General features: G+C 65.5%; 48 protein-coding genes. 29 read left to right on the top strand and 19 right to left on the bottom strand.

What is annotated here, in order from left to right; all coding sequences use genetic code 11:
* Window positions 1–78 precede the first annotated feature (78 nt).
* Both AC27VE_RS23685 and AC27VE_RS23690 read right to left on the bottom strand, forming a co-directional pair.
* Entirely contained in the window at window positions 79–1,845 is a 1,767-nt protein-coding gene (locus tag AC27VE_RS23685) for a GMC family oxidoreductase (RefSeq protein WP_088587390.1), read from the bottom strand.
* The gene (locus tag AC27VE_RS23690; RefSeq protein ID WP_052017786.1) at window positions 1,838–2,647 is read right to left on the bottom strand and encodes a gluconate 2-dehydrogenase subunit 3 family protein; all 810 of its coding nucleotides are present in this window, start codon (window positions 2,645–2,647) and stop codon (window positions 1,838–1,840) included. The genes AC27VE_RS23685 and AC27VE_RS23690 overlap by 8 nt, the downstream gene beginning before the upstream one ends.
* Window positions 2,648–2,763: 116 nt before the next feature.
* Between AC27VE_RS23690 and AC27VE_RS23695 the strand changes: the two genes are divergently transcribed.
* From AC27VE_RS23695 to AC27VE_RS23765, 15 genes are all read left to right on the top strand, one after another.
* Window positions 2,764–3,150: a hypothetical protein gene (locus AC27VE_RS23695; RefSeq protein ID WP_488705146.1), complete on the top strand. Its 387-nt coding sequence runs from the start codon at window positions 2,764–2,766 to the stop codon at window positions 3,148–3,150.
* 362 nt (window positions 3,151–3,512) lie between these two features.
* Window positions 3,513–5,090: a TerC family protein gene (locus tag AC27VE_RS23700; RefSeq protein WP_488705147.1), complete on the top strand. Its 1,578-nt coding sequence runs from the start codon at window positions 3,513–3,515 to the stop codon at window positions 5,088–5,090.
* 421 nt (window positions 5,091–5,511) lie between these two features.
* Entirely contained in the window at window positions 5,512–6,177 is a 666-nt protein-coding gene (locus AC27VE_RS23705; protein WP_427956187.1) for a hypothetical protein, read from the top strand.
* A gap of 37 nt (window positions 6,178–6,214) precedes the next feature.
* A complete protein-coding gene (locus tag AC27VE_RS23710) occupies window positions 6,215–7,609 on the top strand; it encodes a DUF1254 domain-containing protein (RefSeq protein ID WP_488705148.1) in 1,395 nt (464 codons plus the stop codon).
* Between the two features lie 25 nt (window positions 7,610–7,634).
* Complete coding sequence (locus AC27VE_RS23715) at window positions 7,635–8,615, top strand: SphA family protein (protein ID WP_488705177.1); 981 nt, start codon at window positions 7,635–7,637, stop codon at window positions 8,613–8,615.
* A 75-nt stretch (window positions 8,616–8,690) separates the two neighbouring features.
* The gene (locus AC27VE_RS23720) at window positions 8,691–9,854 is read left to right on the top strand and encodes a formylglycine-generating enzyme family protein (RefSeq protein ID WP_488705149.1); all 1,164 of its coding nucleotides are present in this window, start codon (window positions 8,691–8,693) and stop codon (window positions 9,852–9,854) included.
* 32 nt (window positions 9,855–9,886) lie between these two features.
* On the top strand, window positions 9,887–10,864 hold the full coding sequence (locus tag AC27VE_RS23725; protein ID WP_488705150.1) for an AAA family ATPase: 978 nt from the start codon (window positions 9,887–9,889) through the stop codon (window positions 10,862–10,864).
* Window positions 10,865–10,872: 8 nt separating this feature from the next.
* Window positions 10,873–11,829: a DUF58 domain-containing protein gene (locus AC27VE_RS23730; RefSeq protein WP_088587397.1), complete on the top strand. Its 957-nt coding sequence runs from the start codon at window positions 10,873–10,875 to the stop codon at window positions 11,827–11,829.
* The gene (locus tag AC27VE_RS23735) at window positions 11,826–12,326 is read left to right on the top strand and encodes a DUF4381 domain-containing protein (RefSeq protein WP_488705151.1); all 501 of its coding nucleotides are present in this window, start codon (window positions 11,826–11,828) and stop codon (window positions 12,324–12,326) included. The genes AC27VE_RS23730 and AC27VE_RS23735 overlap by 4 nt, the downstream gene beginning before the upstream one ends.
* Window positions 12,313–13,347, top strand: coding sequence for a vWA domain-containing protein (locus tag AC27VE_RS23740; RefSeq protein ID WP_488705152.1), 1,035 nt, complete (start codon window positions 12,313–12,315; stop codon window positions 13,345–13,347). The genes AC27VE_RS23735 and AC27VE_RS23740 overlap by 14 nt, the downstream gene beginning before the upstream one ends.
* Entirely contained in the window at window positions 13,332–14,948 is a 1,617-nt protein-coding gene (locus AC27VE_RS23745; protein WP_488705153.1) for a vWA domain-containing protein, read from the top strand. Before AC27VE_RS23740 ends, AC27VE_RS23745 begins: the two co-directional genes overlap by 16 nt.
* Complete coding sequence (locus AC27VE_RS23750) at window positions 14,945–16,330, top strand: BatD family protein (protein ID WP_488705154.1); 1,386 nt, start codon at window positions 14,945–14,947, stop codon at window positions 16,328–16,330. The genes AC27VE_RS23745 and AC27VE_RS23750 overlap by 4 nt, the downstream gene beginning before the upstream one ends.
* Window positions 16,327–17,331: an HAD family hydrolase gene (locus AC27VE_RS23755; protein ID WP_488705155.1), complete on the top strand. Its 1,005-nt coding sequence runs from the start codon at window positions 16,327–16,329 to the stop codon at window positions 17,329–17,331. Before AC27VE_RS23750 ends, AC27VE_RS23755 begins: the two co-directional genes overlap by 4 nt.
* A 70-nt stretch (window positions 17,332–17,401) precedes the next feature.
* Entirely contained in the window at window positions 17,402–19,048 is a 1,647-nt protein-coding gene (locus tag AC27VE_RS23760) for an arylsulfatase (RefSeq protein ID WP_088587403.1), read from the top strand.
* 83 nt (window positions 19,049–19,131) lie between these two features.
* Window positions 19,132–21,672 carry a spermidine synthase gene (locus AC27VE_RS23765; protein ID WP_488705156.1) on the top strand — a complete coding sequence of 847 codons (2,541 nt, stop codon included), beginning with the start codon at window positions 19,132–19,134 and terminating at the stop codon, window positions 21,670–21,672.
* Window positions 21,673–21,675: 3 nt separating this feature from the next.
* Here the strand turns inward: AC27VE_RS23765 and AC27VE_RS23770 are convergent, their stop codons facing one another.
* The 3 genes from AC27VE_RS23770 to AC27VE_RS23780 form a co-directional block, all read right to left on the bottom strand.
* Window positions 21,676–22,089 (bottom strand): hypothetical protein, encoded by a 414-nt coding sequence (locus AC27VE_RS23770; protein WP_488705157.1) that lies wholly within the window; start codon window positions 22,087–22,089, stop codon window positions 21,676–21,678.
* A 214-nt stretch (window positions 22,090–22,303) separates the two neighbouring features.
* Window positions 22,304–22,924: an FMN-dependent NADH-azoreductase gene (locus AC27VE_RS23775; RefSeq protein ID WP_488705158.1), complete on the bottom strand. Its 621-nt coding sequence runs from the start codon at window positions 22,922–22,924 to the stop codon at window positions 22,304–22,306.
* Entirely contained in the window at window positions 22,921–23,367 is a 447-nt protein-coding gene (locus AC27VE_RS23780) for a GNAT family N-acetyltransferase (RefSeq protein WP_427938470.1), read from the bottom strand. Before AC27VE_RS23780 ends, AC27VE_RS23775 begins: the two co-directional genes overlap by 4 nt.
* Before the next feature lie 95 nt (window positions 23,368–23,462).
* Here AC27VE_RS23780 and pdxR point away from each other — a divergent pair, with 95 nt between their 5' ends.
* Window positions 23,463–24,890 (top strand): MocR-like pyridoxine biosynthesis transcription factor PdxR, encoded by a 1,428-nt coding sequence (pdxR, locus tag AC27VE_RS23785; RefSeq protein WP_488705159.1) that lies wholly within the window; start codon window positions 23,463–23,465, stop codon window positions 24,888–24,890.
* Between the two features lie 3 nt (window positions 24,891–24,893).
* On the opposite strand, the gene AC27VE_RS23790 is transcribed toward pdxR, so the two are convergent.
* Window positions 24,894–25,373 (bottom strand): carboxymuconolactone decarboxylase family protein, encoded by a 480-nt coding sequence (locus AC27VE_RS23790; protein ID WP_006222089.1) that lies wholly within the window; start codon window positions 25,371–25,373, stop codon window positions 24,894–24,896.
* A 99-nt stretch (window positions 25,374–25,472) separates the two neighbouring features.
* On the bottom strand, window positions 25,473–26,795 hold the full coding sequence (locus AC27VE_RS23795) for an ATP-binding protein (RefSeq protein ID WP_488705160.1): 1,323 nt from the start codon (window positions 26,793–26,795) through the stop codon (window positions 25,473–25,475).
* 301 nt (window positions 26,796–27,096) lie between these two features.
* On the opposite strand from AC27VE_RS23795, the gene chrA reads away from it, so the two are divergent.
* Window positions 27,097–28,353, top strand: a complete 1,257-nt coding sequence (gene chrA / locus AC27VE_RS23800; protein WP_488705161.1) for a chromate efflux transporter — start codon at window positions 27,097–27,099, stop codon at window positions 28,351–28,353.
* Here chrA and AC27VE_RS23805 read toward each other — a convergent pair.
* Window positions 28,350–29,144 carry an enoyl-CoA hydratase gene (locus tag AC27VE_RS23805; RefSeq protein WP_488705162.1) on the bottom strand — a complete coding sequence of 265 codons (795 nt, stop codon included), beginning with the start codon at window positions 29,142–29,144 and terminating at the stop codon, window positions 28,350–28,352. The genes chrA and AC27VE_RS23805 overlap by 4 nt on opposite strands.
* A 66-nt stretch (window positions 29,145–29,210) precedes the next feature.
* A complete protein-coding gene (locus tag AC27VE_RS23810) occupies window positions 29,211–30,407 on the bottom strand; it encodes a multidrug effflux MFS transporter (protein ID WP_488705163.1) in 1,197 nt (398 codons plus the stop codon).
* A 108-nt stretch (window positions 30,408–30,515) separates the two neighbouring features.
* Between AC27VE_RS23810 and AC27VE_RS23815 the strand changes: the two genes are divergently transcribed.
* Window positions 30,516–30,839: an Rdx family protein gene (locus AC27VE_RS23815; protein WP_006222084.1), complete on the top strand. Its 324-nt coding sequence runs from the start codon at window positions 30,516–30,518 to the stop codon at window positions 30,837–30,839.
* Window positions 30,840–30,842: 3 nt separating this feature from the next.
* Here the strand turns inward: AC27VE_RS23815 and AC27VE_RS23820 are convergent, their stop codons facing one another.
* The 3 genes from AC27VE_RS23820 to AC27VE_RS23830 all read right to left on the bottom strand — a co-directional run bounded on the left by AC27VE_RS23820 (window position 30,843) and on the right by AC27VE_RS23830 (window position 34,181).
* Window positions 30,843–32,372 (bottom strand): tripartite tricarboxylate transporter permease, encoded by a 1,530-nt coding sequence (locus AC27VE_RS23820; RefSeq protein WP_006222083.1) that lies wholly within the window; start codon window positions 32,370–32,372, stop codon window positions 30,843–30,845.
* Window positions 32,373–32,375: 3 nt separating this feature from the next.
* Window positions 32,376–32,846, bottom strand: coding sequence for a tripartite tricarboxylate transporter TctB family protein (locus AC27VE_RS23825; RefSeq protein WP_006222082.1), 471 nt, complete (start codon window positions 32,844–32,846; stop codon window positions 32,376–32,378).
* A 165-nt stretch (window positions 32,847–33,011) separates the two neighbouring features.
* Window positions 33,012–34,181: an MFS transporter gene (locus AC27VE_RS23830; RefSeq protein WP_488705164.1), complete on the bottom strand. Its 1,170-nt coding sequence runs from the start codon at window positions 34,179–34,181 to the stop codon at window positions 33,012–33,014.
* A gap of 112 nt (window positions 34,182–34,293) precedes the next feature.
* Between AC27VE_RS23830 and AC27VE_RS23835 the strand changes: the two genes are divergently transcribed.
* Entirely contained in the window at window positions 34,294–34,779 is a 486-nt protein-coding gene (locus AC27VE_RS23835; RefSeq protein ID WP_488705165.1) for a MarR family winged helix-turn-helix transcriptional regulator, read from the top strand.
* A 30-nt stretch (window positions 34,780–34,809) separates the two neighbouring features.
* On the opposite strand, the gene AC27VE_RS23840 is transcribed toward AC27VE_RS23835, so the two are convergent.
* Both AC27VE_RS23840 and AC27VE_RS23845 read right to left on the bottom strand, forming a co-directional pair.
* Window positions 34,810–35,289: a nuclear transport factor 2 family protein gene (locus tag AC27VE_RS23840; RefSeq protein ID WP_427959886.1), complete on the bottom strand. Its 480-nt coding sequence runs from the start codon at window positions 35,287–35,289 to the stop codon at window positions 34,810–34,812.
* A gap of 31 nt (window positions 35,290–35,320) precedes the next feature.
* A complete protein-coding gene (locus AC27VE_RS23845) occupies window positions 35,321–35,911 on the bottom strand; it encodes a TetR/AcrR family transcriptional regulator (RefSeq protein WP_280026209.1) in 591 nt (196 codons plus the stop codon).
* Between the two features lie 378 nt (window positions 35,912–36,289).
* Here AC27VE_RS23845 and AC27VE_RS23850 point away from each other — a divergent pair, with 378 nt between their 5' ends.
* Window positions 36,290–36,442, top strand: a complete 153-nt coding sequence (locus AC27VE_RS23850) for a hypothetical protein (RefSeq protein ID WP_006222077.1) — start codon at window positions 36,290–36,292, stop codon at window positions 36,440–36,442.
* A gap of 283 nt (window positions 36,443–36,725) precedes the next feature.
* Window positions 36,726–37,460 (top strand): spermine/spermidine synthase domain-containing protein, encoded by a 735-nt coding sequence (locus tag AC27VE_RS23855; protein ID WP_488705166.1) that lies wholly within the window; start codon window positions 36,726–36,728, stop codon window positions 37,458–37,460.
* Window positions 37,461–37,466: 6 nt separating this feature from the next.
* On the opposite strand, the gene AC27VE_RS23860 is transcribed toward AC27VE_RS23855, so the two are convergent.
* The 4 genes from AC27VE_RS23860 to AC27VE_RS23875 form a co-directional block, all read right to left on the bottom strand.
* Entirely contained in the window at window positions 37,467–39,251 is a 1,785-nt protein-coding gene (locus AC27VE_RS23860; RefSeq protein ID WP_488705167.1) for a GGDEF domain-containing protein, read from the bottom strand.
* Window positions 39,252–39,408: 157 nt separating this feature from the next.
* Window positions 39,409–40,959: a sensor domain-containing diguanylate cyclase gene (locus AC27VE_RS23865; protein WP_488705168.1), complete on the bottom strand. Its 1,551-nt coding sequence runs from the start codon at window positions 40,957–40,959 to the stop codon at window positions 39,409–39,411.
* Window positions 40,960–41,127: 168 nt separating this feature from the next.
* Entirely contained in the window at window positions 41,128–42,207 is a 1,080-nt protein-coding gene (locus AC27VE_RS23870) for a site-specific integrase (protein ID WP_006222073.1), read from the bottom strand.
* A gap of 39 nt (window positions 42,208–42,246) precedes the next feature.
* Window positions 42,247–42,678 (bottom strand): MerR family transcriptional regulator, encoded by a 432-nt coding sequence (locus tag AC27VE_RS23875; RefSeq protein ID WP_488705169.1) that lies wholly within the window; start codon window positions 42,676–42,678, stop codon window positions 42,247–42,249.
* Between the two features lie 198 nt (window positions 42,679–42,876).
* On the opposite strand from AC27VE_RS23875, the gene AC27VE_RS23880 reads away from it, so the two are divergent.
* The 6 genes from AC27VE_RS23880 (at window position 42,877) to AC27VE_RS23905 (ending at window position 50,211) form a co-directional block, all read left to right on the top strand.
* Window positions 42,877–43,374: an RNA polymerase sigma factor gene (locus AC27VE_RS23880; RefSeq protein ID WP_488705170.1), complete on the top strand. Its 498-nt coding sequence runs from the start codon at window positions 42,877–42,879 to the stop codon at window positions 43,372–43,374.
* A 20-nt stretch (window positions 43,375–43,394) separates the two neighbouring features.
* Window positions 43,395–44,558: a FecR family protein gene (locus AC27VE_RS23885; protein WP_488705171.1), complete on the top strand. Its 1,164-nt coding sequence runs from the start codon at window positions 43,395–43,397 to the stop codon at window positions 44,556–44,558.
* A gap of 123 nt (window positions 44,559–44,681) precedes the next feature.
* Window positions 44,682–47,072 (top strand): TonB-dependent siderophore receptor, encoded by a 2,391-nt coding sequence (locus AC27VE_RS23890; protein ID WP_488705172.1) that lies wholly within the window; start codon window positions 44,682–44,684, stop codon window positions 47,070–47,072.
* 65 nt (window positions 47,073–47,137) lie between these two features.
* Complete coding sequence (locus AC27VE_RS23895) at window positions 47,138–47,398, top strand: hypothetical protein (protein ID WP_488705173.1); 261 nt, start codon at window positions 47,138–47,140, stop codon at window positions 47,396–47,398.
* Entirely contained in the window at window positions 47,395–48,945 is a 1,551-nt protein-coding gene (locus AC27VE_RS23900; RefSeq protein ID WP_488705174.1) for a PepSY-associated TM helix domain-containing protein, read from the top strand. Before AC27VE_RS23895 ends, AC27VE_RS23900 begins: the two co-directional genes overlap by 4 nt.
* 204 nt (window positions 48,946–49,149) lie before the next feature.
* Window positions 49,150–50,211, top strand: a complete 1,062-nt coding sequence (locus tag AC27VE_RS23905; protein ID WP_488705175.1) for a DNA-binding protein — start codon at window positions 49,150–49,152, stop codon at window positions 50,209–50,211.
* A 58-nt stretch (window positions 50,212–50,269) separates the two neighbouring features.
* Here AC27VE_RS23905 and AC27VE_RS23910 read toward each other — a convergent pair whose 3' ends face one another.
* Window positions 50,270–50,455, bottom strand: a complete 186-nt coding sequence (locus tag AC27VE_RS23910) for a hypothetical protein (protein WP_006222070.1) — start codon at window positions 50,453–50,455, stop codon at window positions 50,270–50,272.
* A gap of 250 nt (window positions 50,456–50,705) precedes the next feature.
* Between AC27VE_RS23910 and ydiK the strand changes: the two genes are divergently transcribed.
* Window positions 50,706–51,830 (top strand): AI-2E family transporter YdiK, encoded by a 1,125-nt coding sequence (ydiK, locus tag AC27VE_RS23915; RefSeq protein WP_488705176.1) that lies wholly within the window; start codon window positions 50,706–50,708, stop codon window positions 51,828–51,830.
* Window positions 51,831–51,976: 146 nt separating this feature from the next.
* Entirely contained in the window at window positions 51,977–52,702 is a 726-nt protein-coding gene (locus tag AC27VE_RS23920) for an RNA pseudouridine synthase (protein WP_427957718.1), read from the top strand.
* The last annotated feature ends 129 nt before the right edge of the window (window positions 52,703–52,831 follow it).

The raw sequence follows: 52,831 nt of genomic DNA on the forward strand, positions 1-52,831 counted from the left end.
TGGCGATCAGCGTGACGAGCGGCGGCGCCATGATCAGCAGGACCGCGATGGTGATGCCTTTGCGATGTTCGATCATGATCACACCAGCCGCCCTGGCGAACGCAGATAGTCCGCCTTGATTTTCTCGACGATCCAATAGGCGGTGGCGCCTACGGTGCCTGTCGGGTTGTAGCCCGAGTTCTGCGGAAACAGCGATGCGCCCGTCACGAACACATTGGGCACGTCCCAGCTTTGCCCATAGCGGTTGACGACACTGGTTTCCGGGTTGTCGCCCATGGCCGCGCCGCCCGTCAAATGGGTGGACTGGTAGGCGGTGGACGAAAACGGCCGCTTGCGGGGCCCGGGTTCGGTACGCGCAATGCCTTTCATCGCGCGTGCGATCTCGTCGCCTTTGTCGGTCAGGAAGGCCGACATGCGGATGTCGTTGTCAGGAAAATCGTAGGTCACGCGCAGCAGCGGGAGGCCCCAGGCGTCCTTGTAGGTGGGGTCCAGGCTCAGATATCCGCCGCGCCATGGCTGGGCGGACCCCGTGATGGTGATGGACGCGGAATGGTTGTAGTAGCGCTTGACCGCCTTTTTCCATTCGGCGCCCCAGGTCGGCGTGCCCTTGGGCGTGGGGTGGTACCCGATCGGCGCGCCGCTGACGACCTGGATCTGCAGGTAGCCGCCGCCCACGAACCCGAGCGGCCCGTGGTCGAAGTTGTCGGCGCTGAAATCGTCCATCGTCACCGCGACGGCGCCCGCGCCCATGAAGGGGTTGATGTTGACGGATTCGTCGAAGAACAGGTTCACGCCCGACGTCGTCTGGTGCGTGTAGTTGCGCCCCACGACGCCGGTGTCGGTGACCGGGTCGTAGGGCTTGCCGATGCCCGAGAGCAGCAGCAGCCGCACGTTGTTGATGCTGAAGGCGCACAGCACCACGATCTCGGCGGGCTGGAAGACCTCTTCGCCGGCGGCGTCCACGTAGGTCACGCCGCGTGCCCGCTTTTTGTCAGGCGTCAGCTCCACGCGCAGCACGTGGGCGCCGGTGCGGATCTCGAAGTTCTCCATCTTCATCGCCACCGGCAGGATACAGACCTGCGGCGAGGCCTTGGCGAAGTGCTCGCAGCCGAAGTTGGAACAGAATCCGCAGTACACGCACGCGCTCATGTGCAGGCCTTCGGAATTCACGTAGGGCCGCGTACAGAGCGCCGACGGCTGCACATAGGGGTGGTAGCCCAGCTTCTTGGCGGCCTCGCCGAACAAGGCCGGCGCATAGGGCACCTTCATGGGCGGATTCGGATACGGCCGCGACCGCCAGGGTTCGAACGGGTTGCCGCCTTCCTGCTTTTGCCCCTTGATGTTGCCCGCTTGCCCGGACGCACCGATCAGGTAGTCGTAGCGGTCGAAGTAAGGCTCGAGTTCGTCGTACGTCAGGGGCCAGTCCTGACAGGTCAACTCCTTGTCAAAGATGCCCGCGCCGTAGCGTTCGGTGTAGTGGCTGCGGATGCGGAAATCCGTGGGGTCGAAGCGGTAGTACGCGCCCGACCAGTGGTTGCCCGCGCCGCCCAGATGCGTGCCGGGATAAGCGAATTGCCAGCGGCGCATGGGCAGCGCCTTCTGGTCGGTGTTGTTGCGAAACGTGTAGGTTTCGGTCGCGGCGTCCTGGTGCAGTTCGTGCCGGCGGGTGTATTTCAATTCGTCGTGGACGTTCGGCCCTTGGAAGTCGGGAGAGGGCCAGCGCGCCTGGCCCCGTTCCAGCACCACCACGCGCTGCTTGGCGGCCGCCAGTTCCTTGCCGATGATGGACCCGGTCCACCCGCCGCCGATGATCGCCACGTCTACTGCGGGTAAGGTCTTAGCCATGCTTGTCTCCCGGTTTCATCGCATGTCCCGTGGCGTTGGCGATGGATACCGGCTTGCCGGCCCAGATGACGCCGTGCCGTTCGATATCGTTGGAGAACGACGCGAACGCGCCCGGGAACCCCACCAGCTTCCAGCCCACCATGTCGGCGTTGCCGCCGTACAGCGGATCGGAGAAGAAGCCTTCGATGGTCGCGTCCAGCAGGGTCTGGAAGAACACGTCGGATGGCAAGGGCGAAAAATCCGGTTTGCCGGCCTGCAAGTCATGAAGCCAGGCGTCCTGCCTGGCTTCGTCCAATTCGGCGAACGGTTTGCCGTCCTGCTTGCGGGTTGCGGCATCCAGCGCAGCCAGGCCGCGCCGGATCATCTCGGCAGGCGTGAATGACAGCTGGTAGCCCTGTTCGGGCGTGCCTTTTTCGAACGGGCCTTGGCGGTAGAACTGGCTGCCCGCGCCCCAAGCGCCGGCCAATTGGCCATCCAGGAAGCGCGTGACGCCCGCTTCCTTGGCGCCGGGCCCAAGGTCGTCGGCCGGAATCAGGCGCGCGGCGATGGCGTCCATCGCTGCCGCTTCCTGCGCATTGAAAAAGGTAAGGGTGCGATTGGGGGATGGGGCGGGAGCGTGGGGCGTCTGCCCTGGGGCCGCGGCGGGCGCAGCGTCGGCGGGCGCGCTGCGGGCGGTTACCGCCCAGGCGGCGCCGGGGACCCCGACCGCCAGCGCCTTGAGCAATCCGCGCCGTCCGGGGGCAGGCGGATCGTCCGGGCGTGGAAGACCAGGGGAAAGATTGTCCGAGGGTTGATCGTCCATGCATCACTCCAGCTTCGGGGGCAGGCACGCTACTTGCCCCTGGGTGAAAGAGATCCCGCACCAGCTCGTTATCTGTCGGCGCCTAGTTTGTCACTGTTTTCCATTTGGAGACAACCATGAAAAGCCACAAACTGCTACTGCTGTCCGCCCTGGCATTGCTTCCCTGGCACGCCGCCGGGGCGCAATCCGTCCACACTACGCTGGTCGCCCAGGCCGCGGCGCCCCAGCAGCCCATGCCGACCGCCGACGAGAAGACGGCGCCCGCGAACGCCATCGGCAAGCCCGTCCCCGGCGCCCGCACCACCGATGAGAAGAAAATGCCATCGACTGAAGAAACGGACTCCCGCTCGAAGGCGGGCTCCACGCCGCGCCAGAAGGATCCCGGGGCGGATACCCGCAACGGGCAAGGCACGCCTGGCGGCAAGACGGGCGCGCCCGACAATGCCGGCATGCCGGGCTCGGGTGCGTCCTCCGGTTCCGGCGGTGGCGCGGATCCCCGGTAGCGGCAGGGCGCCGCCGGACTCGCATCCTGACAGGATTCAGGTAATATTCAGGTTCCTGTAAGAACGAGAGCACGGCGGTTTTCACGCGCTATCACTGCCTCAGGCAGTGCGCGAATGCCGCCAACTATGACCGAAGACCCCCCTCCTAGCAGGGCGCTGCGGCGCCCGACATCCCATCCTGCTTGTCCCTCGGCCTCCGGCATGCCCGGCTGCGTCGATCTGGTCCGCGCCATGGCCGCGACGCCTCGATTGGGCGGCCGCGCGCCGCCGGCGTCTGGCCCCATCCCCACGCTTGATCACGCTTTTCCTTTTCAGCAAGGCGACGCCTTCGCGCGCGCTCGCCCGTTTTCCGTGGACCAACGATGATTTTCGACTGGATGAACGACCCCACCGCCTGGCTGGGCCTGGCGACGCTGGTCATTCTTGAAATTGTGCTGGGCATCGACAACCTGGTGTTCATTGCCATTCTTGCCGACAAGCTGCCGCCCGAGCAGCGCAACCGCGCACGCCTGATCGGCCTGACGCTGGCGCTGGTGATGCGCCTGGGCCTGTTGGCGAGCATCGCGTGGGTCGTCACCTTGACGGCGCCGCTGTTCACCGTCTGGGGCGCCGAGATATCCGGCCGCGACCTGATCCTGATCCTGGGCGGCTTGTTCCTGCTGTTCAAGGGCACGATGGAGCTGCATGAGCGCGTGGAAGGCAGCGCGTCGCATGACGCCGGGCAGAAGCCGCAACACGCCGTGTTCTGGCAGGTGATCCTGCAGATCGTGGTGCTGGACGCCGTGTTTTCACTGGACTCCGTGATTACCGCGGTGGGCATGGTGCAGGACCTGAGCATCATGATGATCGCCGTGGTTCTGGCGATGGCCGTCATGATGCTGGCCAGCCGCCCGCTGATGGCATTCGTCGGCCGTCACCCCACGGTGGTGATCCTGTGCCTGGGCTTGCTGCTGATGATCGGCTTCAGCCTGGTGGCCGAAGGCCTGGGCTTCCATGTGCCCAAGGGCTACCTGTACGCCGCCATCGGTTTCTCGATCCTGATCGAGTTGTGCAACCAGTTGGCGCGCCGCAACCGCGCCCGCGGCACCCACGCGCTGGGACGCCGCCAACGCACGGCCCAGGCGGTCTTGCGGCTGCTGCGCGCGGGCCGTGCCGGCCAACCCGGCCATCAGGCCGACGAGGTCGTGGCGCTGGTGGACAGCGCAGGCGACGAACCTGCCTTCGCGCCGGAAGAAAGCTCGATGATCGAGCGCGTGTTGTCAGTGGGCGCGCACGACGTGCGTTCCATCATGGTGCCGCGCGGCGACATGACGTGGCTGGATGTGTCTGACACGCCCGACGTCGTCGTCCGCAAATTCGCGAGTGGCCACTCGCGCCTGCCGCTGTGCGCGGGCGAGGCCTCCAACGTGCTGGGCGTATTGCACTTCAAGGACGTGCTGCCGCTGCTGCAGAATCCAGGTGCGATCGACCTGGTGGAACTGGCGCGCGAGCCGCGCTACGTCATGGAAACGACCCCGGTGTTGAAGGTGCTGGAGGAACTGCGCGCCTCGCGCGACCACATGCTGATCGTGGTGGACGAGCACGGCGTCTGCGAAGGGCTGGTGACGCCGATGGACGTGCTGACGGCCGTGGCCGGCGAATTGCCCGAGCACAGCGACGACCAGCCTGAAGCCTTGCAGTTGTCCGATGGCACGTGGTTGCTGGAAGGGCGCCTGTCCGTGGGCGAGGCGGCTCGCCTGTTGAACGCGCCGGCGCTTGCCGACGAATACCCCGACGCGACGCTGGCGGGGTGCCTCTTGCGGGCGGTCGGCCGGATTCCGGACGCCGGGGATACCATCCAGCTGCATGACTGGGGCTTCGAGGTGACGCGTCGCGACGGCTTGCGGGTGGATCAGGTGCACGCACGGCCTTCCACGTTTGAGGACACCGCGGCTAACTGAAAAACCAGCGACGCGTAAATGGCAGCGGATACTCCAACGAGGAGTATCCGCTGTTTTTTTGCAACAGGCGACGCAACGTGAACCGTTCATCCATAGGGGAATGCGCGGGATTATCCCGCCTTGACGGCCGCTTGGGAAAAGCAAGACTCTGTGAGAATATTGCAGCAGATTTCACCCTTCTTATTATCTCCATTAACAAATAAGAGAAGGTGCTCGGTACGACGGTGTGTCTTTGCATTTTGTTGTTCTTAGTGGAGCGCGAAGCATGGGCAGTGCGAGGTCTACGGCACGAGGCAAGGTAAGCAGGGAAATCGCAGCAAGATTGCTGATCAGCGCGCCGCTGGGTTTTTGCGCCGGCGCTTATGCGCAATCCGCCGACGACGCGAATAAAAGCAATAATCCATTGAACCTCGCGGCGTCCTTGAATTTTCAGAATTACTACACGCCAAAATTATTCGGCACCAACGCGCACACGAATGATTTTCTGGTTCGACCGACGATCCCCATCGCACCGGGCGACTGGGTGGGCGTGCCGCAGATACTTCGTTTCACCGCGCCCATCAGTACCCGGCCGCAAGCCGACGGCAGCTACAAGACGGGGTTGGGCGACGTCAATGTGTTCGACATTTTCCTGTTGAGCCAAGGCGAACTTGACGTCGGCATCGGGCCGATGCTGACCATGCCTACCGCGACCAGTACCGAAACGGGCGCCGGCAAATGGTCCGGCGGCCTGGCCGGTACGGTCGTCAGCAGCAGCAAGGAAGGCCTGATGGGCGCGCTGGTCGAATGGCAGCATTCGTTCGCCGGGCAGAACCGCCGCGACACCGTGCATTCGGCCACGTTCCAACCGTTCCTGATCCGCAATTTGCCGCAAGGCTGGTATGTGCGGTCGACGGCGACTTGGACGTTCGACTTGCAGAAGAACAACTACTACATCCCCGTCGGACTGGGCGCCGGCAAGGCCTGGCGCATGGGCAAGAACATCGTGAACGTTTTCGCCGAACCGCAATGGACGGTGGCGCACAAGGGCGAAGGCCTGCCCCAGTTCACCGTATTCGCCGGGGTGAACATTACGTTCGGGCATTGATCGCGGCACGGGTTTCTTTGAAGTCCAGGAGCACGGAATGCAAAAGGTAAGGGCCTTTATTCGTAGCGCGCTGGCGATCGCCGGCCTGGCGGCCTTGGCGGGGTGCGCCACTCAGCGCGCGCCCATCCAGGACGAGTCGCTGCGCAGCACGGCCAAAGAGGCGTACCTGTACGCCTACCCGATGCTCTACAACTACAAGACGATGTACGGGCAGGCGATCCACCCCGGCGGTAAAGAGTACGTGGGCGGCTTCGGCAAGTTCCGCCACTACTCGCAACCGTACACGCCGGAAAACCGTGAAATCGTCACGCCGAACAACGACACCCCGTACTCGTGGGCCTGGCTGGACCTGCGCACGGAACCGTGGGTGCTGAGCCTGCCCGCCACCCCGAAAGATCGCTACAACGTCTTCCAGATGGTGGACCTGTACACGTACAACTTCGCTTACGCGGGCGTACGCGCCACCGGTTTTGGCGCGGGCAACTACCTGATCGCCGGGCCGCGCTGGGACGGGGGCAAGCCCAAGGGCATCACCAAGGTGATGCAGTCCGAGACGGACTTCATCGGCATCCTGGGCCGCACCAGCTTGAACGGCCCGTCCGATGTGAAGAATGTGCAGGCTTTGCAGGCCAGGTACCGATTGCGTCCGCTGAGCGAATTCCTGCGGCATCCGCCACCCGCCGCCGCCCCTGCTGACGTGGACTGGCTGCCCTGGGACGAGCAGCGCGCCACTTCGGTGGACTTCATCGCCTATCTGAACCAGCTGCTGGCGTTCACGCAACCGCAGCCGGCTGCCGAGCAGGACATGATGCGGCGTTTCGCGCTGATCGGCATCGGGCCGGGCAAGCCCTTCGATGCCGCCAAGCTGGATCCGACGACGCGCACCGCGATCGAGCAGGGCGTGGCTGACGGCAAGGCGGCGCTGCTGCAAGCCGAGAAGCAGACGCGCTCGTCCATCGGTTTGTTCGGTTCGCGGGCGGCGCTGGGCAACGACTATACGAAGCGGGCCGTGGCCGCCGCCATGGGCATCTACGGCAATTCGTCCGAAGAGGCCGTGTATCTGGGATACGAGGAAGACTCGCAAGGGCAGCCGATGGAGGGAAGCAAATCCTATGTGATCCGGTTTGAGCCGGGGCAGTTGCCGCCTGTCGCGTTTTTCTGGTCCATGACCATGTACGACCTGCCGGGCCGTCATCTGGTCGACAACCCGATCAAGCGCTACGCGATCGGCGACCGCACCCGTGGACTCAAGCGCGGCCAGGACGGTTCGCTGACGCTATACGTGCAGCATGCCAGCCCGGGCAAGGACAAGGAATCGAATTGGCTGCCGGCCCCGGAAGGGCGGTTCAACATCGTGGCGCGGTTCTATGGCCCGAAACCCGCCATTCTGGACGGTACGTGGAAGCTGCCCAAGGCCGAGCTGGCGCCTTGAGGCTTAAGGGGAAGGGGAAGCAATGATGTCGAAATGCCCGCGCCGGACTGCCTGGCGCAATGCAATCACGCCATGGATCACGTTGGCCGCGCTGGCCGCGCCGGCGGTTTCCATGGCAACCGAAGGCGCTTTGGGGCGTCAAGTCACGGGCACCAACGTGCAGCCGAATGCGGGCATCGTTTCGCCCGAACCCATCTGGGCTGTGAATTTCGCGCAGATCTATCTGGACGGCAAGATCGGCGGAAGCCGTGAAGTGCCGGTAGGGGGGCGTACCTCGCTGGGGCTGGACGGCAAGGTGGCGTTCACGCTGGCCACCGTCCTGAAAACCTGGGACACGGGGCCCGGGCGCTGGAACTTTGCGTCGAGTTTCACCTTGCCCTATGTCTGGACCAAGGTGGATTCCAAGCTGACGGGGCCGGGCGGCCGGACGGTGGGGCAAAGCGATACGGCGTCGAACCTGTTCGACCTGTATTTCTCGCCCATCATCGCCGGCTACCACTTCTCTGAAACCTCGCACATGGCGCTTAGCCTGAACATCTGGGCGCCCACGGGCAAGTACAACGCCAGCGACATGGCCAACCCCAGCCTGAACAACTGGACCTTCATTCCGCAGGTGGCCTACACCAAGATCTTTCCGGAGTCGGGCTTCCAGCTGGATACGGTGGCGGGGGTGCAGTTCTATACCCGCAACAGCGCCACGGACTACCGCAACGCGCCCGTCTTCAGTCTGGACGTGATGGGGCGCAAGACGTTCAGCAATGGCGTCAGTGCGGGCCTGATCCTGGGCACCCAGCAGCAACTGGGTAGCGACAAAGGCCCGACGGCCGACCGGCTCAACGGCTTCAAGGGGCGTGACTGGGCACTGGGTCCGATCGTGACCTATGACACGAAACTGGCGGACAAGCGCTCACTGTCGCTGAGCCTGCGCTGGGTGCCCACGATCAGCAGCACCAACCGGCTTGACAGCACCAGCACGGTCATGGGGACCGCCACGCTGGTGTTCTGAGTTCGGCATCGATCAAGAGGGCTGCCCCGTGCCGCGGGCAGCGGTTTTCCGTCTTTCTGATTTCGGGTGATTGATATGGCCAAGCAAGAGAAGCAGAAACTCCGTTGGGTCAGCGCCTTGCTGCTGGGGGGGGTGGCGCTGGGCGTGGCGGCCAGCACCACCTATCTGGTGCTGGGCGACACCGGCCAGCCTGAACCCGTCAAAGTCGTACTGGGCGATGGCAAAAGCGGGCCGCCGGGCATGGCATGGGTGCCTGCGCGCGAGTTCCTGATGGGCAGCAGCCACAAGCTGGCGCAGCCCAATGAAATGCCTGCGCACAAGGTGTCGGTCAGCGGCTTCTGGATGGACGTGAACGACGTGACCAACGCACAGTTTCGCCGCTTCGTCGAAGCCACGGGTTATGTCACCACCGCCGAACAAAAGCCCAGATGGGAAGACTTGAAGGTGCAGCTGCCGCCCGGCACGCCGCGTCCGGACGACAGCCTGCTGGTGCCCGGCGCGATGGTGTTCGTGGGCACCGAGGCCGAAGTGTCGCTGCGCGATTACTCGCGCTGGTGGCGGTATGTGGCAGGCGCCAACTGGCGGCATCCCCAAGGCCCGGGCAGCTCCATCGCCGGCAAGGACGACCATCCGGTGGTGCAGGTGTCGTATGAAGACGCCATGGCCTATGCCAAATGGGCAGGCAAGCGCCTGCCCACCGAAACCGAATGGGAAATGGCCGCGCGAGGCGGCCTGGAGCAGGCCACGTATACCTGGGGCAATGAACTGCTGCCGCAAGGCAAGTCCATGGCCAATATCTGGGACACGCAGCAACAGCAGCCTTTCCCCGTCGTGAAGGACGAGAAGGTGCAGGTGGGCACGATGCCGGTGGGCAGCTTTTCTCCCAACGGCTACGGGCTGTACGACATGGCGGGCAATGTCTGGCAATGGACGTCGGACTGGTACCGCGCCGACGCGTTCAAGATCCAGTCCCAATACCGCCAGCCGCCGGTGGATCCCGCCGGCCCGGCGAACAGCTTCGACCCGGACGACGGCATCGTGCCGGCCGGCGCGCCCAAGCGCGTCACGCGCGGCGGGTCGTTCCTTTGCAGCGACACCTACTGCATCAGCTACCGCACCAGCGCGCGCCGCGGCACGGATCCGATGAACGGCATGTCGCACCTGGGATTCCGCACGGTGATGACGACCCAGCAATGGAAGCTGGCGCAGACAGGCAAGAACGGCGTCGCCAGCCGCTGACGCCACCCCCCATCCTCTGAACGGGAGATTGAATGCCGACCGTCAATCGCGACAGCATCCTGGATCTGGAACGCGCCATGGCGCAATCCGTCCTGGGGCAGGACGCCGTCATACGCGAGGTGCTGCTGGGGCTGCTGGCCGATGGCCACGTGCTGCTGGAAAGCCTGCCCGGACTGGCCAAGACGCGTACGGTCAAGGCGCTGGCCGCCCACCTGGCGGCCGACATGAGCCGCATCCAGTTCACGCCCGACCTGCTGCCCTCGGACATTACTGGGGCTGAAGTGCTGCAGCAGGACGCGCAGGGCCGGAACCAGATTCAGTTCCAGCAGGGGCCCTTGTTCGGCAACCTGATCCTGGCCGATGAAATCAACCGTGCGCCCGCCAAGGTGCAGTCCGCGTTGCTTGAGGCCATGGAAGAACGGCAGATCACCGTGGCGGGCAATACGCACCCGATGCCGGAGCTGTTCATGGTGCTGGCGACCCAGAATCCCATCGAGCAAGAGGGCACGTATCCCTTGCCTGAGGCGCAGATGGACCGCTTCATCATGAAGATCGTGCTGGACTACCCCGACGCCGCCAGCGAAATCCGCATGCTGTCGCTGTTGCGCGGCGAGTCCCGGCAGGATGCGCCGGCTGCGGCCCTGCGGCTGCCGCAAGACGCGCTGTTCGCCTGCCGCGCCGAGATCAGGCAGGTGCACGTGTCCGAGGCACTGGACCAGTATCTGGTCGACCTCGTCAACGCGACCCGTCATCCGGCGGGCTATGACCCCGACCTGGCGCGGTGGATCCAGGTGGGCGCCAGCCCTCGCGGGGCCATCGCGCTGGACAAGGTGGCGCGCGCCCAGGCCTGGCTGGACGGACGGGACTACGCCTCGCCGGACGATGTGCGCAGCGCCGCCAAGCCGGTGCTGCGCCACCGCTTGCACCTGTCCTATGACGCGGTGGCGGACGGGGTCGGCGCCGATCAGGTGATCGGCAAACTGCTTGATGTGGTTGCGGTTCCCGTGTGAGCACCTCCATGCCAGCCGTCGCACCTAATCCCGACGTCCATGTCCGCATTCCGGACTTGATGGCGTTGGAAGCGGCGGCCCGAGGCCTGCGTTTTTCCAGCCGGCAACCGATCAACAGCATCCTGGCGGGCCAGCACGGCTCGCGCCTGCGTGGACGCGGCCTGGATTTCGAGGAGTTGCGCCGCTATCTGCCGGGTGATGACCTGCGGCAGCTGGACTGGCGCGCCTCGCAGCGGCTGGGCAAGCCCTATGTGCGCACTTATAGCGAAGAGCGTGACCGGCCGGTGATGGTGCTGGTGGACCAGCGCATGGGCATGCACTTCGGTTCGGTTCGCAGCTTCAAATCGGTGGTGGCGGCACGACTGGCGGCCGTGTCGGCGTGGATGGCATTCCAGGCGGGCGACCGGGTGGGCGGCCTGGTGTTCAGCGATGATGGCATCGATCCGGTGCGCCCCTTGCGCAGCCGCGAACGCATCCAGGCCTTGTTCGCCGCCATCGTGCGGCGCAACGAATCCCTGCGCGCGGATGCGCCCGACGTGGATGCGACGGGCCGGTTGAACCAGGCCCTGGAAAACACACTGGCGCTGGCGCCGCATGACAACCTGATCTGCCTGATCAGCGACTTTGCGGGTGCCGACGACAAGACGCTGCGGCTGCTGCGTACGCTTGCTGCACACAATGATGTGATCGCCACGCTGGTGTATGACCCCTTGGCCGTGGACATGCCTTTGCGCGGGCGGCTGGTGGTCACGCAGGGCGCGTTGCAGGTGGAACTGGCGGCGGACCGTCAGCAGGTGCATCAGCCGCTGTCCGACTTTTTTACGGGGCGCTTGCGCGCCGTGGCCGAGCTGTTGCGCCGCAGCCATGTACCGCTGCTGTCCATCGATACGGCCAACGACACCTTGACGCAACTGCGCCGCGAACTGGGACGCGAATCCGGCGGCCCGGCAAGGAGGCGCGCATGAACGCCGACGCCTTGCCGTCCATCGACCAGTTGCAGCAGCTGCCGCTGCCCCCGCCCGTCAGCTACTGGCCCCAGACCTGGGGGTGGTTCGCGGTACTCGGCCTGGCGCTGCTGGTGGCGGCGGGGCTGGCTTGGTGGGGCATCCGCAAGCATCGGCGCAACCAGTACCGCCGCGAAGGCCTGCGTCAACTGGAACAATTGCGGCAGGCCGCGCAAGCCGATCCTTTGGCGGCGCGCGCATTGCCCGTTTTGCTCAAACGCGTCGGATTGTCGTCCGTGCCGGATGCCGAGCAGTCGCGGGTGGCGGCGCTGGCCGGGCCGGACTGGCTGGCCTTCATGTCAGGCAATGGCGGCGCATTCGCGCCGGACACGGAACCCTTGCTACGCGCGCTGGCGTATGGGCCTCCCGACACGGTGCGGGCGATTCCCGCGGCGCGGTTGCAAGCGCTGTTCGCCGCAAGCCGGCAATGGATGGAGCGGCACCATGTGGCGGCTTGAATATCCGTGGCTGCTGGCGCTCCTGCCGCTGGGCTGGCTGGCATGGCGGTATCTGCCGGCCTATGTGCAGCGGCGCGGCGCGCTGCGCATCCCGTTCTTCGAATCGGTGGCGCGTAGCGTGGGCCAGTCGCCGCAACGGCCCGGCGTGCGGCGCGACCGCTGGCAATTGGCGTTGAACGCATTGGTCTGGGCGCTGATCGTGGTGGCGCTGGCCCGGCCGGAACGGGTGGAGCCGCCGCTGGAGCACCGCGAGCCCGTGCGCGACCTGATGCTGGCGCTGGACATTTCGCAGTCCATGGAGACGCAGGACTTCGTGGACCCGTCGGGCAAACGGGTCGATCGGCTGACGGCGGTCAAGGCCGTGGTGGCGGATTTCATCGCCCGCCGCAAGGACGACCGGCTGGGCCTCATCGTGTTCGGCACGGCGGCCTATCCGCAGGCGCCCTTGACGCAGGATCACGCGACCTTGACCCTGCTGCTGGACCAAATAGCCACGGGCATGGCGGGGCCGAACACGGCCATCGGTGATGCCATCGGCGTGGCGATCAAGCAGCTGGAACATGCCGCCGAGCGCGACAAGGTGCTGATCCTGCTGACTGACGGCAACGACACGGGCAGCGCCGTTCCTCCCGACCGGGCGGCGGCGATGGCAGCCGGCCGCCATATCGTCGTCCATACGATCGGCATCGGCGATCCCAAGGCCGAAGGCGAAGAAAAGGTCGACTTCAATGCCTTGCGCGGCATCGCGCAGGCGACGGGCGGACGCTTCTTCCAGGCGCAGGACCAGGCGTCGTTGCAACAGGTGTACGCCACGCTGGACCAGATCACGCCGCACGAAGTCCGCGAACTGCGGCATCAGCCCCGGCAGGACTTCTTCTGGATTCCGCTGGGCCTGGCCGTGCTGGCGCTGGCGGCGTGGCATCTGCTGGCGGCGTTGCGCGGGCGCTGGGCGGCGCACGCAGGCAAATCGGACCCCAGCTCCGAACCCGATCGGAAGGAGGGCGCATGGAGATCGACCTGAGCGCCTTCCATTTTCTAAGGCCCTGGTGGCTGTTGGCGCTGCCTGCGGCGATGCTTCTGCTGTGGCTGCGGCGCGCAGAGGGCGGCCGGCTGGGTTGGCGCAGCACCATTTCGCCTGCGTTGTTGCCGCACTTGATCGTGGACGCGCCGGGTAGCCGTGGGCCGCGCCCGATCCACGCCGTGGCGGCCTTGCTGATGCTGGCCGGCATCGCCGCCGCCGGTCCGACCTGGCAGCAGGATCGCCCGCCGTTCCTGGACAATCAGGCCCCGCTGATCGTGGCGGTGGACCTGTCGCCCTCGATGGATGCGACGGACGTGCCGCCCAGCCGGTTGGAAGCGGTCAAGCACAAATTGCATGACCTGCTGGCGCGGCGCGCGGGCGCCAAGACCAGCTTAATTGCCTATGCCGGATCAGCGCATCTGGTTCTGCCGCCGACCGACGATCCGGCGCTGGTGGATCTGTTCATCCAGTCGCTCTCGACCGCCCTGATCTCCGTGCCGGGCAAGGATGCGGCGGGCGCGTTGGGGCTTGCGGGGCAGGTGCTGAAGGCGGATCAGGCCGGCGGGACCGTGCTGCTGGTGACGGACGGCGCGGATGCCCGCCAACTGCCCCAAGTGGCGCAATTGGCCAAGGCTGCGGATTTTCAGGTGCTGGTGTGGGCGGCGGGCACGACGAACGGCGGCGTGCTGAAAGACGCCCGGGGCCAAGCCCGTGTCGACGCGCAGGGCAGACCCTTATTGGGCGTCTTCGACGCCGACGGGTTGAAGCAGTTGGCCCAGGCGGCCCGTGCGCCGCTGGGCAGCCTGACGTTGAACGACGATGATCTGGACTGGGTCGAACTGCACGCGCAACGCCATTTCCAGGAAGTGCAGGATCAGGGGCAGCCTGTGCATTGGAAGGATGCGGGCTATTGGTTGTGCTGGCCGCTGGCGGTACTGGCGCTGCTGGGCCTGCGGCGCGGTTGGAACGTCAACTGGATGGCGGGCCTGTTGCTGGCCTTCGGCGCGGGCGTCTACACCGCGGATACGCGCGCGGGCCCCGTGGCCGATGCGTTCTTCACGCCGGACCAGCAGGGCCGATGGGCGTACGAGCATCATGACTATGCCAAGGCGGCGGCCAAGTTCCAGGACCCGTACTGGAAGGGGCGCGCAGCCTATGACGCGGGCGACTACCGGATGGCGCTCGAGGCCTTCGCCCGGCTGAACACGCCCGAGGCAAGCTTCTATCTTGGCAACACGCAGGCCCGCCTGCGCAGCTACGACGCGGCGTTGGCCGCGTATGACCAGGCCCTGCGTCTGCGGGCAGACTTCCCGGAGGCCCGCGCGAACCGGGAATTGGTGGCCCGGCTGCAGGCGGCGATTCAGGCCGAGCAGCAGGACGACGACGCCGACAAGCCCGACGACGTGGCCTACGACAACAAGAAGGGCGACGGGAAGATGATGTCGAGGGAGGTGGCCCAGGCATCGTCCGACGCCGTCTGGCTGCGCAACTTGAGCTTGTCTCCGGCCGGCTTCCTGAAGCAGAAGTTCGCGATCGAGGATGCGCGGAAGGCGACGGGCGTACCGGCAGCGGGCATACCGGCGGCGGGAGGGCGTCCATGAATGCGTGGGCCTTCCTGTGGGGCGCGTTGTTGCTGCTGTCGGTGCTGCTGTCGCCGGTGGCGGGCACTGCGCACGCGCAATCCGCAGATCCCGCGCCCCAATTGCGGGCCGCCGCCAGCTTCACGGGCCAGGAACCCTTGACGGTCGGCGCTACCGCCACGCTGCAAGTCGACGTGCTGACGTCGACCTGGTTCACGCAACCGCCCGAGTTGCCGTCCCTGAACATACCGGGCGCGATGGTGACCGGCCCCACGGGCGACGCCACGCTGATCCGCGACAACGTGGGCGGGGTCGCCTACAGCGGGCTGCGTTTCTCGTACCAGGTCAGCCCCACGGCGGCGGGCGCCTTGCGCGTGCCGCCGTTGACGGTCCGCGCCCAGGTCGGCCAGGCAAGCGCGCCGCTGTCCACCAGCACGCAGGCACTGACCGTGCAGGCGGCCACGCCGCCTGGCATGGAGGCGTCGGGCCATGGCCTGGCCGCGTCCTCGGTGCAGGTGAGCCAGCAGGTCCAATTTTCGGCGCAGCCCCCGGCCGTGGGCGACCACATCCGCCGCACGATCACCGTGCAGGCCCAAGGCGCGCAAGCCATGCTGATTCCCCCGCCCGACAGCGCGCCGGTGCCAGGCCTGAAAGCCTATTCGTCGGAGCCAGAGCTGAGCCCATTGTCGGACAGCCGCGGCGGCTTCCTGGGCGGCCAGCGGGTGGACCGGATCGATTACGTGGTCGAGCGCGCAGGCGCGTTTGCATTGCCCGAGGTGGAGGTGCGCTGGTGGAACGTGACCACCAAGCGCGAAGAGCGCGCCGTGTTGCCGGCGCAGCCTTTTGACGCCCATGCTGGCGCTGCCTATCAAGCGCCGTTCTCGGTACAGCAGGATCTGCGTGACCTTGGCCGGCAGGTTCAAGTGCGGATTCCGGGAGGCTGGCTTGCGCTGGCGGCTGCGGCAGCCGCTGCGGGACTTGCCTGGTGGCTGGGGATGCCATGGTGCCGCCGGGCAGGGCGCTGGCTGCGTGCCACGATTCAGGCGACACGACGCCGCTGGCAGGCCTCCGAGGCCTGCGCCGCCGTGGCCGCACGCCGAGAACTGGCCCGTCCGGCAGGAAGGTTGGATGCGCTGTATCGCTGGTTGCGCGTCAGCCGGCACCGCACCACGGTTTCCGGCGCAACGGCAGACTTGCCCGCCGAGCTGCGCGCGGCGGGCGCCGACGCGTTGCGTGACTGCTATGGCCGCGCGCCGGATGCCGCCCGAGGATTGCAGACATTGCGCCGCGCGCTGCCCGCCTGGCGCCGAGGCTTTCGTGCGGCGGGACGGCGCGCCGATCCTTACCGCCTGGTGCCGCTGAACCCCCGCATGCCCGATCACAACCCAGGAGACCCTTCATGACCTTGTCCCTCCGCACCGTGCAACGCGGCTTGGCCGTGCTGGCGCTATGGTTCTTGACCGGCCTGGCCTACGCCCAGACGCCCTTGCCGTCCTGGAACGACGGCCCGTCGCGGCAGGCCATCCTGGAGTTCGTGGCGGCGGTCACGAAAGAGGGGGGCCAGGACTATGTGGCGCCCGTGGATCGCATCGCGGTGTTCGACAACGACGGCACGCTCTGGAGCGAGCAGCCGCTGTACTTCCAATTGATCTTCGCGTTGGACCAGGTGAAGGTCATGGCGCCCAAACACCCGGAGTGGGCGCAGGAGCAGCCGTTCAAGGCCGCGATCGAAGGCGACCATCAGGCGCTGGCCGCCGCTGGCACCGAAGGCCTGCTCAAGATTGTGGGCGTGACCCATACCAACATGACGACTCAGGACTTCTCAGAAGAGGTCAAGCAATGGGTCAAGACCGCGCGCCATCCGCGCTTCAAGCAGCCCTATACCAGCCTGATCTACGCACCGATGCGCGAGCTGCTGGACTATCTGCGCGGCAACGGCTTCAAGACCTACATCGTGTCGGGCGGCGAAGTGGAATTCATGCGCGCCTGGGCGCAAGACGTCTACGGCATTCCGCCCGAACAGGTGATCGGCACCACCTTCGTCACGGAATTCCAGATGCGCGACGGCAAGCCGGTGCTGATGCGCACGCCCAAGCTTGACTACAACGACGACGGCCCGGGCAAGCCCGTGTCCATCAATAAATTCATCGGCCGTCAGCCGATCTTCGCCTTCGGCAATTCGGACGGCGACCTGCAGATGCTGCAGTGGACGGCCGCAGGCTCGGGCAAGCGCTTTGCCGGCCTGGTGCACCACACGGATGCCAAGCGCGAATGGGCTTATGACCGCGAATCCAAGATCGGCAAGCTGGACAAGGCCTTGGACGAAGCGACAAACAAGGGTTGGGTGATTGTGGATATGAAAAAGGAGTGGAAGCGGATATACGCATTTGAAACACCAAACTGAGAGGCAGTGAGAACTACGCAGTGATTCGTTTACGTCGGGTTGTTGTCCCACAGGACAAGGAGAGGAAGCGATGAACGCAAGAAAACTGTTGAGCGCGGCGCTTTTCGCCGTGACGGGCTTGGCGGCCCTGGGCAGCGCGCATGCGCAAGCCCAGCCGCCGACCCAGGCCCCGCCGGCCAAATCGGGGCAGGCGGATACGTCGGGCAAGAAGCCGAACATCCTTGTGATCTTCGGCGACGATATCGGCCAGGCCAATATCAGCGCGTACGCGCATGGCGTGGTCGGCTACGAAACGCCGAACATCGACCGCATTGCCAAGGAAGGCATCATGTTCACGGACTATTACGCCGAGAACAGCTGCACGGCGGGCCGGTCGTCCTTTATCACCGGGCAGTCCCCGCTGCGCACCGGGTTGTCGAAGGTCGGTGCTCCGGGCGCGCCAGTCGGCCTGCAGAAGGGCGACATCACCATTGCCCAGGCACTGAAGGCGCAGGGCTACACCACCGCTCAGTTCGGCAAGAACCACCTGGGCGACAAGGACGAATACCTGCCCACGCAGCACGGGTTCGACGAATTCTTCGGCAACCTCTATCACCTGAACGCGGAAGAGGAACCGGACCGTCCGTACTGGCCCAAGGATCCCAACGATCCGTTCGTGAAGAACTTTTCGCCGCGCGGCGTCATCAAGGCCACGGCCGACGGCAAGGTGCAGGATACTGGCGCCCTGAATGCCAAGCGCATGGAAACCATCGACGATGAAACGGTGGGCGCCGCCATCGACTACATCGACAAGCATGGCAAGGCCGACAAGCCGTTCTTTGTGTGGATGAACACCACGCGCATGCACGTCTTCACGCACATCCGGCCCGAGCACCGGGGCAAGAGCGGGATGCCGGGCAACGACTACGCCGACGGCATGTGGGAGCATGACCAGGACGTGGGCAAGTTATTGAAAAAGCTGGACGATCTGGGCATTGCGGACAACACCATCGTGGTCTACACGACCGACAACGGCCCCAACGCGTTCAGCTGGCCGGACGCTGCCAACACGCCGTTCCGGAGCGAAAAGGACTCCAACTGGGAAGGCGCGTTCCGCGTGCCGGCCATGGTGCGTTGGCCGGGGCAGATCCCGGCGGGCCAGGTCAAGCGCGGCATCGTGTCGGGCATGGACTGGTTCCCCACGCTGCTTGCCGCAGCGGGCGACACCTCGGTCAAGGATCGCCTGCTGGACGGTTGGGCGCCGCAAGACGGCGGCACCAAGTTCAAGGTCCATCTGGACGGCTACAACCAGCTGCCGTATCTGACCGGCAAGCAGGACAAGAGCTCCCGCGACGAATTCTTCTACTTCAATGACGACGGTGTGCTGGTCGGCATGCGGTGGGGGGATTGGAAGGCCGTGTTCTGCGAACAACGGGCGCCCGGGAACCTGAACGTCTGGCAGGATCCGTTTGTCTGCCTGCGGCTGCCGAAGATCTTCAACCTGCGGATGGACCCCTATGAGCGGGCCGACATGTCCGATCAGTACAACGATTGGCTGGTCAAGAATGCCTATCTGACCGGTATCGCCACAATGAAGGCGACCGTGTTCCTGGAAACCTTCGTGAAGTACCCGCCCAGCCAGCGTCCGGCGAGCTTCAGCGTTGACCAGGTGCAAAAGCAGGTCGACAAGGCCATCGAGGCCCACTTCGAGGCGATGGAGAAGCAGAAGGCGAAGTAAGGGCAGTGGGCGCCGGATAGGCGCCTGCACCATCCGGGCGGCGCGCGGTGCGCCGCCCGGCGATACGCTAGAGGAACCGCGGCATGGGCATGGGGACGGCGGCAATGGAAGGGCTGGATACGCATCGGCAGCAAGGCGGCGCAGGGACATTGACCACGGTTCGCCCGGCGGCGCTGCTGTTCTTGTCCGGAGCGGCTGCGCTGGTGTTCCAGGTGTTGTGGATCAAGCAATTGTCCTTGGTGGTCGGCGTTGAAGTCACCGCCATCGCCGGCGCGGTCAGCGCTTTTTTCCTGGGGCTGGCGCTGGGCGGCTGGTTCCTGGGCCGGCTGGCCGACCGCCTTGCCCGGCCCGTCCGCTTTTATGCCTTGCTGGAGGCCGCGGTGGCGGTGTCCTGCCTGGCCGTGACGTGGGTGCTGGCGCATAGCGCCGCGCCGTTCGTCGCGGTGGAATCGGTCAGTGGCGTGGCCGCGTGGCTCATCATCGGCCTGTTTCTGGCCGTGCCTTCTTTCCTGATGGGCGGCACCTTGCCCGTCCTGCTACGTGCGGTCCATCGCCAGGACGCCGGGGCAAGCCGCCTCGGGGGCACGCTATACGCGGTCAACACCTGCGGCGCGATCCTGGGCGCCTTGCTGCCCGCGTTTTTCCTGATTCCCCGCTTTGGCGTGCAGGGCGCCGCACTTGCGGCTGCCTCGATGAACCTGCTGGCCGCGCTGGGCGCCTGGCTGCTGGATCGCAAGGCGGGTGGCGCCGTGGCGCCGCCTCAGACGTCGACGCAGTCGGCCCCCTTGTCCGGCGAGGCCCGGCTGGCCGTGGCGCTGTACGCCGTTGCTGGCGGCATCGCGTTGGGCTACGAAGTGGTCTGGTCGCAGATGATCGTGCCTTTCATGAGCACGCGGGCGTTCGCGTTCGCCATCGTGCTGGCCACGTACCTGGCCGGGCTGGCGTTGGGCGCCGCGCTGTATGCGCGGTTCAGCCATCGCGTGCGCAACCCCTGGCCCGTGTTCGGCGGCCTGATTGCAGGCGCGGGCCTCCTCGCCGTGCTGGAAGTCGCGGTGCTGGGCAAATGGCTGGTGGTCGCGCAGACCTACGCCGAAGCGGCTGTCTATCAATGGACCGGCAGCGGGTTTGCGGGCATGTGCGCCCGCTTCGCGGTAGCGGCGGCCAGCTTCGTGCTGGCGCCCACATTGCTGCTGGGTGCCGCGTTTCCCGCCGTGCTGCGCATTGCCGTGGGCGATCGGCGGGTGGGCCGCGAAGCCGGCGCCGTGCTGGCGTGCAACACGCTGGGCGGCATCGTCGGCACGGTGTTGACGGGTTTCCTGTTGTTGCCGACCCTGGGGCTGGTGCGCACCCTGGGCGTGCTGGCGACGATGGCCGCCCTGGTCGGGGCTGTCGCCGCATGGCGTGGCCGTTCGTCCGGCCCCGCCACGGCAGGCGTGGCGACCGGCCTGATCGGCATGGCGACTTTGGCGGTGGCGGTCTTGTTGCCCACGGACCAGTTCGCGCGCCTGCTGCCGGGCGCGAGCGGTGCGGGGCTGGTGTTCTATGAGGAAAGCCATGGCGGCACGGTCGCGGTGGTGGAACAGGCCAGCAAGGGCGCGCGCTTTCACCGGCTGTACATCCAGGGCGTGTCGAACTCGGGCGATGCCATGCCGTCGTTGCGCTACATGCGTTTGCAGGCGCTGCTGCCGCTGATCGTTCATAACGGCGAGCCCAAGTCGGCCCTGGTGGTGGGCTACGGCACCGGTATCACGGCGGGTGCGTTGTCTCAATACCCGGGCCTGGACAAGCGTGCCGTGGCCGAATTGCTGCCTGCCGTGCTGCGCGCCGCACCGCGCTTTCAGGGCACCTTCCAGGCCGCCTCCGATCCCGGCCTGGACAAGCGGCTGCGCGACGGGCGCCGCGCGCTGCAGGCCAGCGCTGAACAATGGGACCTGATCACGCTGGAGCCGCCGCCGCCGTCCGCAACGGGCGTCGTCAACCTGTATTCGCGCGACTTCTATCAACTGGCTGCCCGCCGATTGGCGCCGCAAGGCATCGTGGCGCAGTGGCTGCCGCTGCCCACACAGAACGAGGACGACACGCGGGCGCTCGTCGCCAGCTTCATCCAGGTCTTTCCCCATGCTTCCTTGTGGACCAGTGAACTGCATGAAATGCTGCTGGTCGGGTCCATGCAGCCGCTGGAGCTGGACGCGGCGCGCATCCAGGCGCGATTTGACCAGCCCAACACGGCGGCAGCGCTGAAATCCGTGGGTGTGCCGTCCGCGGCGGCCTTGCTGGCCACGTGGGTGACCGACCGCGACGGGCTGGCCCGGTTCGCCGGTGATACACCCGCCGTCACCGACGACCGGCCCGGCATCGAATACGCAACTTGGGTCCGGCCGCGCGAGCTGAATCGCGTCCTGCCGGCCTTGCTTGCCGAGCGTACGGCGCCGCCGCTGCCGGGGGCCACGGCAGACCTCCAGGCCGATATCGAACTGGAGCGCGCGCGGCTGGATACCTTCTATCGTGCTGCGCTGGCTGCCTACGCCGGCGACCGCGAAACCTGGGGCAGGGAAATCAACCGCCTGGCCCGCAACGACGGCGACAACGCGTACTACCGGTGGTTCATGGGGTCGGCGCAGTAAGGGTCAACTGCAGACGCGCCGCCACGGCGCCACGCCGCGCGGCGGGCAATAGCCCGCGCATGGGGTGGCGATCGACACGCCGCTCTGGCACCGCAGTTCCGGCGCCTTGTCACCATACGGCACGGTGCCCTGGCAGTCGCAACTGGCCAATCCCGCGCCCGACGGCAACTTCTTGATGAGGGGCGCGGGCGCCGCAGCAGACGCCGTGGCATCTTCGTTGCCATCGTCGCTGTCGACGACCGCCCGCACTTTTGCCGCCGGCATGTTGCACGCCTTGGCGATGGCTTTCACCGATTTTCCTTCGTCCGACATCGCCAGTATTTTCTTGTCGCTGCACGCGGCATGGGCGGGGGAGGGCAACGCGCTGAACAATGCGATCAGCATGATGGCGGGAATCACTGCCCGATACAGGGTCATTGCGTCTCCAGCGTCTTGATGCGATGGTGGGGAATACGCCGTTCGCCTGATGGCGCGGGCTTTTGCGGCCTAGCGTAGTGCGCCGATTTCCGCAGTGTCAATGCGACACGCTTAAATAATCCGGCCGACGGCGGATTAGTTTTCACCGTCGCGCCGGATGTGCCCCAACGGCCCGGTAAGCCTGCACGGAGCAGAAATTACCAGGCGCTGCTGCTTATCCCGCCAAGGACGGATGCGCGGCAATGGCGGCTTCGGCGCGGGCTCTTGCGGCTTGCAGTGCAGCCTCGCCCCGCGCGGTGCCTTCCACTGAAAAGAACGACACGCTGTGCAGGCCGATGGTGCCCAGAACGTGTTTCAGATAGGGCGTCAGGAAATCGGGCTGGCGGGCTGCGCCGCCTGAGAATTCGCCGCCGGAGGAAATGGCCACATACACCGGCCGGTCGGGCAGGTTGCCGATCTTGCCCTCGGCCGTGATGCGGAAGGTGCTGCGCACGCGCACCACATGGTCGATCCAGACCTTCAACGACGACGGCACGGTGAAATTGTGCACCGGCGTGGCGATGACGATATGCGTCGCGGCCTGCAGAGCCTGGATCAATTGCGCCGACTGCCGCAGCGCGCCGCGTCCCAGCACGTCGTCTGCCGGGTCGGCGGGCGCGCTCAACGCGGCGGCATAGTCCTGGTCCACAGGGGGCAGGGCGGTGGCGTCGATTTCGACGACTGCGGGCGCTTCGGGTCCGGCGGCGGCGATCAGGCGGTCGATGATGCGTTGCGACAGGCGGTGGCTTTCGGCGCTGCGGCCGCGCGGGCTGCAGGTGATGTGAAGAATGCTCATGCGGCAGGGGTGTCCAGAAGCTTGCTGAAACGGATGGCGCTGGTCAACAGGCCTTGGCGGAAGTAGAAGCGCTGGGCCAGCGCGTTGGACAAGCCCGTATCCAGCACGAACTTGGCGCAACCCGCGTCGCGGGCCATGCCGTCCAGCGCCTGCAGCAAGCGGGCGCCCCAGCGGCCGCCGCGCCGCGTGCTGTCCACGACCAGGTCATCTACGTACATGAAGCGGCCGTAGATCAGGTTCTCTTGATAGCGGTAACCCGCCAACGCCACGACCTGGCCGGCATCCACCGCCGCCAGCAGCCGGTAGCTGTCGCCGCGCATGCGGGTGATGCGGGCAACGAAGTCGTCGGCATCGGCAAGATGGGGCCGCAGTTCGCGCATCAGGGGCAGGCAGGCGCGCAGTGCTTCGTCGGTATCGATGTGTTGTAGAGCAGAGTCTGTCATGGGGATTTCACGCGGGGTTCAGGGAGGACAAGGCATCATCGTAGAAAGACCATGACATAATTTGAAGGGCCATAAATTGAACTTTGGACTATGCCATGATTGACCGACGCCCCAAGGACGGATTGCCCCCGCTGGTTCCCAACAGCGCGGATCCGCTCTACCGCCAGGTGTACGAACGGTTCCGCAGCGCGATCACGCAAGGCACGCTTGCGCCCGGCGACCGCATCCCGTCGGCCCGTGCCCTGGCCAAGGAAATGGGCGTGGCGCGCGGCACGATCGAAGTGGCGTATTCGTTGCTGGTGGCCGAAGGCTACATCCAGACTCGGGGGCAGGCCGGCACGATCGTCACCCCGGATCTTCAGCCCCAGGCGCCGCCCGCCGCCGTGGCGCCGCCGCCCGAAACCCCCGACGACGAGCACGGCTGGCATCGTCCGTCCGTCATCCTGCCGTTCCAGATGGGCGTGCCGGCGCTGGACGAGTTTCCCCGCAAGCTGTGGGCCCGGCTGGGCGCCCGGCAATTGCGTAGCCTGCAAGCGCCCGAGCTGTCCTACCCGCCGTCCAACGGGCTGATGGGACTGCGCACCGCCGTGGCCGCCTATCTACAAGTGGCGCGCGGCATCCATTGCCAGCCGTCCCAGGTGTTCATCACCTCGGGCTACAACCATACGATGCAGCTGGTCATGCAGGCGCTGCTGGCGCCGGGCGACCGCGTGTGGGTGGAAGACCCCGGGTATCCACCCACCCGCGCGTTGCTGGCGCAGGCGCGCCTGCAGGCGGTGCCCATTCCGGTGGATCAGGACGGATTGATGGTTGGCGAGGGCGTTGCCCGGTGCCTGGACGCGAAGGCGGCCGTGGTCACGCCCGCGCATCAAAGCCCGCTGTCGATGTCGCTGTCGCTGCCGCGCCGGCAAGCCCTGCTGGAATGGGCCGAACGGCAACAGGCCTGGATCGTGGAAGATGACTACGACGGCGAATACCGCTATGTCAGCCGCCCCTTGCCCGCATTGAAGAGTCTGGATGCACAGGGCCGCGTGTTGTATGCCGGGTCATTCAGCAAGGTGCTGTTTCCAGGAATGCGCCTGGCGTATCTGGTCGTGCCGCCCGCGCAGGTGGGGGCTTTCGACCGCATCTGCCGGCTGCTGTCGGGCACCGCGCCGGGGTTGACGCAATCCATCCTGACCGCCTTCATTGCCGAAGGGCATTTCGGCCGGCACATCCAGCGCATGCGGCGGTTGTACAGCGAACGGCGCAATTCCACGGCGGCGGGATTGACCGCCGCGCTGGGGGACCGCATGCATATCGAACCGCAACCGGGCGGCATGCATCTGGTCGCGCGCATGCAAGGGCAGTTGACGGATGTGCCCCTGGCCGCGCGGATGCTGGAGCAGGGCATGTATGCGCATCCCTTGTCGCGCTGGTCGACCCTGCCGGACCCGCAATCGGGCCTGTTGCTCAGCTTCACGAACATCGCGTCCGAGGCGCAAGCCCTTGAATTGGGCTTGCGGATCAAGGCGTTGATGTAGGCCTTAGTTCAGTCCGGCCTTGTCCAGGCCGAACGCGGCATCGGCGGAACCCGGCACGGTCCGGAAGGCCACGTTCAGGCGGTTCCAGCCGTTGATGGCCACCACGCGGAACGTCAGGTCGGAGATTTCGGCTTCCGAGAAGTGCTCGCGCGCCTGCTCGTATACGTCGTTCGGCACGCCGTGCGCGGGCAGGGTGGTCAGCGCTTCGGTCCAGGCCAGCGCGGCGCGTTCGCGCGCCGAGAAGAGAGTCGATTCGCGCCAGATGGCGACGTGGTGCAGGCGCAATTCGCGTTCGCCGCGCAGCTTGGCCTGCTTGACGTGCATGTCCAGGCAGAAGCCGCAGCCATTGATCTGCGAGGCCCGGATGTCGATCAGGTCGCCGAATTCCTCGACCACCGGCACCTTTTTCATCGCCGCGCTGAAGTCCATGTACTTCTTGGACAGTTCCGCCGACACCTGGAAGTAATTCAATCGTTGGCTCATTTGCCTACCTTTCTGAAGCGCTGTTTTCGAATGGGGGATCACGAAAACACATCATGCGTCAGCCTGGACCAGGCAAAAAGTGCCATAAATGGTGTTTTGTTATAGGCCATCCGGGCACGTGCTGGATGCCGCGCGCGGCCAGCGCAGCACGAAGCGGGCGCCGCCCAGCGGGCTGTCCTGGATCTCGATCGTGCCGCCGTGGTTCGCGGCCACGCGCTTGACGATGGCCAGCCCCAGCCCGGCGCCGCCGGTGCCGCGGTCCCGGCTTTCGTCAAGCCGGATGAAGGGTTCGAATACGCGTTCCCGGTCCGCCTCGGCGATGCCGCCGCCGTCGTCGTCCACCAGCAGTTCGTAGTCGGCCGCCGTTGCTTTCAGTTCGATCTCGACGCGCTGGCTGGCGTAGCGCACGGCGTTCTGCACCAGGTTCAGCAAGGCGCGGCTCATATAGCGCGGATGCAGTTCGACGTGCGCGGGATAGCCGGGGCGCACGTGGCACTGGATGCCCCGCGCATCGGCCTGATGCGCGACCAGCGCCAGCGCTTCGCCCAGCCAATCGCATACATCCACGGTCTCCAGCCGTACCCCGTCGTCGGCGGGGCGTTCCAGCCGCGCGTATACAAGCAGCTCGGCCACCATCGCTTCCAGCTCCGAGATGTCGGTGCGCATGTCTTGCAGGATCTGCCCGCGGCGGGGCAGGTATTGGTCATGGCCCAGCATATCCACTTCGAACGACAGGCGGGCAAGCGGCGTGCGCAGTTCGTGCGACACCGCGTTGGTCAGGCTGCGCTGGTTGTCGATCAGCGCGGCGATGCGCTCGGCCATATGGTTGAAGCTTTCGCCCACGTGGCGAATGCCCGAGATGCGGGACAGCCGCACCCGCACGCTCATATCGCCTTGGCCCATCCGCAACGTCGCCTTGCGCAGCGCGTCCAGGTCGCGCCAGATGGGCAAGGCCCAGCCCAGCAGCAGGATCACGGCCAGCACCAGGCTCAGCGCCGCCCAGGCGGACCAGGTGATCCACCGTTCCATCGCGGGTTCCAGCGGCAGACGTACATCCAGCCACTGCACGGGTTCGCCGGGCAAGCGGGTCAGGTAGGTGTTGTAGTCGTCCCGCATGATGAGACCGGTACGGTCCAGCTGCTGTTGCTCATCCGGCGTGAGGGTGACATGGCTGTCGGGCAGCAACGTCAGGGTCAGCCCATAGTGCGGCAACAGCTCGTCCAGGATATAGGCCGCGCGGGCTTCCGGGGCGACAGGGTCCAGATCCTTGTGCAGCGCGTAGATCTGGCCGCGCACGGCGCGGTAGGACAGGTCGGCGCTAAGCGAGTCCAACAGATACCCGAAGCTCAGGTTCACCAGCTGGGTCGCCACGCCGTAGCCGATCGTGGCAATAATGACGATGCGCAGCGCGAACTTAAGCATCAGTGGCCTTTCCTGGGGCGCCACAGGCAAGTGCGTGGCGCGAAGCGGGCATGGGGAAGGAAGGCGGGAATCATGCGGCGACAGCTGGGTAATCGCGCATGCTAGCGGTGCGCAGAAATCGAATTCGTCGAGATTTGTGTGTCAATTGTGAAGATTCGTGCAGTGATTTGATGCGGGCCTATGGTTGCGGCAGCCGGGATCCGGCCGTCAGACCCGATTGAAACTGGCGCGCGCCCCGGCTATAAGCATGAAGAAGGGGCGGAGATCCGGCGCCCCGCCTGTCATCGATCGCCCCTGCACCATGCCGCACCCGCCCCCCCACGACGAGCACGTCGCCAGCAGGCCCGCCACGCACGAGCGCGTGGACCCCGGGCGAAGCTCCTGTCTGGAAGTGTTCCTGGTTTTCCTGCGCCTGGGACTGACCTCGTTTGGCGGCCCGGTCGCGCATCTGGCTTATTTCCGCACCGAATTCGTCGACAAGCGCCGCTGGCTGGACGACTACGCCTATTCGGATCTGGTGGCGCTGTGCCAGTTCCTGCCCGGGCCGGCAAGCAGCCAGGTCGGCATGGCGATCGGCCTGCGGCGCGCGGGCTGGCCCGGCATGGCTGCCGCCTGGCTGGCATTCACGCTGCCGACCGCGCTGGCGCTGATCGGATTCGCCCTGGGGCTGGCGCATTTCGGCTGGCTGTCGCAGTCGGGCGCGATACACGGCTTGAAGGTGGCGGCCGTGGCGATCATCGCGCAGGCTGTGTGGGGCATGGGCCGCACGCTTTGCCCGGACCGCCCGCGGGCCGGATTGGCGGTGACGGCCGCCCTGATCACGGCCGCGCTGCCCACCGCATGGGGGCAGGTGGGCGCGGTCCTGCTGGGCGCCGTCGTGGGTGGCGCCATGCTGCAAGTGCCGCCCCGGCCCATCCTGGCCAATCGGGCGCAAGGCGCGTCACGCCGCGCAGGCTGTATCGCACTGGCGCTGTTTGTCGTGCTGCTGGCGGGGTTGCCCGCGTGGGCGGCGGTGTCCGATTCCACGTTGGCGGCCCAAGTGGCCGGCTTCTACCGGGCGGGCGCGCTGGTGTTCGGTGGCGGCCACGTCGTGCTGCCGTTGCTGGAGGCCACCTCGGTATCCAGCGGCATGGTGTCCAACGCCGACTTCCTGGCAGGCTATGGGGCCGCGCAAGCCATGCCCGGCCCGGTGTTCGCATTCGCCGCCTTCCTGGGGGCGATGTCGTCGGGCCCCTTATCGGGCTGGCTCGGCGGGCTGGCATTCCTGGGCGTCATCTTCCTGCCAGGTGCGTTGCTGGTAGCCGGCGCCTTGCCGTTCTGGGAAAGCCTGCGTCGGCGGCCCGGCGTGCGCAATATGGCCGCAGGCGTGAATGCCGCCGTGGTGGGCATTCTGCTGGCCGCCCTTTATGACCCGGTCTGGACCAGCGCGATCCTGAACAAGGCGGATTTTGCCCTGGCGCTATTGCTGTTCGCGCTGCTGGTCTATGCGCGCTGGTCGCCCGTCTGGGTGGTGCTGGCCGCCGCCGCGGGCGGCTGGGCCTTGGCCTGGCTAGGCTAGGACTGCCAGCGGGGCGGCCGCTTCTGCAGGAAGGCGTCGATGCCTTCGCACGCATCGGCCTCCATCATGTTGCGCGCCATCACGTCGCCGGCATAGTCGTACGCGTCGGCCAGCGCCATCTGTCTTTGCTTGTAGAACATGCGTTTGCCATAGCGGATGGCCGTCGGGCTTTTCGCCAGGATGTCGCCCGCCAGGGCGCGCACCCGCGCATCCAATTCGGCCTCTGGCACGGCGTCGTTGATCAAGCCCCAGTCCACGGCCTGCGCCGCGTCGATGAAGCGGGCGGTCACCAGCATTTCGAAGGCGCGCTTGGCCGACACGTTGCGGCTGAGCGCCACGGCGGGCGTTGCGCAGAACAGGCCGACGTTGATGCCCGACACGGCGAAGCGCGCATTGTCGGCGGCTACCGCCAGATCGCAACTGGCGACCAGTTGGCAGCCCGCGGCGGTGGCGATGCCCTGGACCTTGGCGATGACGGGCACGGGCAAGGCCTGCAGGCCTTGCATGACGCTGCCGCATTTGCGGAATAACGCCCGGTAATAGTCCAACGACGGTTGGCTGCGCATTTCGCGCAGGTCGTGGCCGGCGCAGAACGCGCGGCCCGCGGATTCCAGCAGCACGCAACGCACGTCGGCATCGCGCTCAAGCGCATCGATCTCCTGCTGCAGCGCGCCCAACAGTCCTTCGGACAAGGCGTTGAACTGCGAGGGCCGGTTCATGCGCAGCGTCACCACGCCGTTCTCCGCGGTGCGTTCAAGCAGGGGCTGTTCTGCCGAGGTATCCAGTGCCATGTTGTCTCCAGGTCTCCAGGTGGAATATGGAAGACAGGATACTGCCAAGCGCACCGCTTGTCGGATTCACGCCGCCAGGCGGCGAGCAATGCCTGGCGACAGACACAGCAGCGGCACGACGATCACGGCGCCGATCAAGGCCATGGCGGCCTGCGGCGCCATGCCGCTGTCCAGCAGCAACGTCGCGATGACGGCCGAGCCGCTCATCTGGAACAGGCCGTACACCGCCGCGGCCGTGCCGGCGCGTTCGGCGAAGGGCTCCAGCGCCAGGCTCAGGCCCGAGCCCAACGCCAGCGAAAAGCCCACCGTCAGCACGGCGACGGGCAGCATGAAGATCCACGCCGACAACGGCACCCAGGCCCAGGCCGCGGCATGCATGGCCGAGGCCAGCAGCAGCGCCGCCATGCCGACCCGCACCATGGTGTGGCGGCCATAGCGCGCGATGAAAGTCGGGGCCAGGAAGAAGGCCGCGATGTTGATCGCGGCGTTGCCGCCGAACCAGGCAGAAAAACCCAGTTCGGTATATCCCAGCTGCTGCACCAGCACCACCGGCGCCGCCGAGACGAACACGAGGATCATCGCCATGCCCGCCATGCCAAACATCGCGAAGTACAGGAACCGGCCGCTGGCCACGATAGGCAGGTAGCGGCGCAGGCTGTAGAGCGCGCCGCGGGGCTGCGTGGGCGCCGCGCGGGTTTCCTCGAAACGCTTGGCCAGCAGCACGGCCAGCGCCAGCGCGAACGCCACCATGAACACGAAAGTGCTGCGCCAGCCGGCATGCACGGCCAGAACACCGCCCAGCATGGGCGCCAACGCGGGCACGGAGCACAGCGCCCCGTTCAGGTAGCTATAGACGCGTGCGCCCACAGCCGGGCTGAAGCGGTCACGCACGGCGGCAAACGCCACCAGCGACGCCGAGCACGCACCCAGGCCCTGGATGATGCGGGCCGCATAGAACACCTCAAGCGACGTGGCCGCCGCGCCCAACGCGGAACCGGCCAGATAGGCCAGTGCGCCACCCAGGGCCACTGGCCGGCGGCCATAGCGATCGGCCAAGGGGCCGATCAGCATCTGGCCCACCCCGACGGCGAAGATGAACAGGGTGATGCTGGCTTGCAGCGCGCTGACCGGCTGGCCGAAACCATCGGCCATGGCGGGCAGGGAAGGCAGGTAGATGTCGATGCCCATCGGCGTGAGCGTGACCAGTCCCATCAGGAGACCGATCAGCCAGCGTTGGCTTCGGGAAGATACAGCAGACTTCATGGCAGGCTCTGGGCGCATTGCACGCCCGGGAAAACCCGATATTATCCATGAATGCGCGGCCCGGCCGAAGCCGGGACCCCGCAAGGCGGGCACAGTAGAATAATTGCCATGAACACGCCCGCCTTTCGTCCCCGTATCGTCATCCTGTACTGCACGCAGTGCCAGTGGCTGCTGCGCGCCGGTTGGATGGCGCAAGAACTCCTGTCCACGTTTTCGACCGACCTGGGTGAAGTGGTCCTGCAGCCCGGCACCGGCGGCATCTTCCAGATTACCTATAACGGCGATCTGATCTGGGACCGCAAGAGCGATGGCGGATTCCCCGAAGCCAAGGTGCTCAAGCAGCGCGTGCGCGACCGCCTGGATCCGGGGCGCCCGCTAGGCCATATCGACGGTCATACCGCCGGCCCGCTGGCAGCGCCTCCGGACGCCTGACGGCTACGCGGCGGACTTCGATTCCTGCAACGCCGCGCGTCCCTTGTTGCGTTGGCGCACCGCCGACACGATCAGCAACGCGATCAGCGCGACGCACGCCAGGATGAAGCCCAGGCTGATCGGGCGCGTCACGAAGATCGACAGTTCACCGCGCGACAGCAGCAGGGCGCGGCGGAAGTTCTCTTCCACCATCGGCCCCAGCACGAAGCCCAGCAGCAAGGGCGCGGGTTCAAACCGCAACCGGATCAACGCATAACCCGCTGCGCCGAACACCGTCACCATGCCTACGTCGAACAGGTTGTTGTTCGTGCTGTAGACCCCAACGCACACAAAGAACAGCGCGGCAGGGAACAGGTAGCGGAACGGCACGGTCAGCAGACGCACCCACATGCCGATCAGCGGCAGGTTCAGCAGCAACAGCAACACGTTGCCGACCCAGAAGCTGGCGATCAGCCCCCAGAACATGTCGGCGTGTTCGATCATCATCTGCGGACCCGGCTGGATGCCATGGATGATCAGCGCGCCCAGCATCAGGGCCATCACCGGATCGCCGGGGATGCCCAGGCTCATCGTCGGGATGAAGCTCGTCTGCGTCGACGCGCTGGTAGCCGCCTCCGGACCCGCGATCCCTTCAATGGCGCCGCGGCCGAAGCGGCGCGGCTCGCGTGCCACCTTCTTTTCCACCGCGTAAGAGATGAACGATGCGATGGTCGGGCCCGTGCCCGGCAGGATGCCGAACGCCGCGCCGATGGCCGTGCCGCGCACCAGTGCACCCCGCGACTGCTTGATGTCGCCGGCTTCGGGCCGCATCGACTTCATGCTGATCTTGCCGGTGGTGATCTTGCTGTCGCCGCCGATGCGGTTGATGTTTTTCAGGAAGTCCGCCACGCCGAACAGGCCCATGGCCAGCGCCACGATCTGCAAACCGTCGGAGAGCTCCAGGATGCCGAAGTGAAAGCGCATCGTGCCGGTGTTGACGTCGGTGCCGACCACGCCCAGCAGCAGCCCCACGACCACCATCGCCACGCCTTTGATCGCCGATCCCTTCGCCAACGTGGCGCCGGCCAGCAGGCCCAGCATCATCATGGAGAAATATTCGGCCGGGCCGAACTTGAAGGCCACGTCCACCAGCATCGGCGAGAACAGGATCATCGCCAGGATGCCGACCGACGCGCCGCAGAACGACGAGAACATCAGCATGAACAGCGCGGACCCGGCCTTGCCGTTGCGCGCCAGCGGATTGCCGTCCAGGCAGGCCACGGCGTGCGACGCGGTACCCGGCAGGTTCAGCATGATGGAGGTGATGCCGCCGCCATACTGCGAGCCGTAGTAGATGCCGGACAGCATCACCAGCGCCGCGGTCGGCGTCATGGTGTACGTCAACGGCAGCAGGATGGAAATGGCGGCCAGCACGCCCATGCCCGGCAGTACGCCGATCAGGTTGCCCATGAACACGCCAAACACGGCCCACATCAGGTTGTCCAGCGCGAACGCGACCGAAAACCCGTGCATCAGATTATTGAAGATTTCCATCGATCAGCCCCAGCGGAACAACGGAAACTGCAACTGCAGCGCCCACGAGAACACGGCCACGCCCAGGATCGTCACGCCCACGGCAAGCAGGGCGGCGCTGCGCCACGTGTGCTGACGGTCGCCCATCGCGGAAATGAACACCAGGACGAAGGTGGCAGGCACCAGGCCGCCGAACTTGCCGACCAGGATGAAGGCCAGCAAGCCGCCAATGATGCAGCCCCAGCCGCGCCATTCGGGCGGCGGAACCTCTTCGGCGTCTTCTTCGGCCGTGGCAGGGGATGCGGCCATCTTGGCGATGATCAATCCCAGCATCACCAGCAAGGCGCCCAGGATCGCCGGGAACATGCCCGGCCCCATGCGCGCAAGGCTGCCTAGCGTATATGTGGATGCCTGAGCGATAGCGCCCAGGCCCAGCACGATCATCGTGCCGGCGGCCCACGCCTCGCGCCGGACGGCGCTGCGTTTCGATTGCATTTGGTCTAGTCCTCCCGTTGTTGTGCTTTTGTCTGACTGACGTCTGAAAAAAAGCTGACATTGCAATGAATGCGGGAGTCTAAAAATCCAAACTTCCGTTCACCTTTCAGGCAAGCGGAGAATCGGGCCGAGGGCGATATTTATGCGGAAAATCGCGGGAAATCCCTAAGGTGCGCGCGCCGCGGATGGCGGACGGAAGCGAATCGCCATGCCGAAGAGCACGAGGCAGATCAACGTCATGAGGATCCACGCAGGCGTCAGGTCGGCCAGGTGTTGGCGGATGAGGCCGGCGGCGAATGGAAAGAGCGCAGCGATCAAATAGCCCACGCCTTGCACGAACGAGGCCAGCCGGCCTGCCTCCGCCGGCGTTGTTGCATGATCCATGGCGACGATCAGCGACAAGGGAAAGAGCGCGCCGATGCCCAGCCCCGCCAATACGGCCGCGGGCCAAGCCAGGGCGGCGGGCGCCGCGATCAGGCCGATCAAACCCAGGAACAGCGCGCCGATCGCCACCAACAGCGCCGGCCGGCGGTCAGGCAAGCGGCCGATGCATAGCGACACCAAGAGGCCTGCGGCGATTTCCGCCGCGGTCACGGCGCCCAGCAATTGGCCCGCCGACACCGGAGTCCAGCCCAGCGCCGTGTAGTAGGGCGGCAGCCACGCCAGCACCAGCGTGTAGGCGCCCGTGCCCAGGCCGAAGAACACCGCCAGCAACCAGGCGCGCGGGCGCGGCGTGCGGATGGGACTGGCCGCGCCCTGGGCGGCCGGCGGGTTCGGCGATGCCCGGTTCACCAGCAACCAGGCGGCCAGCGCGATGGCGGCGGGCAGGGCCCAGACCGCCAGCGCCTGCAGCCAGCCGGCGCGTTGCGCGAGCACTGGCGAGGCCACGCTGGCCACGGCGGCGCCGCCCATGATCGCCGTTGAATAGATGCCTATGATCGCGCTGCTGCCCGCCGCGAAACGGGTCTTGATGTAGATGGGCAGCAAGGCTTGCGTGACGGCAATGCCCAGGCCGGCAACGACGCCACTGGCCAGCATCAGGCTGGTGTGCCCGGCCCACCAGCGGCCCGCGGTCGCGGCGGTGACGAGCACCAGGCCCAGGGCGACGCCTAGTTGTTCGCCGACCAGGCGGCGCAGCGGCGCCACGCTCAAGGCGCCCAGGCCCATCACGAACACGGGCAGGGCGGTCAGCAGGCCGGCGACGGTGTCGGACATGCGGGTGGCGGCTTGCACCCAGTCCAGCAATGGGGGAACGGAAGCCAGGACGGGACGCAGGTTCAGGCCGACGAGGATGATGGCGGCGATGCGCCAGGCGTTGAGACGGGGGAAAGACACGGTTGCTCCAAACCCGGAACAGGCAGCCGCATGCGGCGTGTTCCGGTAAACTATCTTGGCATCAAGATATTTGTATTTTATCTTCACGTCAAGATAAATGGAGGGAGTGACCGTGGATAGAGCAAGCCGGGCGGTAGAGCAGTGGAACCGCGAACGTCCCGAGCTGGATGTGTCGACCATGCGCGTGCTGGGCCGCTTGGGCGAATGCGCGCTGGTGATCACGCGCGATCGGATCAATCCGCTATTCGCGCAGTTCGGCCTGCAGCCGGGGGAGTTCGATGTGCTGGCGACACTGCGCCGCAGCGGCAAGCCTTATGCCTTGACGCCTACGGCGCTCTACGAAGACGCCATGATTTCGTCCGGCAGCATGACCAACCGCATCGACCGGCTGGAGAAGGCCGGTCTGGTGGTGCGCACGCCCAACCCGGACGATGGGCGGGCGACCTTGGTGATGTTGACGCAACCGGGGCTGAAGCTGATCGACGAAGCCGTGGTGGCGCATCTGCGCAACCAGGCGGAAGTGTTGTCGCCGCTAAGCGCTACCGAGCAGGAGCAGTTGAGCCGCCTGCTCGGCAAGTTGTTGAAGGCCTACGAATAGGCGGCGGCGCACGTCAGGATCGCGAGCGGACTACAAGCCGAGTTCAGACAATCCGGGATGATCGTCCGGGCGGCGGCCCAGCGGCCACCGGAATTTGCGGTCGGCTTCCTTGATGGGCAGGTCGTTGATGCAGGCGTAGCGGTTCACCATCAGGCCGTCTTCGCCGAATTCCCAGTTCTCGTTGCCGTAGGACCGGAACCAATTGCCTGAATCGTCGTGCCATTCATAGGCATAGCGGACCGCGATGCGATTGCCCGTATAGGCCCACAATTCCTTGATCAATCGGTAGTCCAGCTCTTTGGCCCACTTGCGCGCCAGGAAGGCGCGGGCTTCATCGCGGTTCTTCACGAATTCGGCGCGGTTGCGCCAATGCGTGTTCAGGCTGTAGGCCAGCGCGACCTTGTCGGGGTCGCGGCTGTTCCAGCCGTCTTCGGCCAGCCGGACCTTCTGCACGGCGCTTTGGTGCGTGAAGGGGGGAAGCGGCGGGCGGACTTCAGGGGTCGATGTCATGGGATGGGCCTCTTGCGTGGGGGGAAGGGGTTCAGGCGCTTGCGGGCAGCAGCGCCGCGGCAGCGCGTTCGGCGCTGTCGGTAATCGACAGGTCGCCCGTCACCAGTGCGACGGCGATGGCGCCATCGATCAGCACCAACAGCTGGCGCGCCGTTTCGTCCGGGTCGGGCAGCGCTGCGGCTTGCGCCAGCGTCAGCACATGGGCCAGAAGCCGCGCCTTGTGCAGGCGGGATACCTCGCGGATGGGATTCGCAGGGTCTCCGATTTCGCCGGCGGCGTTGATGAACGCGCAGCCGCGAAACCCTTCCGACGCAAACCATTCGCGCAAGGCATCGAAGATGGACAGCAGACGCGCGCGGGGCGTGGCCGCTTGCGTCGTGGCCGTAATGAACCACTGCATCCAGCGTTCATCGCGCGCTTGCAAGGCCGCCGCCACCAGCGCGTCCTTGGTGGGGTAGTGCTTATACAGGCTTTTGCGCGCCACCCCGGATGTCTTCACGATCAGATCCATCCCGGTGGCATGGATGCCGCCTTGATAGATAAGGCTTTCGGTGGCGCGCAGCAATCGTTCCTGCGTGTGGCCTAGCGTATCGGGGAGGATGCCGGTTGTCGTCGATGTCATGAAAGCGCTTTCGGAGAATGATCGTTCTGCACTACGGTGCACGAATGGTAGAACGATCATTCTCCAGCGTCAACCGAATTGTTCGCATACACCATAACCAGGCTTTGTGGCATGATCTGCTTGCTTTTTCTGTCAAAATTATGCTAATATCTTTTAATTCGCACAAACAATAACAACACTGCTGTGGCTGCAACGATAAAAGCAGCACATCCACATCCACACCGAAGCAGCACAGAACCACAGCAAAGAAGCGAACCCCGGCGCTGCCTATTTCCGAATGCCTCCCCCGCGTCCCGACACGGCATTCCTGGCACGCTTGAATTTGGCAGGTACTTGCTCACGCGGGGGAAGCCTGGCGCCTTGCACAGGAGAACGTTCATGTCGCATCAACTCGTTGGTAAAAAGTGGCGCTTCGAGGTTCCGCCCTTGAACTGGAAGGCCCCTGACGCGCATACGGAATCGGAAATCGACGCGGCTCCCGCAGACACCGATGCCTCGGAAGACTCCGATAAACCCCGTCTGTCCGCCTGATCTTCTCCCTGACTCTCGTCATTCGGCCCGCATTCGCGGGCTGATTCAATCCTGATCGACCGGCTCCGAACGGCGCGCCTTGTGTGTGCTTTTTGTGCACTTTTTGTGCGCAGTTCGAGTTTGTCCGTTTGCCCGACGATTTATCCCGTATTTGCCGCGCGCGCCGCTTGCACTTTGCGTGCAGGCGGCGCGTCGCCTGCGCGCAGATTGCTGGCGCGCGATGCGCGGTCAAGCGCGGCGTGTGCGGCGGGCTGCCACGTTCTGCAGATAGCGAGTATTTGGAATGCCTGAAAACACTTCGAACCCTCAACCGGTTAGGCCCTTCATCTATGCCACGGCGACCACGCGGTCGCTGATGTTCTCGCATGCTGAAGTGCAAAGCCGCATGTGGACCAAGGATCCGTCAGCGCTCAATCTGGAATACACGCGCATCATGATGGGATTCCTGCTGTTCGAGCCGGCGCCGCGGCGTATCGCCATGATCGGCCTGGGAGGAGGGTCGCTGGCCAAGTTCTGCTACCGGCATCTGCCGTCCACCCGCATCGACGTGTTCGAGATCAATCCGCACGTCATCGCGCTGCGAGATTCCTTCCAGGTGCCGCAGGACGACTATCGATTTTCCGTCCGACAGGGCGATGGCGCCAAATTGATTGGCGAATATCAGAATGAATATGACGCAGTGCTGGTCGACGGCTACGACGTCAACGGCCTGCCGGCCCAATTGACGACGGACGGGTTCTACGAGGCTTGCTTGAACGCGTTGGCGCCTGGCGGAATGATGGTGTGCAACTTCCACGCCTCGCATCCCCATTACGGCACCTACGTCGGCCGCATCAAACAACGCTTTTCGGGGTCGGTGATCGAGGTCAGCGACGGGGCCTGCGCGAACAGCATCGTGTTCGCATGCCGGGGAGACACGCTCAAACGCTGCACCGACTTGCCCAAGCGCAGACCGGACGCGATGAGCACCGAGATGTGGTTGCGGCTGGCGCCAACGTACTGGCCCATGCTCGCGTAGCGCGGATCACGCCAGCATGCGGTGCAGCACCTGGTTGCGGCCATTCAGTTTGGCCTGATAAAGCAGTTCGTCAGCCACGTGGAATAGCTTGCCGGCGTCCGCGGCGTGTTCCCACTGCGCGCACGCGACGCCGAAACTGGCCGTCAGCGTGAACACGGCGCCGTCTTCGGCCGTGACGGGCTCGGCGGACATGGCGCGCCGCATGCGTTCGGCCAGTTCGACGGCCTCGGCGGCAGTGCCGGTATGGCAGAGCACCGCGAACTCTTCACCCCCCACGCGCGCCACCGTATCTGATTGCCGCCATATCTTGCGGCATAGCGCGGCCACCGACTTCAGCGCAATATCTCCGCTGGCGTGTCCGTAGGTGTCGTTGATGTTCTTGAAATTGTCGATGTCGAACAGGATGAATGCCAGCACCGGGCCTTCTTCCTGCCATTGGGCGCGGGTGATCTCAAAGCGCGTCTCGAAGGCGCGCCGGTTCAACAGGCCGGTCAGATAGTCGGTTTCAGCCAGATTGGCCAGGTCGACGATCAGCCTGTCGCGCTCGGCCTCTAGTCGCTTTTTGATGGCGGAGTTCTCTTTCAATACCCGCAAGGCGCTGAAAACCTCATCGACCTCGCCCTGGTATGCGCCGACGGGGATCGGCGCCGGCGGCGTGCCATTGGCGATGGCGCTGATAATACGCGTGGCCAGTCCGAAGGGGCGGATCACTCGCCGCCGGAACTGCACCAGCGCCAGGACCAGCGCCGCCACCAGCAAGGCCGTGGCGGCCAGGGTGACCAGCAGCAGCCGCGAGGCGTCTGTCCGATGCGTTTCGATGCTTTGTTCGATGGTGTCGAGCAGGGCGTCGCGGAACTGCACGATGGAACCCATCAGCGGCACGTAGGTTGCAGCGAGATCCCCGGTGGAGACCTGAAGGCCTTGGGACGGGACGGTGGCGTTTTGCCGCACCTGTTCCAGGTACTGGATGCCATTGCCGAAGTAGCGCTGCTGCAATTGTTCGTAGATCGGCGAGGCCGTCAGCGCGGGCCGCGTCGCGATGCGCGAGTTGATCAGAGTCCGGAGCTCATCGATGCGGCCCCGCACGCGCTCGATGCGGAATTGCTCCACCTCGGTCAGGGTCCGATGCCTGGCCAGCGCGGGCGTGAAGATCGACCCCAGCAAGCCCGCCTGTTCACGCAGTTCGCTGGCCAGCAACGCCAGGGACAGCACGCTGGGCGCGTCCACCTCGTTGCGCATGGCGATACCGACCTTTCGGCCCATGCTGGCCTGCCATTGTGGAATCAGCCTGACCATGCCGCTGACGACCGCCCAGACGGCGTCGCCGGTCAACTGGTTGCGCGGCGTGGTGATCACGAGGTCGGCCTGGATCCGTGCCAGGGACAGCGCGTGGCGGATGCGCTGGATCTCGGCGCGCGCGCCGATTTTTTCAGGATCGAGCGGCGCAGCGTACAGCGCCAGCAGCTGGTCAATCTGGGCGTCCGTCCTGCCGCGGGCCGCGCGCAATGCGGCCAGAGTGGATTCGGGTACGGGAAGGTCGGTGCCCAGCGCCGCGTTCATCGGGCCGCGTTCGGCCGAGGCAAGTTCCATGACCTTCACGGTGGCACGGATCACGGCGAATGCGTCCCGGGCTTCCGACGAAGACGAATAGGTCTTCCAGTTCTGCAATAGCACGGTGCCGGTCAGGACCGAGACCAGCAACAACACGCCCACAGCCAGTAGCAAAAAATACCGTTCCAGGGACTTCGGAGCGAACGCGCGGCGCAGCATGCTGATGGACCAGGGAAACATAAAGCCGTTGCAGCGCAGAATACTGTAATTACCCCTGCGCGAGGGTGGGCTTTGGTCCGGGCACGCGTAAATCGATCAAGCGAAGAAATAGTATTTCACGCAAATACAAAGCATTGCACGACTATCGCAAAATTGTGCCGTATTCCGCAGGGCGCCGTCACGCCGCGTGGACGACAACGCGGTTGCGGCCTTGCTGCTTGGCGGCATACAGCGCTTCGTCCGCAGCCTGGAACACCTGCCCCACATCCGGCCCGCAAGTCGGCCACTGCGCGACGCCGGCCGAAACCGTAATGCCGTTCACGCCGTGCAATTGGCGCTCGGCAAGGTGCGTGCGCAACCGTTCGGCAACGTGGCCGGCCTCCTTGATGCCGACGTTGGGCAGCAGGATCAGGAATTCCTCGCCGCCGTTGCGGCACAGGATGTCCGTTGGCCGCGAACAGTCGCGCATCAGCTGGGCCATGCCGCGGATCACCTCATCGCCCGCCGTGTGGCCGTAGGTGTCGTTCACGCGCTTGAAGTGGTCGATGTCCAGCGCCACCACCGCGAACGGCGTACCCGAGGCCTGCAAGTGCTCGACCGCGTCCTGCGTGCCGCGCCGGTTGCGCAAGCCCGTCAACGGGTCGGTGATGCTGGCCAGGTTCAGCTTGCCGATCTTTTCCTGCAAGGCGGTAAAGCTCCAGATCACCGCGCGCTTTAGTCGTTCGGCTTCGAAGTACCAGGCCTTGATCGACTGCACGCGCTGCATCGCCACCGCCACGTCCTGATGTTCGACGTTGGTGGCCAGTTCCGACAAAGGCCGCGAAATCAGCCGGGCACACCACCAGATGGCCAGCAGGAACGCCACCGCCAGGGGCGCGGCATAGCCGATCAGCGCCCAGATCAGGCCGTGTATGGGCTGCAGCGTAACCTCGGCGGGCCGCTGCGCGATGACACCCCAGCCGCTGATCGGTTCGGCCGCGTAGCCCGCCAGCATGTCCACACCCTTGGTGTTGACGACGCGCTGCGCGCCCGCGTGGCCTTGGGTGACGGCTGCCACCACCGGGTTGCGCATGACGTTTTCGCCCACGCGGGCGGCGTCGACGTGATAGATCAATTGGCCGTCGCTATCCACCACGAACAGATACGAGCCATCCTCATAGTGGTGCTTGCCCAGCAACTGCTGCAGTGCGCTTTCATTGCGAAGGTAGATCGTGCCTGCGATATAGCCCAGGTACTGACCATCGTTGGAATAGATGGGATGCGACAGGTTGATGAGCATGTTGCCGGCCATCGACACATAGGGCTTGCTGATGACCGGCTGGCGGGCTTGCAGGGCGGCGCGGCTGCCCGGGCTGTCGACGCGGGTGCCCAGGAAATTCCGGAAATTCTGCGTGGTGGCCAGGATGACGCCGTCTTGGCTGACGATGCCCACGGAGTTGAAGCTGTCGGTCTGCTCCTGCACGCGCGTGACTTCCGCCGCAAGAATGTCTGGCGCATCGACCTGCGCCGCCAGGTGGCGGGCACTGTACGCCAGTTGCTGTTGTGCCGCCTTCAGGAAGTTGCCCGCGCTTTCGGCCAGTTTGGCCGCGTACACGCGGTTCGACTCCAACGTATTGATGATGAGCTGGTCGCGTTGCACGCGATAGCTGGCGTAGAGGGCGTTGGCCGTGGCGGCAAGGGCGCTGAATACGGTGAGGGCAAGGACTAGCCCGCGTAAGTTGATTCGCATTGGGATCTGGGCGGACTAGGGGCCAGGGCAGGCGCGGCGCCGGGCCGCTGGTGTAAGGGTGGGGCGCATGCCGGCAGGCGGCGCCACGGGCAAGCACCGCTGATTGTAAACATGACAAGAATCATGCGGCGTCGCTACGCCAAGTATTACGGCAGCCCGGGCAGCGATCTATAGGTCGCCGGCGTCCGGCTCGTCCAGCAAACGCGCGGCGGGCGACCGCGCCGCGGCGCCCGCGCGGAAATAGCCCATGACGGTGGCCACGCTGGCGTGGCCGGTCATGGCCATTGTGTCGCCAAGCGGCACGTTGCGTCGGCCGGCCTCGGTGACAAAGCCCGAGCGCAGGCTGTGCGCCGAAAAGTCGCCTTCCAGGCCCGCCAGCTTGCAGCGTTCCTGCACGATGTCCCGCACGGCGGCGGCGGCCAGGGGCTCGCCGATGACATCGCCTCGGCGCACGCGGCGAAAGATCGGGCCCTGGCGGATGCCGCTGGCGGCAAGCCATGCGTCCAACGCCTGCGCGGCGGAACCCACAATGGGCTTCTGGTCGTCCGCACGCTGTGCGCCCGATTGATTGGTCTTGGAATGCGCCAAGGTATAGAGGAAGCCTTCGCTGGTACGCACCGTGTTCTCGACGGTTGCGCGCACCACTTCCGAACGGCGCCGACCGCCGCTTGCCCACGCGAACAGCAGCAGGGCCCGGTCGCGCACCCCGCGCAGCGTGTCGTCGCACGTGGCCAGCATGGCCTGCAAGGGTTCGCGGGTCAGCGCCTCTTTTTTGGCCGGCGTCATGCCGCGCCGGGCGTAGGCGCGGCGGGTCTTGGCCAGCAATTCCCGGACCGGGGCCGCACGGCAAGGGTTGGGGTGGCCGAGCAGTTCGTGCGCCTTGGACAGCACGGACAAGCGTTGCAGCAAGGTATTCAGGCTGGGCGCACCCAATTTGCCCTTTGCCTTCAGGCGCACCAGTTCCTGGTCCAGCGCCAGCGGCAACTCCCATTTCAGTCCGTGGTCGGTGGAGCGTTGGGCGTGGTCCACCACGAACTGGATGACGGCCGCCTCGGGCAAGGGCAGGGTGAAGCGTTGGCCGTAACGCAGCTCGAACCAGGCGGTCCAGTACCGGATGGCGGCGCGATAGCTGGCCGCGGTGTTGGCCGAGCTGCCCTCCCGCATCAGGCCGCGGACCGCGGCATCGGCCTGGGTGTCCAGCGCATGCGGGTCCAGCAAAGGCAGCGAGGCAAGCAGGGTCAGCTGCATCGGGGGAGGGGCGTGGGTCGTGTCATCGGCGCATTCATTTTAGGGCAAAGGGCCGGGGCTTGAGCGTTGCTGGCGGCCGGCCTGCATCAAGGCCTCCAGGATCGGGCAGGAAGGTTGTTGCTGATCTGGATACGCCTGGACCAGGCGGTGGAGGATGTGGTCCGGCGCCGGTGTCTGGCCGCCTCGCCACAACGACAGCAGCTGGGCGGTCTCGTTCATGCCGAAGCCCAGTACGTGCGTGCGCCTGACGAAGCGCAGCACCGAGATGTCGTCGTGCGTGTAGCGGCGCCGGGATGCGCCCGCGCGCGCCGCGCCGGCAAGCAGGCCCCGCGCCTCGCAATGGCGCACCAGGCGTTCAGAGACGTCGGCGCGCGTGGTGACGTCTTCAATTGCCCATCGGGGCTCGCTCCCCGGATCCGTGGCCCGGGGCGGGGTCGCATACGCATGCGGGGTGTAGGTGCGGTCGTTCATGTGGGCTCCTGTCCGTAGAGATGAACCCGCAGCTTCCTGCCTTCCATCGGGTCAAGGTCAAGCGAATGGGCAAAGCTGGAATCGATTCCCAGATTAAGCGATAATCATTTCTATTCAACAATCCGCTGGCTGATCACGGCAAGGCGGATGTCAACGCGGTTGGGGCGTCCATGGTTTCGCTCTGAGTTTGGATTGCCCTTGGTTGCCCGCTACTACAGAGAATTGCTGAATTTCTGCCTCCGCACGATCCGGGATCGTGATGCGGCGGCGGATGCCGTTCAGGAAAGCTATGCGCGGTTCTTGGCCATCGAGCAGTCTGATGTCGCGATTCCCGAGCCGCGCGCGCTGCTTTATCAGACCGCGCGCAACGTGATGGTGGACCAATACCGACGCGGGCGGGTTCGCAGCCACGAAAACATCGACGCGCTGGCCGAGACGGAATCGCCAACTGTCCCTGACGCTCAGGCGCCGGATGCGATGGCGGCATCGTCTCAGGCCGTCGATGCCTACCTGGCCACGATCGAAGCGCTGCCCCCGCGATGCCGGGAAGCGTTTATCCTTCACGTTTTTGAAGAGATGCCCTATGCGCAGATCGCCGCCCGCATGGGCACATCGGTCAGCATGATTGAAAAGCACATCGCGCGCGGAAGGCTCGCCTGCCGCCAATGCGAACGCCAGTTGCAAGGCGCGGCATGAGCCCCAAGGAGCCTTTTCCGATGCCATCCTCGAACGGCCCGCAGCCGGATCACGATGCGGATGCCCGCGAGCTTGAGGACTACCTGAGCTCGGAGGACCCGGTTGCGTTCGAGGCGGCACTGTGGGCAACCCGGCGCCATGAAGGCTTGAGCCCTGCCGCCGAAGCCGAGTTCCATCAATGGCTGGCGGCAGATGCCTCGCATCGCGCTGCGTTCGAATCGATGGAGCCGTCCTACGCGCAGGTGCGGGCGTTACCCCATGATCGGCTTCGGCGATTGCAGGGTACGTTGTCCGGAATGAGCGCGCTGCCGGACGACAGCTTGCAAGATCAGCCAACGGCTGATGTGCCCGCGCCTTCCCTGGCCAGCGCCGGGCGGCGCGCCTGGATGCTGAATGTGGCGCGCTTTTTGCCGCCCGCGGTGGCGGCCGCAGCAGCCGTCGCCGTTGCCGGCGGCCATTGGCTGGAATGGGATTTGAGCGACGGCGGGCTCGTGCATACGCGGCGCTACACCACGGCGCGGGGGGAACTGCGCGAATTGAACCTGCCTGACGGCAGCATTGTCGCCCTGGATGCCAGCACGGTCGTGCGCGTTGCGATGCGGCGCAACCGGCGCGAAGTCCAATTGCTGGAAGGGCAGGTCATGTTCACGGTCGCGCGCGACGCGGACAAACCCTTTGACGTGCTGGCCGGTGGCGTGCGCGTGACGGTTGTTGGCACCCGGTTCTCGGTGCGGCATACGTCCTCGGGACTGGATGCGGGCAACACCGTCATCGCCGTGGAATCAGGGCGGGTGCGCGTATCGCGCGTCGACGCGCCCCGCGACGCGGCGTCGGGCGACGGGCTTATCTATCTGGGCAAGGGGGAAGGCGTGACGGCCGATGCGCAAGGCGCGCTGTCGCCAATTGCGCGCTTCAACGCGGAAAGCGTAGGCAGTTGGCGCTTGGGGCGCGTCAGTTTCAACGACACGCCGCTTGCGCAAGCGGTGGCCGAGTTCGAGCGTTATGGCGATACGCATCTGCGCGTACGCGACCCGGCCGTGGCGGCGCTGCGTCTGGGCGGCACCTTCGACCTGAAGGCCGCCGCGACGTTTGCTCAAGCCTTGCCGCATTTGTTGCCGGTGCGTTTAGTGACGACGGGCCAGGGCACGCCCGGCGAGGCGACCGAAATCGTAAAGGCGAATTGACGCCAGACGGGTTGCGGGACGACCCGGCAAATTATTTTCAAAAAGGACATGAGGGTTTGGGTTTGCCATGCGACTCCACTAGTAATGATTCTTGTTGTTACTACTGTCTGGAGATTGCATTTCATGCGGAACCCGCATATCGGCCTTGCGCCCCTGGCTCTTATCGTCGCCCTGGCCACCGGCGCTCCCGCGCCGGCATCGGCACAAGCCAACATCGACTTCTTGACGAGGTCCGTCAACTTCCAGATTGCCTCGCAGCCGCTGGGCCAGGCGCTGAACGAACTCGCACGCCAGGCAGGGTTGCAATTGCTGTTTTCGCCTGCGCTGGTGGCGGGCAAGACGGCGCCCGCGGTATCAGGCGCGTTGACGCCGCGCCAGGCCGCCGACCGGCTGCTGTCGGGTAGCGGCCTTCAGGCCACGCCGGAAGGCAATGCCATCGTGGTCAAGCCCGCAACGGGCGAGGGGCCGGTGACGTTGGCGCCCGTCACGGTAACGGGCATGGGACAAAGCGCCACGGGCCCCATCGACGGCGTGGTAGCCACCATGAGCGCTACCGCCACCAAGACGGATACGCCCATCATCGAAACGCCGCAATCGATCTCGATCGTAGGTGCGCAGGAAATCGAGACGATCAAGGCGCAAGACCTGAGTGACGCACTGGGCTATGTGGCGGGGGTGTCGCGCAAGAGCGGACCGAACCGCATCAATGACGAGGTCATCCTGCGCGGCTTCGAAGGCAGCGCGTACACGGGCAGCATGTATCGCGACGGCACCAAGTACACGGTGAACGTCTACAACGGCCAGCAGGAACCCTATGGCCTGGAACGCGTCGAGGTGTTGAAAGGGGCGTCGTCGGTGCTGTATGGCGCATCCGGTCCGGGCGGCATCATCAATACGATTACCAAACGCCCCACAACGGAAACCTTGCGTGAGCTGAACCTGGAAGGCGGCTCGTTCGACCGCAAGCAGTTGTCGGGCGACTTTGGCGGCGCGCTGACCGATGATGGCGCCGTGTCGTACCGCCTGACTTTTCTGGAGCGCGACAGCAAGACGTTCACGGATTACGTCGACGACGATCGGACGTTTCTATCGGGCGGCCTGACGTGGCGGCCCAACGCCCGAACCTCGTTCACTTTGCTGGCCGATTACCAAAAGGACCGCACCGCCGAAGTTCTGGGCTTGCCGTCCGTGGGTACGGTCACGGACAACGTCAACGGCAAAATCCCCATCAACCGCTATACCGGCATTCCCGGCTACGACAAATACGAGGCCCGGCGCTACACGACCGGTTATTTGTTCGAACACGCCTTCAACGACACGGTCACGCTGCGCAACAACCTGCGTTACTACGATTTCAGCAGCAACCTCCCAGAAACGTTGACGTACAACCTGGCCGCCGACCAACGCACGTCAACCACGCGCTATGCGCTGGACCGCACGGACGCGTCACAGTCCGTGGTGTCGGATACCTCGTTGCAATTCAAGCTGGGGCAGGGCATGTTCAAGCACACCGCGATCGTTGGCGTGGACTATACGCACGCCAAGCACCAGACCACCCGCGACCAGCGGCGCGCAGCCGCTTTTGACTACTACACGCCAGACTATTCCGTGCCGGTCGGCGATATCTATCGCACGCAAGGCACCAGCACCGAGCGCTACAACCGGCTGGGGTTTTATGGGCAGGACCAGATCAAGATCGCGGACAGGCTCGTCGTGCTGCTGGGCGGCCGCTACGACACGGTGACCTACAACAGCCACAACTCGGCCGGCATCGATAAGCCGGTCGATGATGAAAAGAGCTACGCCTTCACCGGCCGCGCCGGCATGGTCTATCTGTTCGACAACGGCCTGGCGCCGTTCATCAGCTATAGCGAATCATTTGAACCGCAGACGGGCTCTGACCGCACGGGCGCGCGATTCGAGCCGGTGACAGGCAATCAGTACGAGGCCGGCATCCGCTATCAGCCAGACGGTTCCGACACGATGATTTCGGCTGCCGTCTATCAGCTGACCCGGCAGAACATCACGGTCACCGACCCGACGAACACCAGCTACAACATCCAGGTGGGCGAAGTGCGGTCTCGGGGTTTCGAGCTTGAGGCGCGCAGCAAGATCGGCCGCAACGCCAACGTGATCGCCGCCTACTCGTACACCGATGCGCGCACGACGAAGGCCAGCCCCTTGTATCCGGCGCAGGAAGACCAGCGTGTGGGGCAGGTGCCGTTGAATCAGGTTTCGCTGTGGGGCGACTACAGCTTCGGGGATTTTGGGTTGCCCGGTCTGAAGATGGGCGTGGGCGCACGCTACGTCGGGTCGACCAAGTTCCTGTATGGCGTGGGCAAGGTGCCGCCCGTCACCCTGTTTGATGCCATGGTGAGCTACTCGACCGGCCCATGGCGCCTTGCGCTGAACGCCAACAACCTGGCAGACCGCCGCTATGTGGCCGTATGCCAGTCGGCGTGCTTCTATGGCGAACCCCGTCGCATCATCGGTTCTGTCTCGTATCGCTGGTGATGCCGATGCCGCTGCCATTACGACAAGCTCCCGAACGGCACCTTCCGGGCCTCATGACGGCCTCCATGACGATTGCGCTGCGCGTGGCCGCCTGCGTGTTCGGCGGGTACGCGATCGCCAGCGGATTCGTCACGGCGGTAGCGGCCCTGGTGCCGCCGCCACGCGCCGGGGTGCTGCTGGGCGCCATCCTGTTCAGTTTCGCTATCCATGCGGCCGTGGTGATCTGGGCCTTTGCTGCCCGTAGCCCGGTGCGCGCGGCGGCAGCCATCGTCTTGATCGCGGCCGTGCTCAACGGCGTGGGGTGGTTCGGCGGGCCCCTGCGATGAGCCGCGCCGTCAGTCTGCGGCAATCGATGGCGTGGTTGCACACCTGGGGCTCCATCTGGGTGTGTTGGCTGCTCTACATCATCTTCGTCTGCGGCACGCTCAGCGTATTTGAAGGGCCGATTACGCGCTGGATGGAACCGGAACGCCGCGCCGAGCCGGAATTCGTGCCGGACCGCAGCGCCGTGGTACGGGCCGCGCAGGCCTATTTGCAGCGCGAAGCGGCAACCAGTTCGTTCTGGAGCATCGCGATGCCTGCGGATGACCATCCCCACGTGCGAGCGCTGTGGCAAGACGGCTCGGGCAGGCCGCGCGTCACCCCATTGGACCCGATGACAGGCGAACCCCTGAAGCAGGCTGAGGTGCGCAACACGCAAGGCGGACATCACTTCGTGCGTATGCACTATGGGTTTCAAGCCGGATCGGCGGGCGTGTGGCTGGCGGGGTTTGCCACGATGGCCATGCTGGTCGCGCTGGTGTCGGGCGTCATCATCCATAAGCGGATCTTCAAGGACTTCTTCACCTTCCGGCCGAACAAGGGTCAACGTTCATGGCTGGACGCGCACAACGCGGTCGCCGTGTTGTCGCTGCCGTTCCAACTCATGATCGCGTACACGGGGCTGGTCGTCTTTTATTGGATCTATATGCCCGCGCCTATTGCGGCCGCCTATCCGACGTCCGATGCGTACTTTGCCGAATTGCTGTCGCGGCCCCTGGCGCGCCCGCATCGCCATACCGTAGCGCCGCTGATGCCCCTGGACGCGCTGCTGGAAGATGCCGAGCGGACTTTGGGGCGGCGAGCCAGTTTCGTCGTGGTCGAACGTCCGGGAGACGCCAGCGCCGTCGTGCGGGTGTTTGGCCCGTTCGACGAGGGCGACGATGAACCGGTGAAGGACCGCACCTTTGCGCCGCCTTCGGGCGGTTCGATGCTTTACGACGGGGTCACCGGACAGGTACTGGACGCCAGGCTCCCGCGTACTGAACGAGGCGGCCTGGCAGTGAAGGCGCAGCAGATCATGACGGCCTTGCACGAAGCAGAGTATGGCGGGACTGCCGTCCGATGGGTGTATGTGCTGCTCGGCACGGCGGGGGCAGCGATGATGGCTTCGGGGGCCGTGCTGTTCGTGGTCAAGCGGCGGCAGAAATCGTTGCGAGAGTTTGGGAATGCGACACCCGCCATGTACCGATTCATTCAAGCCATGAACATCGGCGTAGTCAGCGGGTTGTGCGTGGCCAGCGTGGCGTTCCTATGGGCGAACCGGCTGTTGCCGGCCGGCCTGTCGCATCGGGCAGGCTGGGAAATCGCGTCGTACTTTGGGGTGTGGGGGTTGGCGATCCTGCATGCCGGCTTGCGCCATCCGGCGCGCGCCTGGAAAGAGCAGTGGGGGGCCGTCGCCGCCCTGTGCCTGCTGTTGCCCGTGGTGAATGAGGCTGCGACGGGCCAAAACCTGTTCCTTTATTGGCGGGCAGGGGACAGCGAACGGCTGGGCGTGGAATTGACGGCCCTGACCATGGGACTGATCTGCGTTTGGGCTTCCAGGCGGTCCTGATATGGGCGGCGCGCGGTTTTTATGTCGCGTTTTCGCGGTGGGATTCTAAGAACGGGCCCCAGTACGGGGGTGTAATGTATTTCATATGAAAATATATGTATGGTGTATGATATCTAACATCGATAAGAAATAACTCACGATAAGGTTCCATTATCGTGAGTAATTAAGCCTCTTCTCAGCGGCAAATCACGGAGTACGCGGAACATGGCCACAGGAATCACCGAAACCGACGTCTGGACCGCCGCCGACGCGTTATTGCTGGAAGGGGCGCGGCCTACCATCGAGCGGGTGCGCCAGAAGATCGGCCGCGGGTCGCCCAACACCGTCAGTCCGCACCTGGAAACGTGGTTTCGGGCCTTGGGCGCGCGTATCAAGGATCCGGGCGCCTTTGCCGCCGCGCCGGCCATCCCGGACCCGATCGCCCAGGCAGCCGCGCACTTCTGGGAAACCGCGCTGGCCGAAGCCCGCGCCGAGCAGGCTGAGACCTACCGACGGCGGTGGGCGGAACTGGCGGAAGAAGGGGAGCGGCTGGCCGCGGATGCCGAACAATTGCAGCAACGCGAGATCCAGCTGGCCAATCGAGAACTGGATCTGCAGGAAGGCTTGAAGGTGGCCACGGCGCAGTTGGCGGCGACCGAAGACCGCTTGCGCGCGGCGGAGCAGCAGCTGCGCCAACGCGACGATCAGCTCAAGCAGAGCCAGCAGCAATTGGAAGACGCCCGCAGCGCGGTGCAAACGCTGCTGACCGAGGCCGAGACGATGCGCAGCCTGCACGCCCAGGCGCTGGAGGCGACCGAAACGCGCCACGCCGCGCACGAGCGGCGTTGGCTGAACGAACTGGACGGCGAACGCAGCGCGGTCAAGAAACTTCAAGTACGACTGGACGAGGCCTTGATCGCCAGCCAACGGCAAGCTGCCCAATTGCAAACGTCGTTGACCGAGGCGCAAGAGGGCAAGCGTGCGGCCGAGCAGGGCGCTCAGGCGTTGCGCGGCGAGATCGCAGTCGTGCAGCAACGGCTGCTTGCCGCGGACCGTGCGGGAAGCGATGCGCTGGCGGCGGCGCGTCAGCGCGAGGCGGCGTTGGCGTCGCGCCTGGATGCCGCGGATGCGCAATCGGCGTCGCTGCTGACGCAACTGAGTCAGAAGGACGGGCAACTGGCTGAATTGACCCGCCATCTGATGGTGCTGGCCAGTGAGAAAGCGGCTGCGGTGGCATCAGAGAAGCCCGGCGCTGAGGCTTCGCCGCAAGATTCGCGAGCAGGATAGGCGAAAGGGTTGCCGGCCGGCGACGCGCCGGCAACGTAATCGACTGCGCACTACGGGCTCAACGCCCGGGGTAGACGCCCTGGAAAGGCGTGTTGTCCGGTTCCCCGAAGTTGTCCGCGTGGTAGTTGGCCTGGTCCTTCGTGGCGGTGCTTGCGCGCGGCGAGCTGGAGCTATATGAACTGGGCGCGGTGCAGCCGGCTAGCGCGAGGGCCAGCAAGACGCCCGCTGTGGTCAAGAGCTTCATGGCATACCTCCTTAAGAGATAGACGCCGTCCGAAAGGTGGCAACCGGAGAGCCCGGCGCCATCGCCATCCGAATCCGGCGGCATCGGCCAGCGGAGCAAGCGTCGTGCCCGGCAGGCATCACAGCAAGATACAAGTGCACGCGGATTTCGGATAAATTCCACAGAATCGCATCTACGCGCATCCCGGGCAGCCGCCCATGGGCCGCGATGCGTCATCGCGCAAGGCGTCCGGCCTTGCCAGGAGCAGCGGGTGAATACACGTCCTACAGTCGATCTTGCCCGAGTCCTGCTTGTTATCGTGATCCTGTCAGCCTTGATGGTGGGCAGCCTTTACATCCTGCGTCCGTTCCTGCCCGGGCTGATCTGGGCCACCACGATCGTGGTGGCGACGTGGCCGGTGCTGCTGGCGCTGCAACAACGTTTCGGCGGCCGTCGCTGGGCGGCGACGGTGATGATGCTGATGATCCTGCTGTTCGTGATCGTGCTGCCGCTCTACCAGGTGATTTCCACCTTGGCCGAACATGGCGGGGCGATCACAGCGGCCGTAAAAAGCCTGCCCGAGTACGCGCTGCTGGCGCCGCCGGGATGGGTACGCGCCATTCCGCTGGCGGGCCCGCGCATCGCACAGGAGTGGCAGACGCTGTCGGACGCCGGCGCGGGCGGGCTGCTGGCCCGGCTGGAACCCTATCTGACCATCGCGGCGCACTGGCTGCTTAGCCACGCGGCGATCGTCGGCGTGTTCGTCATGCACATGCTGATCACTATCGTCATCGCGGGGATCCTGTATAGCCAGGGCGAGATGGCGTCGGACTTCGTCAAGCGCTTTGCGAACCGGTTGGCCGGCCCGCGCGGCGTGGCGGCCGTGCGTCTGGCGGGCGCCGCCGTCCGCGCGGTGGCGCTAGGTATCGTGGTGACGGCCGTGGTGCAGTCCGTGTTGGGTGGCGTCGGGTTGTGGATCGCGGGCGTGCCGGCCGCCGGCATCCTGACCGCCTTGATGGTGATGCTGTGCCTGGCGCAGCTGGGGCCGTTCTTGCCGATGCTGGGCGGCGTGATCTGGCTGTTCCAGAACGATATGAAAGTGGCCGCCATCCTGTTGCTGGTCTGGGCGGTGCTGGTGGCCATGCTGGACAACCTGTTGCGGCCGATGCTGATCAAGCGCGGCGTGAACCTGTCTTTGCTGCTGATCCTGTCCGGCGTGCTGGGCGGCATGTTCGCCTTCGGCATCGTCGGCCTGTTCATCGGGCCGGTGATCCTGGCGGTGACGTCGACGCTGGTGAATGCCTGGATCGAAGAGGTGCCGCCGCCCGTCGAGCCCCTGGAGATTCCGGAAGCAACGGGCGCCGCGCTGCCCGGAGCGCCTGCCGAAAAGGCGTAACATCTGCCTGACGCCGCGGGCGCTTCGCCCGCTTTTTTTGCAACACCCCGGCAATACTTAATGACGATGCACCCGTTTGTGCTGGCTGACAGCACGCCCGAATCCCTTTCCACCCCGGCCCCGTCCGCATGCAAGGCGGTAGCGCGATGAGCGAAAGCGTAAGACTGGCCAAGCGCTTGGCCACGGAACAGTCCTGCTCCCGCGGCGATGCCGAACGCTACATAGAAGGCGGTTGGGTCGCGGTGGATGGCAAGACGGTGGAGGAACCCGGATTCCGCGTCGCCCCCGGCCAGACGGTCAGCCTTTTGCCTGGCGCGAAGCTGGAAGACATGCGGCCCGTGACCGTGCTGGTGCACAAGCCCGAGGGCACGTACGCCGACAACGAAGCGGGTTCGGCGCTGGACCTGATCGTGCCCAAGAACCTGATGCCGGGCGACCGTTCCGGCCAACGCTATCTGAAGCGCATGTTCAACGGGCTGAAGCTCGTCACGCCGCTGGAACGCGCGGCCAGCGGCTTGGTCGTCTACACGCAGGAATACGCGATATCGCGCAAGCTGGTGGAAGAGGGCAAGCTCGTCGAGCAGGAATACGTGGCGCAGGTCAGCGGCCAGCTCAGCGAGGGCGACCTGGCCCGGCTGCAACGTGGTCTGGCGTACGAAGGGCGGGCGGCCACCCCCATGAAAGTCAGCTGGCAGAACGAAACCCATCTGCGCTTTGCGTTGAAGACGCCGTTGCCGGGTTTCATCGAATACGTTTGCGATACCGCGGGCTTGCAGTTGCAGGCCCTGCGCCGCATCCGGATCGGCCGCTTGCCGATGGCGGGATTGGCCGTAGGCCAATGGCGCTACCGGCTGGACTATGAACGGTTTTGACGACGCATTGATGCCCCCGGCGAAGACCATGAACCTGCCTGGCGAGCCCCCGCAGCACCAGCATCAGGGCCGCCGCGGCTTCCTGAAGCAGACCGGCGCGCTGTGCCTGACGGCACTGGCGCTGAGCGG

This window comes from Achromobacter sp. 18P8.1.1 (assembly GCF_057799415.1).

Bases quoted from the DNA above. Each gene is read 5' to 3' on its own strand.
- AC27VE_RS23910 (WP_006222070.1), bottom strand. From the start codon at position 50,455: ATGAAGCTCTTGACCACAGCGGGCGTCTTGCTGGCCCTCGCGCTAGCC.
- AC27VE_RS23860 (WP_488705167.1), bottom strand. From the start codon at position 39,251: ATGTTTCCCTGGTCCATCAGCATGCTGCGCCGCGCGTTCGCTCCGAAG.
- AC27VE_RS23760 (WP_088587403.1), top strand. From the start codon at position 17,402: ATGAACGCAAGAAAACTGTTGAGCGCGGCGCTTTTCGCCGTGACGGGC.
- AC27VE_RS23690 (WP_052017786.1), bottom strand. From the start codon at position 2,647: ATGGACGATCAACCCTCGGACAATCTTTCCCCTGGTCTTCCACGCCCG.
- AC27VE_RS23755 (WP_488705155.1), top strand. From the start codon at position 16,327: ATGACCTTGTCCCTCCGCACCGTGCAACGCGGCTTGGCCGTGCTGGCG.
- AC27VE_RS23840 (WP_427959886.1), bottom strand. From the start codon at position 35,289: ATGACATCGACCCCTGAAGTCCGCCCGCCGCTTCCCCCCTTCACGCAC.
- AC27VE_RS23765 (WP_488705156.1), top strand. From the start codon at position 19,132: ATGGGCATGGGGACGGCGGCAATGGAAGGGCTGGATACGCATCGGCAG.
- AC27VE_RS23885 (WP_488705171.1), top strand. From the start codon at position 43,395: ATGCCATCCTCGAACGGCCCGCAGCCGGATCACGATGCGGATGCCCGC.
- AC27VE_RS23790 (WP_006222089.1), bottom strand. From the start codon at position 25,373: ATGAGCCAACGATTGAATTACTTCCAGGTGTCGGCGGAACTGTCCAAG.
- AC27VE_RS23820 (WP_006222083.1), bottom strand. From the start codon at position 32,372: ATGGAAATCTTCAATAATCTGATGCACGGGTTTTCGGTCGCGTTCGCG.
- pdxR (WP_488705159.1), top strand. From the start codon at position 23,463: ATGATTGACCGACGCCCCAAGGACGGATTGCCCCCGCTGGTTCCCAAC.
- AC27VE_RS23895 (WP_488705173.1), top strand. From the start codon at position 47,138: ATGACGATTGCGCTGCGCGTGGCCGCCTGCGTGTTCGGCGGGTACGCG.
- AC27VE_RS23715 (WP_488705177.1), top strand. From the start codon at position 7,635: ATGTCGAAATGCCCGCGCCGGACTGCCTGGCGCAATGCAATCACGCCA.
- AC27VE_RS23810 (WP_488705163.1), bottom strand. From the start codon at position 30,407: ATGAAGTCTGCTGTATCTTCCCGAAGCCAACGCTGGCTGATCGGTCTC.
- AC27VE_RS23905 (WP_488705175.1), top strand. From the start codon at position 49,150: ATGGCCACAGGAATCACCGAAACCGACGTCTGGACCGCCGCCGACGCG.
- AC27VE_RS23900 (WP_488705174.1), top strand. From the start codon at position 47,395: ATGAGCCGCGCCGTCAGTCTGCGGCAATCGATGGCGTGGTTGCACACC.
- AC27VE_RS23750 (WP_488705154.1), top strand. From the start codon at position 14,945: ATGAATGCGTGGGCCTTCCTGTGGGGCGCGTTGTTGCTGCTGTCGGTG.
- AC27VE_RS23875 (WP_488705169.1), bottom strand. From the start codon at position 42,678: ATGAACGACCGCACCTACACCCCGCATGCGTATGCGACCCCGCCCCGG.
- AC27VE_RS23735 (WP_488705151.1), top strand. From the start codon at position 11,826: ATGAACGCCGACGCCTTGCCGTCCATCGACCAGTTGCAGCAGCTGCCG.
- AC27VE_RS23825 (WP_006222082.1), bottom strand. From the start codon at position 32,846: ATGCAATCGAAACGCAGCGCCGTCCGGCGCGAGGCGTGGGCCGCCGGC.
- AC27VE_RS23780 (WP_427938470.1), bottom strand. From the start codon at position 23,367: ATGACAGACTCTGCTCTACAACACATCGATACCGACGAAGCACTGCGC.
- AC27VE_RS23700 (WP_488705147.1), top strand. From the start codon at position 3,513: ATGATTTTCGACTGGATGAACGACCCCACCGCCTGGCTGGGCCTGGCG.
- AC27VE_RS23850 (WP_006222077.1), top strand. From the start codon at position 36,290: ATGTCGCATCAACTCGTTGGTAAAAAGTGGCGCTTCGAGGTTCCGCCC.
- AC27VE_RS23740 (WP_488705152.1), top strand. From the start codon at position 12,313: ATGTGGCGGCTTGAATATCCGTGGCTGCTGGCGCTCCTGCCGCTGGGC.
- AC27VE_RS23770 (WP_488705157.1), bottom strand. From the start codon at position 22,089: ATGACCCTGTATCGGGCAGTGATTCCCGCCATCATGCTGATCGCATTG.
- AC27VE_RS23720 (WP_488705149.1), top strand. From the start codon at position 8,691: ATGGCCAAGCAAGAGAAGCAGAAACTCCGTTGGGTCAGCGCCTTGCTG.
- AC27VE_RS23845 (WP_280026209.1), bottom strand. From the start codon at position 35,911: ATGACATCGACGACAACCGGCATCCTCCCCGATACGCTAGGCCACACG.
- AC27VE_RS23855 (WP_488705166.1), top strand. From the start codon at position 36,726: ATGCCTGAAAACACTTCGAACCCTCAACCGGTTAGGCCCTTCATCTAT.
- AC27VE_RS23870 (WP_006222073.1), bottom strand. From the start codon at position 42,207: ATGCAGCTGACCCTGCTTGCCTCGCTGCCTTTGCTGGACCCGCATGCG.
- AC27VE_RS23795 (WP_488705160.1), bottom strand. From the start codon at position 26,795: ATGCTTAAGTTCGCGCTGCGCATCGTCATTATTGCCACGATCGGCTAC.
- AC27VE_RS23815 (WP_006222084.1), top strand. From the start codon at position 30,516: ATGAACACGCCCGCCTTTCGTCCCCGTATCGTCATCCTGTACTGCACG.
- AC27VE_RS23730 (WP_088587397.1), top strand. From the start codon at position 10,873: ATGCCAGCCGTCGCACCTAATCCCGACGTCCATGTCCGCATTCCGGAC.
- AC27VE_RS23805 (WP_488705162.1), bottom strand. From the start codon at position 29,144: ATGGCACTGGATACCTCGGCAGAACAGCCCCTGCTTGAACGCACCGCG.
- AC27VE_RS23725 (WP_488705150.1), top strand. From the start codon at position 9,887: ATGCCGACCGTCAATCGCGACAGCATCCTGGATCTGGAACGCGCCATG.
- AC27VE_RS23695 (WP_488705146.1), top strand. From the start codon at position 2,764: ATGAAAAGCCACAAACTGCTACTGCTGTCCGCCCTGGCATTGCTTCCC.
- chrA (WP_488705161.1), top strand. From the start codon at position 27,097: ATGCCGCACCCGCCCCCCCACGACGAGCACGTCGCCAGCAGGCCCGCC.
- AC27VE_RS23775 (WP_488705158.1), bottom strand. From the start codon at position 22,924: ATGAGCATTCTTCACATCACCTGCAGCCCGCGCGGCCGCAGCGCCGAA.
- AC27VE_RS23865 (WP_488705168.1), bottom strand. From the start codon at position 40,959: ATGCGAATCAACTTACGCGGGCTAGTCCTTGCCCTCACCGTATTCAGC.
- AC27VE_RS23920 (WP_427957718.1), top strand. From the start codon at position 51,977: ATGAGCGAAAGCGTAAGACTGGCCAAGCGCTTGGCCACGGAACAGTCC.
- AC27VE_RS23710 (WP_488705148.1), top strand. From the start codon at position 6,215: ATGCAAAAGGTAAGGGCCTTTATTCGTAGCGCGCTGGCGATCGCCGGC.
- AC27VE_RS23685 (WP_088587390.1), bottom strand. From the start codon at position 1,845: ATGGCTAAGACCTTACCCGCAGTAGACGTGGCGATCATCGGCGGCGGG.
- AC27VE_RS23745 (WP_488705153.1), top strand. From the start codon at position 13,332: ATGGAGATCGACCTGAGCGCCTTCCATTTTCTAAGGCCCTGGTGGCTG.
- AC27VE_RS23890 (WP_488705172.1), top strand. From the start codon at position 44,682: ATGCGGAACCCGCATATCGGCCTTGCGCCCCTGGCTCTTATCGTCGCC.